Origin of the sequence: Paenibacillus sp. FSL L8-0708 (genome assembly GCF_038009325.1) — a bacterium.
Taxonomy (GTDB): domain Bacteria; phylum Bacillota; class Bacilli; order Paenibacillales; family Paenibacillaceae; genus Paenibacillus_AQ; species Paenibacillus_AQ odorifer.
On record NZ_JBBPBC010000001.1, the window covers coordinates 5,066,331 to 5,124,001 of the forward strand.

47 protein-coding genes (2 of these 47 cut by a window edge) are annotated in these 57,671 nt (G+C 43.8%); 11 read left to right on the forward strand and 36 right to left on the reverse strand.

The window, feature by feature from the left end; translation table 11 throughout:
- A protein-coding gene (locus NYE58_RS24215) for a response regulator transcription factor (RefSeq protein WP_076218474.1) crosses the window boundary here: on the reverse strand, nucleotides 1-376 show its 5' portion. Its footprint begins 308 nt before the window's first position; only the first 376 of its 684 coding nucleotides appear in the window; the start codon lies at nucleotides 374-376; the stop codon falls past the left edge of the window.
- A gap of 66 nt (nucleotides 377-442) precedes the next feature.
- Here NYE58_RS24215 and NYE58_RS24220 point away from each other — a divergent pair, with 66 nt between their 5' ends.
- Nucleotides 443-1,708, forward strand: a complete 1,266-nt coding sequence (locus NYE58_RS24220) for a serine hydrolase domain-containing protein (protein WP_076276075.1) — start codon at nucleotides 443-445, stop codon at nucleotides 1,706-1,708.
- Nucleotides 1,709-1,751: 43 nt separating this feature from the next.
- Here the strand turns inward: NYE58_RS24220 and NYE58_RS24225 are convergent, their stop codons facing one another.
- Entirely contained in the window at nucleotides 1,752-2,111 is a 360-nt protein-coding gene (locus NYE58_RS24225) for a hypothetical protein (RefSeq protein WP_036685802.1), read from the reverse strand.
- Between the two features lie 281 nt (nucleotides 2,112-2,392).
- Between NYE58_RS24225 and NYE58_RS24230 the strand changes: the two genes are divergently transcribed.
- Entirely contained in the window at nucleotides 2,393-2,602 is a 210-nt protein-coding gene (locus tag NYE58_RS24230; RefSeq protein WP_036685800.1) for a hypothetical protein, read from the forward strand.
- On the opposite strand, the gene NYE58_RS24235 is transcribed toward NYE58_RS24230, so the two are convergent.
- From NYE58_RS24235 to NYE58_RS24260, 6 genes are all read right to left on the reverse strand, one after another.
- A complete protein-coding gene (locus tag NYE58_RS24235) occupies nucleotides 2,599-3,081 on the reverse strand; it encodes a DinB family protein (RefSeq protein WP_179086982.1) in 483 nt (160 codons plus the stop codon). The genes NYE58_RS24230 and NYE58_RS24235 overlap by 4 nt on opposite strands.
- 37 nt (nucleotides 3,082-3,118) lie before the next feature.
- Nucleotides 3,119-4,222, reverse strand: a complete 1,104-nt coding sequence (locus NYE58_RS24240) for an LCP family protein (RefSeq protein WP_081387120.1) — start codon at nucleotides 4,220-4,222, stop codon at nucleotides 3,119-3,121.
- 8 nt (nucleotides 4,223-4,230) lie between these two features.
- A complete protein-coding gene (locus NYE58_RS24245; RefSeq protein WP_341003214.1) occupies nucleotides 4,231-5,040 on the reverse strand; it encodes a GNAT family N-acetyltransferase in 810 nt (269 codons plus the stop codon).
- 208 nt (nucleotides 5,041-5,248) lie between these two features.
- The gene (locus NYE58_RS24250) at nucleotides 5,249-5,476 is read right to left on the reverse strand and encodes a hypothetical protein (protein ID WP_038572358.1); all 228 of its coding nucleotides are present in this window, start codon (nucleotides 5,474-5,476) and stop codon (nucleotides 5,249-5,251) included.
- A 64-nt stretch (nucleotides 5,477-5,540) separates the two neighbouring features.
- Complete coding sequence (locus NYE58_RS24255; RefSeq protein ID WP_036685790.1) at nucleotides 5,541-5,741, reverse strand: cold-shock protein; 201 nt, start codon at nucleotides 5,739-5,741, stop codon at nucleotides 5,541-5,543.
- 638 nt (nucleotides 5,742-6,379) lie between these two features.
- Nucleotides 6,380-8,446, reverse strand: coding sequence for a methyl-accepting chemotaxis protein (locus NYE58_RS24260; protein WP_341003216.1), 2,067 nt, complete (start codon nucleotides 8,444-8,446; stop codon nucleotides 6,380-6,382).
- Between the two features lie 220 nt (nucleotides 8,447-8,666).
- Between NYE58_RS24260 and NYE58_RS24265 the strand changes: the two genes are divergently transcribed.
- Nucleotides 8,667-9,071, forward strand: coding sequence for a CBS domain-containing protein (locus NYE58_RS24265; protein WP_038572361.1), 405 nt, complete (start codon nucleotides 8,667-8,669; stop codon nucleotides 9,069-9,071).
- A gap of 54 nt (nucleotides 9,072-9,125) precedes the next feature.
- Here NYE58_RS24265 and map read toward each other — a convergent pair whose 3' ends face one another.
- Nucleotides 9,126-9,872 carry a type I methionyl aminopeptidase gene (gene map, locus NYE58_RS24270; protein WP_036685786.1) on the reverse strand — a complete coding sequence of 249 codons (747 nt, stop codon included), beginning with the start codon at nucleotides 9,870-9,872 and terminating at the stop codon, nucleotides 9,126-9,128.
- A gap of 398 nt (nucleotides 9,873-10,270) precedes the next feature.
- Between map and NYE58_RS24275 the strand changes: the two genes are divergently transcribed.
- Nucleotides 10,271-11,890, forward strand: coding sequence for a cellulase family glycosylhydrolase (locus tag NYE58_RS24275; protein ID WP_341003218.1), 1,620 nt, complete (start codon nucleotides 10,271-10,273; stop codon nucleotides 11,888-11,890).
- 1,285 nt (nucleotides 11,891-13,175) lie between these two features.
- Here NYE58_RS24275 and cysI read toward each other — a convergent pair.
- The 5 genes from cysI to NYE58_RS24300 form a co-directional block, all read right to left on the reverse strand.
- Entirely contained in the window at nucleotides 13,176-14,900 is a 1,725-nt protein-coding gene (cysI, locus tag NYE58_RS24280; RefSeq protein ID WP_076276070.1) for an assimilatory sulfite reductase (NADPH) hemoprotein subunit, read from the reverse strand.
- A 46-nt stretch (nucleotides 14,901-14,946) separates the two neighbouring features.
- Nucleotides 14,947-16,803 carry an assimilatory sulfite reductase (NADPH) flavoprotein subunit gene (locus NYE58_RS24285; protein WP_076219815.1) on the reverse strand — a complete coding sequence of 619 codons (1,857 nt, stop codon included), beginning with the start codon at nucleotides 16,801-16,803 and terminating at the stop codon, nucleotides 14,947-14,949.
- 234 nt (nucleotides 16,804-17,037) lie between these two features.
- Nucleotides 17,038-20,298, reverse strand: coding sequence for an ATP-binding protein (locus NYE58_RS24290; protein ID WP_341003220.1), 3,261 nt, complete (start codon nucleotides 20,296-20,298; stop codon nucleotides 17,038-17,040).
- Nucleotides 20,276-20,656: a response regulator gene (locus NYE58_RS24295; RefSeq protein WP_076219813.1), complete on the reverse strand. Its 381-nt coding sequence runs from the start codon at nucleotides 20,654-20,656 to the stop codon at nucleotides 20,276-20,278. Before NYE58_RS24295 ends, NYE58_RS24290 begins: the two co-directional genes overlap by 23 nt.
- Before the next feature lie 61 nt (nucleotides 20,657-20,717).
- A complete protein-coding gene (locus tag NYE58_RS24300) occupies nucleotides 20,718-22,349 on the reverse strand; it encodes a diguanylate cyclase (RefSeq protein ID WP_076130764.1) in 1,632 nt (543 codons plus the stop codon).
- Nucleotides 22,350-22,566: 217 nt separating this feature from the next.
- Here NYE58_RS24300 and NYE58_RS24305 point away from each other — a divergent pair, with 217 nt between their 5' ends.
- Nucleotides 22,567-22,836: an ACT domain-containing protein gene (locus NYE58_RS24305; RefSeq protein ID WP_036685776.1), complete on the forward strand. Its 270-nt coding sequence runs from the start codon at nucleotides 22,567-22,569 to the stop codon at nucleotides 22,834-22,836.
- 17 nt (nucleotides 22,837-22,853) lie between these two features.
- Nucleotides 22,854-24,209 carry a PFL family protein gene (locus NYE58_RS24310; protein ID WP_248548616.1) on the forward strand — a complete coding sequence of 452 codons (1,356 nt, stop codon included), beginning with the start codon at nucleotides 22,854-22,856 and terminating at the stop codon, nucleotides 24,207-24,209.
- An 89-nt stretch (nucleotides 24,210-24,298) separates the two neighbouring features.
- On the opposite strand, the gene NYE58_RS24315 is transcribed toward NYE58_RS24310, so the two are convergent.
- On the reverse strand, nucleotides 24,299-24,709 hold the full coding sequence (locus NYE58_RS24315) for a hypothetical protein (protein WP_248548519.1): 411 nt from the start codon (nucleotides 24,707-24,709) through the stop codon (nucleotides 24,299-24,301).
- Nucleotides 24,710-24,916: 207 nt separating this feature from the next.
- Between NYE58_RS24315 and NYE58_RS24320 the strand changes: the two genes are divergently transcribed.
- On the forward strand, nucleotides 24,917-25,954 hold the full coding sequence (locus NYE58_RS24320) for a glycosyltransferase family protein (protein ID WP_076276067.1): 1,038 nt from the start codon (nucleotides 24,917-24,919) through the stop codon (nucleotides 25,952-25,954).
- 13 nt (nucleotides 25,955-25,967) lie between these two features.
- Nucleotides 25,968-27,035, forward strand: coding sequence for a glycosyltransferase WbsX family protein (locus NYE58_RS24325; RefSeq protein WP_076276066.1), 1,068 nt, complete (start codon nucleotides 25,968-25,970; stop codon nucleotides 27,033-27,035).
- 33 nt (nucleotides 27,036-27,068) lie between these two features.
- On the opposite strand, the gene NYE58_RS24330 is transcribed toward NYE58_RS24325, so the two are convergent.
- Complete coding sequence (locus NYE58_RS24330; protein ID WP_076278765.1) at nucleotides 27,069-28,529, reverse strand: MFS transporter; 1,461 nt, start codon at nucleotides 28,527-28,529, stop codon at nucleotides 27,069-27,071.
- 164 nt (nucleotides 28,530-28,693) lie between these two features.
- On the opposite strand from NYE58_RS24330, the gene NYE58_RS24335 reads away from it, so the two are divergent.
- Entirely contained in the window at nucleotides 28,694-29,113 is a 420-nt protein-coding gene (locus tag NYE58_RS24335; RefSeq protein WP_076130769.1) for a MarR family winged helix-turn-helix transcriptional regulator, read from the forward strand.
- A 53-nt stretch (nucleotides 29,114-29,166) separates the two neighbouring features.
- On the opposite strand, the gene NYE58_RS24340 is transcribed toward NYE58_RS24335, so the two are convergent.
- The 18 genes from NYE58_RS24340 to NYE58_RS24425 form a co-directional block, all read right to left on the reverse strand.
- A complete protein-coding gene (locus NYE58_RS24340; RefSeq protein ID WP_076276064.1) occupies nucleotides 29,167-30,834 on the reverse strand; it encodes an extracellular solute-binding protein in 1,668 nt (555 codons plus the stop codon).
- Nucleotides 30,831-32,237, reverse strand: a complete 1,407-nt coding sequence (locus tag NYE58_RS24345; protein WP_076219822.1) for a response regulator transcription factor — start codon at nucleotides 32,235-32,237, stop codon at nucleotides 30,831-30,833. The genes NYE58_RS24340 and NYE58_RS24345 overlap by 4 nt, the downstream gene beginning before the upstream one ends.
- Entirely contained in the window at nucleotides 32,230-33,975 is a 1,746-nt protein-coding gene (locus NYE58_RS24350) for a sensor histidine kinase (RefSeq protein WP_076276063.1), read from the reverse strand. The genes NYE58_RS24345 and NYE58_RS24350 overlap by 8 nt, the downstream gene beginning before the upstream one ends.
- 134 nt (nucleotides 33,976-34,109) lie before the next feature.
- The gene (locus tag NYE58_RS24355) at nucleotides 34,110-35,945 is read right to left on the reverse strand and encodes an extracellular solute-binding protein (protein WP_076187499.1); all 1,836 of its coding nucleotides are present in this window, start codon (nucleotides 35,943-35,945) and stop codon (nucleotides 34,110-34,112) included.
- A gap of 91 nt (nucleotides 35,946-36,036) precedes the next feature.
- Nucleotides 36,037-36,933, reverse strand: coding sequence for a carbohydrate ABC transporter permease (locus tag NYE58_RS24360; RefSeq protein ID WP_341003225.1), 897 nt, complete (start codon nucleotides 36,931-36,933; stop codon nucleotides 36,037-36,039).
- A 17-nt stretch (nucleotides 36,934-36,950) separates the two neighbouring features.
- Nucleotides 36,951-37,910, reverse strand: a complete 960-nt coding sequence (locus NYE58_RS24365; protein ID WP_076130774.1) for an ABC transporter permease — start codon at nucleotides 37,908-37,910, stop codon at nucleotides 36,951-36,953.
- Nucleotides 37,911-39,888: 1,978 nt separating this feature from the next.
- Nucleotides 39,889-41,436 (reverse strand): MDR family MFS transporter, encoded by a 1,548-nt coding sequence (locus NYE58_RS24370; RefSeq protein WP_341003228.1) that lies wholly within the window; start codon nucleotides 41,434-41,436, stop codon nucleotides 39,889-39,891.
- 40 nt (nucleotides 41,437-41,476) lie between these two features.
- Nucleotides 41,477-42,148: a hypothetical protein gene (locus NYE58_RS24375; protein WP_076278768.1), complete on the reverse strand. Its 672-nt coding sequence runs from the start codon at nucleotides 42,146-42,148 to the stop codon at nucleotides 41,477-41,479.
- Entirely contained in the window at nucleotides 42,141-42,827 is a 687-nt protein-coding gene (locus NYE58_RS24380) for a hypothetical protein (protein WP_076130804.1), read from the reverse strand. Before NYE58_RS24380 ends, NYE58_RS24375 begins: the two co-directional genes overlap by 8 nt.
- Before the next feature lie 12 nt (nucleotides 42,828-42,839).
- The gene (locus tag NYE58_RS24385) at nucleotides 42,840-43,484 is read right to left on the reverse strand and encodes a YhbD family protein (RefSeq protein ID WP_076130802.1); all 645 of its coding nucleotides are present in this window, start codon (nucleotides 43,482-43,484) and stop codon (nucleotides 42,840-42,842) included.
- A 270-nt stretch (nucleotides 43,485-43,754) separates the two neighbouring features.
- Nucleotides 43,755-45,602: a fibronectin type III domain-containing protein gene (locus NYE58_RS24390; RefSeq protein WP_341003232.1), complete on the reverse strand. Its 1,848-nt coding sequence runs from the start codon at nucleotides 45,600-45,602 to the stop codon at nucleotides 43,755-43,757.
- A gap of 324 nt (nucleotides 45,603-45,926) precedes the next feature.
- Nucleotides 45,927-46,535, reverse strand: a complete 609-nt coding sequence (locus NYE58_RS24395; protein ID WP_076130800.1) for a 50S ribosomal protein L25 — start codon at nucleotides 46,533-46,535, stop codon at nucleotides 45,927-45,929.
- Between the two features lie 210 nt (nucleotides 46,536-46,745).
- Nucleotides 46,746-47,711, reverse strand: coding sequence for an ABC transporter ATP-binding protein (locus NYE58_RS24400; protein ID WP_036685744.1), 966 nt, complete (start codon nucleotides 47,709-47,711; stop codon nucleotides 46,746-46,748).
- Nucleotides 47,704-48,687: an ABC transporter ATP-binding protein gene (locus NYE58_RS24405; RefSeq protein ID WP_076130798.1), complete on the reverse strand. Its 984-nt coding sequence runs from the start codon at nucleotides 48,685-48,687 to the stop codon at nucleotides 47,704-47,706. Before NYE58_RS24405 ends, NYE58_RS24400 begins: the two co-directional genes overlap by 8 nt.
- Nucleotides 48,688-48,698: 11 nt before the next feature.
- Nucleotides 48,699-49,622 (reverse strand): oligopeptide ABC transporter permease, encoded by a 924-nt coding sequence (gene opp4C / locus NYE58_RS24410; RefSeq protein ID WP_036685740.1) that lies wholly within the window; start codon nucleotides 49,620-49,622, stop codon nucleotides 48,699-48,701.
- A 16-nt stretch (nucleotides 49,623-49,638) separates the two neighbouring features.
- Entirely contained in the window at nucleotides 49,639-50,592 is a 954-nt protein-coding gene (locus NYE58_RS24415; protein WP_076130810.1) for an ABC transporter permease, read from the reverse strand.
- A 64-nt stretch (nucleotides 50,593-50,656) separates the two neighbouring features.
- Nucleotides 50,657-52,405, reverse strand: coding sequence for an ABC transporter substrate-binding protein (locus NYE58_RS24420; RefSeq protein WP_076278177.1), 1,749 nt, complete (start codon nucleotides 52,403-52,405; stop codon nucleotides 50,657-50,659).
- 234 nt (nucleotides 52,406-52,639) lie between these two features.
- The gene (locus NYE58_RS24425; RefSeq protein WP_076278176.1) at nucleotides 52,640-53,542 is read right to left on the reverse strand and encodes an ArsR/SmtB family transcription factor; all 903 of its coding nucleotides are present in this window, start codon (nucleotides 53,540-53,542) and stop codon (nucleotides 52,640-52,642) included.
- Nucleotides 53,543-55,205: 1,663 nt separating this feature from the next.
- Here NYE58_RS24425 and NYE58_RS24430 point away from each other — a divergent pair.
- Nucleotides 55,206-55,499, forward strand: a complete 294-nt coding sequence (locus NYE58_RS24430) for a GNAT family N-acetyltransferase (protein WP_076134638.1) — start codon at nucleotides 55,206-55,208, stop codon at nucleotides 55,497-55,499.
- An 82-nt stretch (nucleotides 55,500-55,581) separates the two neighbouring features.
- Nucleotides 55,582-56,427 carry a GNAT family N-acetyltransferase gene (locus tag NYE58_RS24435; RefSeq protein WP_341003235.1) on the forward strand — a complete coding sequence of 282 codons (846 nt, stop codon included), beginning with the start codon at nucleotides 55,582-55,584 and terminating at the stop codon, nucleotides 56,425-56,427.
- Nucleotides 56,428-56,521: 94 nt separating this feature from the next.
- Here NYE58_RS24435 and NYE58_RS24440 read toward each other — a convergent pair whose 3' ends face one another.
- Together NYE58_RS24440 and NYE58_RS24445 are read right to left on the reverse strand one after the other, a co-directional pair.
- Complete coding sequence (locus NYE58_RS24440; RefSeq protein WP_341003237.1) at nucleotides 56,522-57,289, reverse strand: hypothetical protein; 768 nt, start codon at nucleotides 57,287-57,289, stop codon at nucleotides 56,522-56,524.
- A 1-nt stretch (nucleotide 57,290) separates the two neighbouring features.
- On the reverse strand, nucleotides 57,291-57,671 hold the 3' portion of the coding sequence (locus NYE58_RS24445; protein WP_076134641.1) for a flavodoxin. 72 nt of this gene lie beyond the right edge of the window; the window shows 381 of its 453 coding nt (coding positions 73-453); the start codon falls outside the window, past its right edge — the gene reads right to left on this strand; it ends in the stop codon at nucleotides 57,291-57,293.

Here is a 57,671-nt window from a genome sequence, read left to right on the forward strand (position 1 = left end):
CTATAACTTCGTTATTGTGGCGTTTAAGCACCGCCTTCACTTTTGCGAGCAGCACTCGCAGGGTATACGGCTTATGAATATAGTCATCTCCTCCGATATCAAGAGCAATCAATACATCATCTTCACTAGAGCGGGCACTAATAAACAAGATGGGAATCCCCAACGTCTGACGCAGCTCTTTGCATAACTGGAAGCCGGATTCACCGCCTAAATTAATATCAAGCAGTAACATTGAGACCTGATGCTCACGTAAAAAGCTTCGACAGGCATCAGCGCTTGTAACAAACGCGGTTTGAACATCGAACAAATTAAAATATTCGCAGGTGGTCTCCGCAAGTTCAGTTTCATCATCAATAATTAAACAATCATATCTCATGGATTTCTCTCCGCTTCAACAGAATTTAGTATTATGTTAGAATATGCCTTTAAGGAGGGGTTACCTGTGGATAAACAATCCCAGCGTCTGGAGCAATTTTTAGATAAATACGAACAAAGCTGGCCATTGAGCGGCACAGTCTTGATAGCTCAGCATGGAGAAATCAAGCTACAAAAAGCATATGGGTATGCGAATCTTGAACATCAGGTCCCGAACGCTATAGATACCAAATTCCGGATCTGGTCGCTAACCAAGTCATTCACTGGCATGGCGATTCTGATGCTAAAAGAACAAAAACGTCTGCGACTGGAAGATCCGATCTTAAAATATCTTCCTGAACAGCATGCATTCGAGGGGATGACCATCCTTCATCTGCTGGGACATACCTCGGGTATAGCCAACTACACTTCTCTACCCGAATATAATCAAAAATTAAATAAACTGAAGCTGACTCCCTTGGAGATGTTACAGCTATTTGTGAGTCAACCGCCTGCATTTATGCCCGGCACATCGTTTTCCTATAATAATTCGGGTTATTATTTATTAGGAATGATCATTGAAAAGATTACTGGCATGACATTTGAAGATTATATCACTACTTTTATATTACAGCCTCTTGGCATGGTAAATACAGGAGTTTATAACAATCAGCAAATCATTTCAAAATTAGCCTCACCTTATCATTCCTCATGGGGAGAGTATACTCAGGGTGAATACATACATATGAGCTCTATCCTGTCAGCGGGTGCCATGTATTCGACGGCTGCTGATCTTTTCCTGTGGGATCAAGCTTTATACTCCGATCAATTAGTGTCTCACGATACTCTGGAGATGGCTTTTCATTCAAGTAATCTCAAATATCGATTTGGTTGGTTCTTGGACGAACGTTATGATCGCAAAAGAATGTATCACGGTGGCGCTTATCGCGGCTTCCGAAGTGAAATGCACAGATATCCAGAAGAGCAGACAACCGTCATCATGTTGACCAATTATGATTGTGTCCCCATTACCAAGTTAACGGAATCTCTATCTGGATTAGTATTCGGTGAGCCTGCCGAAATGCCGATATTCCCGCGAGCCTTTCCACTTGATGATAGCATGTATGCTGAATATATGGGGACCTATGAGGGATTTGGCTGCAAAGCGAGCGTGGAGCGTAGGGGCCAGGACTATTATTTTGTCTGGAATGATGAAGAGGTTACACCGTTCTATCCTATCTCAGAAACAAGATTCCATCATACCAAGCATGACAGTGAATTTGAATTTAAACGAAATGAACAGGGTGAGCTTTCATTTCTGGGGATGAAAAAAAACAAACGAGTGCCGCAATAGCCATAAAATAGCTACTGGGCACCCGCCTTTTTTCAGCTAAGGCCTAAGCCTTGGCCAAAATTATAAATTGCGTGAGCATCACGATTACCGCTGAAGACACTCCCAGCGAATTAATGATTGTTAAAGCATTTGGATAACTTTCTTTCCGAAATTGTGAGAACAAAGACACCGTCCATAACACGCTGAAAAATAACGACGACAACCCAGATACAGCTTCACTATCAATTCGTCTGCTCCGGAGAAACAATCCGGCAAGGGTGGCGACAGTATAAACAATATATATTACTAGCTCTATCGATGTGATAACGATCGCCTCGCCGGCAGAGAACAAACGCATTAACAAGTATTGAAAACCTAAACAGATAAACACAAGCTGGTTAAAAGATAGTCTCTTCACTCTCATAGCTTAGCTCCTTTAGGATATATTTTCATAAAAGACAACGCTTACATTGTACTAGTGATTGAATATATCTTCTGTGACTTTCCATACCCTGCCAAATATTAGTCAGATAATATCCTCACATACAAAAAAGGAAGTACACTTTGCGAAAAAAAATCCGCAAGGCATACTTCCTTTTTTTTACGATTCGATTGTAGATTTAGACGGAATGGGACATCTTAGTTCCAAAATAGAATGAACAGTGGATTTATAAGATGTTTTCTTAAAATTAGGAGGTCATTGCTGTGAGAAACAAACAATCCATTGTCTTCGTGACCATACCATTATCCGAGATCAAGAAGTTCATCCTTATTGATATTGTTGCTGGATGGGTCTTTTATTTTGCTATAAAATTCCCCTTCCATTCCTTAATTGCCGCCTCTGCCGGAAGCATGTTTGGTCCTATCCTCATACGCCAATCCATGAAGTTAGTTCAAAATCGCGCCAAGGTTTAAGGTTTTAAGAACTGCTCAATCTGTTTTTTATGATGCTTATCATGTGGGATAAAACTTCTCAAGTACTTGCGAACGCTGAATTTTTTGCGATCTCCATCCTTATATTCATGATTGAATTCATCTTCCGTTAAGCCTACAGCTGCATCTATGATTTTAGTTCTATAACGTACAAATTGTTCAATTAATGTTTGTTCAGATAATAATTTAGCATATTCTACAGCGTTAGCATTAAACTCGTTAAAATCCAAATGCTTGGTTGTGATCGGTTCCCGGAGAATTATTTTCTTAATCGCACCTTCATAAAAATATTTATCCCATAACATGAGATGACAGATGATATCCTTTAAAGTCCATTTACCAGCTGCAATAGGCTGATTCCAATGTTTGTCTGATACTTCACCTAAAGATTCTACGAACGGGATGAGGGACTTAAATTCGAGTAACATTTGCTCATTTGTTTTTGCAGCCAGAGAGATCAACCTCCACATGAAAAATAAAATAATTCAGTCACAACATCTATGCTGCGTCATCCGCAGAAGCTGCGGCCAGATCCGTATCGGTAGAGTCAGGATTCAGCCAAATCTCAATCAACTCATGGGTACGCTTCACATCATTTTCGTCAAGCATGTAATACCATTGATCCTTCCGTCTGCCCTCACCCTGCAACATATGGCTTGTGATCTCAGGAGTACCCCCTTCAAGAATTACTCTTTTCGCCAAATCAAGAATAAAGTCTGACTTCATATTGGTTTGGAAATTACTGCCTGCTATTTCGATGATTTTCTGTATATTAAGGATATTATCTACTCTCTTCATCCGTTCAAGCGCAGATTTCAAAAAGATCCGCTGCCGCTCCGTTCGTTTAAAATCAGAATCCTCGCGGTATCTTACATACATTAATGCTTCAGCGCCAGAATAAATCGGTTTGTTCGGTTCAATTCTTAATTTCTCATGATCCGGGCTCTTGTTCTCAATCACCTTGGTAATCGGAAGTTCAACACCCCCTAGAGCATCTGTAACGCCCACAAGACCGTTAAAATTAATAGTAGCGTAATATTCGATAGGCGCGTTTAATAAATTTTTAACGGTGTCTACACTCATCTGAGGACCGCCATAGGAATGAGCTGCATTAATCTTGGTTTCTTTCCTAGCTCCTTTAACCTTTTCCGCTCCGATAATTTCTGCATAGGAATCACGAGGGATCGACACGAACAATACTTTATGATCAACTGGCCGGATCACAGTATATATAATCGAATCAGAAAGCCCGTTCTCTTTTCCCCGCTGATCAGTACCCAATAGGAGGATAGAAAATGGACGATCCTTGTTATCCGCCGTTGGCTGTAATCCGGGAGCTTCAGCGTTTTCATTATTTTCTAAAGGAACGTATGATCCATCAAGCGTGTGTTCAATAGTCGGAGCCACAACATTATTAAATCCGAAAATCAGCAGTTCTTTACGAAAAACATAAGATCCTAGCCCAGCAATAAGTACGATAGCAAGCGTAAATAACCAGATCTTTTTTTTCTTGCTGGTCTTAGTTTTCTTCTTCACCTTTTTTTTCTCAATTCTACTTAAAGAAAATGAAGAAGCTGAATGGGTAGTCTGTTTATTTTTCATTCGGATCCTTAACCCTTCCTGATGACGGATTCTACCAGCCGATAATAGGGAATCATGTAGGTTGTCTCAAAGCCTAATCTATGCGCTAAGTTGAAAGAACCCTGGTTATCCAGACGACACGCCCACACCGGCTCAAGCTGATGTTCTAGACAGTATTCTATTAAGGCTGAACAGACCGCGTAGGCATAGCCCTTCCCCCGATGTGCTTCTGAGGTTTCTATGCCAATTTCCAGTTGATGCTCATTAACAAAACCCGAAAATGCCGTAGAGGCAATTTCCCCAGCGTCAAGAATATTGAAGCCCAGCCCCTCAGCAATAAATTGCTCTTCATTCCTCCAAAACGCCTTAGGATTGACACCTCCTGTTGCCGCCAAAAACCGTTCTTTGTTCATTCGCACCACTTCAAGGTCTTGGCTAAGATAAGAAGCTTTCTGTTTCAGATATTTCTCGCGGTTAAAGCTGAAGTTGACCCTTGTATTTCTATGGAGCATTTCCTGTTCACTCCAATAAGCGATAACTTCCGGCCAGCCTCCCGCTGGATCAGCCTGCAGCAACTCTTGATGATGCCGAATCATATTTTTATTGGTTATGTAATCAAAAAGATCGCGCTTAAACTCTTCATTATCCGACTCTCCAATTAATAAAGACATTCCACAAGGGTGAGCAATGTAAAAAGCACGCGGGTTAACGATATCGTCAACATATACGCTGCCAGGTATGACTTGTTTAACCACGGACTCAGCAAACATCGTATTTATTTTCACTTTTCCTAAAGGCTCAATAGCTTTGTAATAATCTTTACGCTCTAGTCGTTTCATAATTTTCTCCTTAGATCTCACGTAATGTTTTGATAGATAACCACCAGTATGTGAGGATATTTTTTTGCTGGATGACACTGTTACCTAAAATATCCCATTATTATAGACGATCTTAGGGTCGATAAGTTTCTATTTATAAGAAATTTGTGAGACAAAAAAAGACCATATCCTATCAAGGATTGGTCTACCCTATTTATTAATGATGATCTTAGGTTTTTTTCACAATCATATCGATCTCACTCTTCAGTAAAAGATATCTGACGACACTTCTCATGATCGGAACTTTAGTCAACTTATGCTGATCTACATAACTTTTCATTTGGTCTTTAGACAGCCCGAGCAAGCTTCCCGCTTCAGACACCGTCAATACTTCCTTGTTACTTGTAGCGTTAAAGGTTTTCTTAACTTTTAAATTCCAGTCTTCAAACACCTGCATTTACATCCGCCACCTTTCTATAAAAAAATCCCCAAACGATACGTTTGGGGATTCATTTTACTACTTACAGTTTTACAACATTCTCAGCTTGTTGACCACGATTACCTTGAACCACGTTAAATTCTACACGTTGTCCTTCATCCAGGGACTTGAATCCGTCACCAGTAATTGCGCTGAAATGTACGAATACATCTTCTCCACCTTCAACCTCGATAAAACCAAAACCTTTGTCTGCGTTAAACCATTTCACTGTTCCTGTTTGCATAATATAATTACCACCTTATTTTTATTTACATGTTATTCTTATCCTCAAAAAATCTCTAAAAAAATAAAAATTCACATATGGTACAAGGTTATTAACGTCTAAAGAATAACCCTCTACGCTATGTGAATTCGCCAGGTAAATACTTTCGATAGATTGATTATAACACAGCTAACACCAAATAGATACTCTTCTGCATTATGAAGAAAATGGGAAGAAAGAAGGAGCTGTGCCATAAGTGATTCTACGAGCGGAGACTGACCTCCTCACTTTCAAAATCCTAAAATCAACAAAACAGCGATTTTTGGTCATTCGCGGCCTGCTGCGACTACACATTCATTATCCTACGGGGCTTTCGGACTCGGTAGACGTTATTTACATGTTTTTATTCTTTACCGCTAGATTTCGGACTCCAGTGACGCTATTCCTTGGAAAGAGGCTCATAATAAGCATTTTTCAGGCCAATAGCTGCACTGGAGTCCGATAACATTCCAAATATCGGATAATCGTACGTTTAAGGACCACTGTGTCCGTTAGCAGGTTACTAAGCGTATTTTCCAGTGACTAAACATGTGCTTTCGACACAGCAGTCATTTTCATAGTTTTAGGTGCCAGCCCTTCTCTATATTTGAAAAGGGAATCTAAATTTTAAAGTAAGATAATTTATCCAACAGGTCTTGCACCATTGAGCTGAGTGACTCCGACGAGGCTGAGATCTCTTCCATAGAAGCAAGCTGCTCCTCAGAGGCTGCTGCCACACTTTGGGAGTCAGAGGAAGCTTCCGAAGCAAGATCGGCTAATTGTTTAACGGTAACTGAAATTTGCTCCGTTCCCGCGGTCATCTGCTGTGCAGCTGCTGAGACCTCTTGGATCTGATCGGTTACCTGTGTCATCTCTGTCAGAATCGACGTAAATAAAAGATCACTATCAGATACACTCTGCACACCAAGAATTACTTTTTCATTGCCGACAGCCATCGCTTGTGAAGCTTGATTAGTATCTTGCACCACATCTTCAACCAAAGCAGTAACTTGTTCGGCAGCTTTTTTAGTCTGATCTGCCAGCATGCGAATTTCTGAGGCCACCACCGCAAAACCTCGGCCATGTTCACCCACTCTGGACGCCTCAATAGCCGCATTTAGTGCCAACAGATTGGTCTGTTTACTTATGTTCGAAATCAAGCCGATAATCCCGCTGATCTGAGCAGATCGTTCGCCTAAACGTTCAATCGCCAGACTCGTCTCATCTACAGACAGCTTTAACTCCGACATTTGATTCACTGCCATTTGCAGCTGGGCACTGCCCTTTTTCGTCTGATCGGTAACTTCATCTGCAGATGCAGATACCGATGACGAAGAGTCAGCAATCCGTTGCACTCCAACATTCAGCTCGCTCATCGCCATTGAAGAATCACCCGCATAATCATTCTGCAGCTGCGCTCCTTCGGCTACTCGTCCGATTGCCACAGCAATTTGTTCAGCAGCTTTCCCAGTCTGCTCAGCGTTAGCTGTCAGCTCTTCAGAGGTAGCTCCGACGGACATTGATAGATCAGCGACAAGTCCAAACATTTCTCGAAGCTTATGGGTCATATGATTAAAATGTGTAGCCATTTTGCCGAATTCATCATCATTTCGAACCTGCAGGGTTTGAGTCAAATCCCCCTGAGACATCAGCTGCAATTTCTCAGATAACAAGCGAAGCGGTTTAACTACCATCAACCATAGTTGAAGACCAACAATAACAGCTAAAATCAAAATCCCAATAATCATAATGATAAAAAATTCTGTTTTAGCTTGTTCATAATCAGCCATGATAACATCCTTAGAGATCGCTGTCTGTGTGTACCAGACCTGGTCACTTCCAGGCATTGGTATCGGAACAAAAGTCCGCAGCACGTCTTCTCCCTTGGAATTTATCGTGTATCCCAGTTTGGCCTCCCCATTCTTCACACGCTTCCACAGTACTGTTTTATCTTCTGTATCACCGAATTCTTTGAGTACACTTTGAGGATCATTTGGGTTGGCTGCATATTTGCCATTACCAGTGATTAAAGAAACATAACCTCCCAGAGGTTTATAGTTAACGGCTTCTTCCTGCAATTGGGTTAACGAAACATCGAACCCTACAGTCCCCAGAAATGCACCCGTTTTATCCAAAATTGGCAGCATGACCGAAATCATCTCTATAGCTCCACCAGTCGTCTCATAGGAGTAGGGTTCAATATATACCGGTTTTTTCTCTTTTTTTGGTAAAAGGTAATAATCACCCGCACCTTCTACATCATAATTCTTTAAGGGTTCAACCTTTATTGCACCTTGATTTCTAAAGACATAAGGAATAAAACGCCCCGTACCATCATCATATGGCATCTTATTTATATTAGCCTGATCGTTCTGATCAAAAGCATTGGGTTCCCATAATATGCTCATCCCAAAAATTTCTGGTCTGTGCTCAAGCATAGTTTTCATTGTAGAAACAACATCTTCACGGTCCAAGGTTTGACGTTCTCTTGATTCAAGGAGTACTTCAGCGAGCGCTTCACCCGTCGACTGAATGTCTATCATTCTATTCTGAATGGTCTCCGCATAACTTTTTCCTGCGACCTCTGCCTGAAGTTCACCGTTGGATATGCTCACACTACGCAGATTAGCCAGGTTTGCGACTAAACTAAAGAAAAAGATCACAATAATTACTAAACTTACCACCATAACAAATTTAAACGTTAATGAAAGCCTTCGATACAATGCCATCTGAACAACTCCACTCTAGGATAATATATCTTTAATCGACAAAATACGACCTCTATTCAATAGGACTTATTACCTATAATTCAAGGGGTGAAAATTTAAAATTCTATCCATTCCAAAAGTATGTTTAAATAAAAGTAGCCTAATCAAAAAATAACATAATACAAAGGAGTTCATGCCGATGGAAATATCCTCTTTTTTGTTGCCAAAAGATCAAGTCGCCTATATCACTAACTCACTATCCATGCTGGAAGCCTTAGAACAATTAGAACAGCACCATTACACGGCTATCCCTATTATTGATAATGAAGGAAAATATGTAGGAACACTTTCGGAGGGTGATCTATTGTGGAAGCTGAAAAACACAGCAGATTTAACCTTTGACAATATAGGGGAAGTTCCAGTAAGCGACATCCAAAAGCATGTTCATAACGAAAGTGTTCTCATTAATGCAGAAATGGAGGATATGCTGACGCTCGCTGCGGATCAGAATTTCGTTCCTGTGATTGATAATGAGGGTGTATTTGTTGGAATTATTAGGAGAAAAGATATCATTGAATATTACACTCGCAACATTACAGATTAATAAAAAATGACCAATCTCCATTACGGAGACTGGTCATTTTATTTTTCATCAAAATTACAGTTCAGTCAGGATAATCGTTCCTTGTGGGGTAATCGCTAAGGTATGCTCATATTGTGCTGACAATCCGCCGTCAATGGTACGCGCAGTCCAACCATCCGCATCAATTTTTGTTCTGTAACTGCCTGTGTTCAGCATGGGCTCAATGGTAAATACCATCCCCTCTTTAAGACGAGGCCCTCTCCCTGCTGGACCATAGTGAGGCACTTCCGGAGCTTCATGCATTTCTGAACCGATCCCGTGGCCAATAAAATCACGCACTACAGAAAACCCGTTAGACTCTGCATAAACTTGGATGGCATGCGCAACATCGCCAATACGGTTGCCTGCAACCGCCTGCTCGATTCCACGGAATAAAGATTCCTTAGTAGTGTCTAGAAGTTTGGTCGCCTGTTCACTAATATTGCCAATCCCGTAAGACCAGGCCGAATCTGCCAACCAGCCGTTTAAGTTAACAACCATGTCAATGGTTACGATATCCCCGTCTTTTAGCGGCTCTTTTTTCGGGAATCCGTGGCATATTACATCATTTACAGATGCACAGGTTGCGTACGGGTACCCATTATATCCTTTTTGCTCAGGAGTAGCTCCTTGAGACAATATAAATTTTTCTGCAAATTCATCAATTTCCCAGGTCGTAATACCAGGCTGCAAAATTTGCGCAATTTGACGATGACATTCAGCGAGAATTTTTCCCGCCGCACGCATTTTTTCGATCTCTTCCATCGTTTTCATGATAATCATAATATCGCCTCTTCTGTACAGAACACATCGCTCTCGGGCAACGGTTCTTCTTTTGTATTTAGTTTACCCTTTATATTATGAAAGAAAATCGCGAGAAATCCAAATCATTAGGCAAAAAAAATTATATTTTCCTTGCTGAATCTAAAAATAACATCATTTTTATGAAAATGTTAGATGAAAGACGAGTGCCTTATCAGTAATTTCTCTTATCTATCTAATAAAACATAAAGTTATTGTTATCGTTAAATTATTTATTATTCCTAAAAATTCCTTTATATGTTATATTCAAAATAACTGAGGAGGTGATACATGCCTGTAATTGAGTGCATTTACTGCAACCACCTGGAGGATACGCATAATCAAAGAAGCAACCCTATTTGATTAAGGAGGAAATGTTGATGAAATTCAGAAAGCATTTTTCGTTCCGGAAAATCAGTTTGTTAGTATTAATTAGTATCCTTACTCTTTCTATTTCTTTACCTCAACAGCAGGCAGCGGCTGCGAACACTTCTGTTAAAGGTTTTTATGTAAGCGGTACCACTTTATACGATGCTACTGGCAGTCCTTTTGTAATGCGTGGGGTGAATCATGCACACACTTGGTACAAAAACGATCTGGCTACTGCAATACCGGCCATCGCAGCGACTGGCTCCAATACCGTCAGAATTGTACTTTCTAATGGCAGCAAGTGGTCTCTCGATACTTTAGCTGATGTCCAAAATATTCTTAAGCTTTGTGATCAGTATAAAATGATTGCCATGCTGGAAGTGCATGATGCTACGGGCTCAGACAACACCTCTGACCTTAACGCTGCAGTAAACTATTGGATCAGCATCAAGGATGCTTTGATCGGTAAAGAAGATCGTGTCATTGTGAATATTGCTAATGAATGGTACGGTTCTTGGAACACTGCAACATGGGCCAGTGGATACCAAGCAGCAATTCCTTCGTTAAGAAATGCGGGCATTAAGAACACTTTAGTTGTAGATGCAGCGGGATGGGGTCAATACCCACAATCTATTTTCACTAGTGGTCAGGCTGTATTTAATTCAGATACCTTAAAAAACACTATTTTCTCAATTCATATGTACGAATATGCTGGAGGTAATGCTGCTACAGTCAAGAGTAATATCGATAGTGCCTTGGCTATTGGAGCCCCTGTGATTATCGGCGAATTCGGTGACAAGCACACGGGTGGAGATGTCGATGAAGACACCATTATGAGCTACACGAAGGAAAAAAAGGTGGGCTGGCTCGCCTGGTCCTGGTATGGTAATGGCGGAGGCGTTGAATATCTGGATCTAGCCAGCGGTCCAGCAGGAACACTCAGCAACTGGGGAAATACAGTCGTTAATGGAGCAAACGGAACCTTAGCAACCTCCGTGCTTAATAAAATTTACACAACACCTGGTTACCAACCTGTGCCGGATGGTGGCACTACACCAACACCTACACCAACAGCTACACCTACGCCAACACCTACACCTACACCTACGCCAACACCAACACCAATACCTACGCCAACAGCTACAGTAACACCTACAGCCACTCCTACCGGCTCGCCATCCAGTAATCTGGCACTTTACTACCGTGCAGCAGATACCAATGCTACTGATAACTCAATCAAGCCCTACTTCAACATCTATAACAACGGAACAACGGCAGTCAATTTAAATGGACTGAAAATTCGTTATTACTTTACTAAAGATGGAAGTGCCTCTCTCAATGGAGTAATCGATTGGGCGCAGGTCGGTGCTTCTAATATATCGGTTGCCCTCGGGTCCACAAGTGGGACGAACGCCGACTCTTACGTTGAGCTTACTTTCAATGCTAGCGCGGGCTCCATACCTGCCGGTGGGCAGTCAGGAGAAATCCAATTACGCGTGCACAAAAGCGACTGGTCTAACTTCAATGAAGCAAATGACTATTCGTTCGATCCAACCAAAGTTTCCTTCAGCACTTGGAACAAAGTAACCCTGTATCAAAACGATGTACTGATCTCCGGTATCGCTCCTTAAACACATAAACCAGCGAGCCTCCCGGAATTGGAGACTTGCTGGTTTTTAAATTGAATCTGTTGTAGCGCAGATGTTGGGATCTTACTAGATTATTGTAGATCAAATGAAGGCTGTTGCTAGATTTGTCAGTCAACGGTGATCTACTGCTGTTAGCCTGCTCCCGGAATGTTACTACTTTGATGTTAGTCTACTGTCGATCGTCTATTGTTCCGCTAGTCGGTTGCTTCTCTTTTATTTGGCTGTTCTGCGTACTACTCCACTATTGCTACTGCTGAGCTAATCTAATTTTACTCTTTCACCATCTAATGTTATTTTACTATCGATTTAATTCGACCCTTTCACCACTCTGATGTTAGTCTACTGCTGATCGTTTATTGTGCCGCTAGTCGGTTACTGCTCTTTTGTTTGGCTGTTCTGCGTTACTTCACTATTGCTCCTGCTGTTCTGCGTATTACTCTACAATTGCTCCTACTGCGCTAATATCACTCTGTCCCACTATCTAATATGACCCTTTTGCTACTCTGATGTTAGTCTACTGCCGCTCGTCTGCGCTCATCTGCCGTTCTTTACCTTTGGAGCGCTTTTGTCGTGATTTTCGGACTCAGATGACGCTATTTGTGCTATTTGTGCGATTTGAGCCGTTTTGAGCAACTTTCGGACTGGAGAGGCGCTATTCCTCTGAAAAAGGCCTGTTCCTGTCTCTTTTCATCCCCATAACGGCGCTGGTGTCCGAATACTCGTCAAATTGGCAAGATTTCAGGAAATAAGGGCTCCTGAGTCCGTCACCTTGTTAGTCTACTGCCGCTCGTCTATGCTCATCTACTGTTCATCTGCCGTTCTTTACCTTTGGAGCACTCTGTTATGATTTTCGGACTCAGATGACGCTATTTGTACGATTTGAGCCGTTTTGAGCAACTTTCGGACTGGAGAGGCGCTATTCCTCTGAAAAAGGCCTGTTCCTGTCTCTTTTCATCCCCATAACGGCGCTGGGGTCCGAATACTCGGCAAATTGGCAAGATTTCAGGAAATAAGGGCTCCTGAGTCCGTCACCTTGTTAGTCTACTGCCGCTCTTCTGCGCTCATCTACTGCTCATCTACTACTCATCGGCCCCTCATCTACTACTCATCTACTATTCGTCTACTACTCGTCTGCGCTCACCTACCGTTCTTTACCTCTGGAGCATTATGTGTACGACACGACACCCCGCGCATCTAACTAAGCCCAAACCACAAAAATCCCGGCAGCCATCAACTGGCCCCGGGACATTTTTAAATCTACTTTCATTTAGTCATGGAAATTAAGTCCAGAGGTAACGGCTTTAACATAATCTGCACGGATCACGAAATCTCCAAAATGCTCGCCTTGTTGACGTTCTTTGGCATATCGGTGAAGAATAGGTTCAAGCGTCTCTAGGATCTCCTTCTCATCTATGTTTTCTTTATACATTTTATTGAGGCGATCACCCGTAAAGCCTGCTCCTAAATACATATTATATCTGCCTGGAGCCTTTCCGATAAACGAGATTTCACCCAACGCCGGTCTAGCACAGCCATTAGGACAGCCGGTCATTCGGATCACAATTTCCTCGTCCCGCAAACCAGCTTTATCTATAACAAGCTCCAGCTTATCTATCAGCGAAGGCAGATAGCGTTCCGCTTCAGCCATCGCAAGTCCGCAGGTTGGCAGTGCTACACAGGACATGGAGCTGCGCCGCAATGCAGAAAGATGTGCTCCATCTGTTAGTCCATGCTGTTTAGCCAGCTCAGCTACTTTGCGTTTTTTGGCAGTAGTGACGTTGGCAATCGTTAGATTCTGATTCGGCGTTAGCCGGAAATCTCCAGTATGAATCTTAGCAATCTCCCGCAAGCCACTCATCAAGGTGTATCCTTCTTGGTCATGAATCCGTCCGCTTTGGATATAAAGTGTCAGATTCCATTTTCCGTTGGTCCCCTTCACCCAGCCGTAACGGTCTCCGTTGTGATCAAAATGATAATCACGTGCTGCTTCAAGCTGCCATCCGAGTCTTTCATGCAGTTCGTCTACGAACCATTCCAGACCGTGGCGGTCAATCGTATATTTGAACCGTGCATTTTTGCGGACAGAGCGATTACCATAATCCCGCTGGATTGTTACGGTCTTTTCTGCCACATCAATTAACTGTTCCGGACGGCAAAAACCAATTATACGTCCCAACTGAGGATAAGTACTGGTATCGCCATGAGTCATCCCCATACCGCCGCCTACAGAAACGTTGAAGCCGACTAGCTTCTCATTTTCCAGAATAGCGATAAAACCCAGATCTTGCGAGAATACATCCACATCATTAGAAGGAGGCACCGCTAGACCTATCTTGAATTTACGCGGTAAATATACCGGTCCATAGATCGGTTCTACTTCCGCACGTTCGCCTAAGCTATCTACTACCTTCTCACCGTCCAACCAGATTTCATGGTAAGCAGGCGTACGTGGTGATAAGTGATCACTTACTTTGCGCGCCCATTCGTAGACCTCTGCATGCACCTCTGACTGGTAAGGATTCGGATTACTCATTACGTTACGGTTAACATCGCCGCAAGCTGCCAGCGTCGTCATCAGCGTATCATTAATGCTGCGGATGGTTTTCTTAAGATTCCATTTGAGTACCCCATGCATTTGAAACGCCTGTCTGGTAGTCAGACGTAAGGTTCCATTGCCGTATTTTTGTGCCAGATCATCCATCACTAGCCACTGCTCTGGTGTCGCTACCCCGCCTGGGGCAACTACACGAAGCATGAACTGGAATGCAGGCTCCAGCTTTTGCCGTTCACGCTCGTTGCGTAAATCCCGATCGTCCTGCATATAGCTTCCGTGAAATTTCAGCAGCCGATTATCATCTTCCGGCAAGCCTCCGGTAATCGGATTGCTTAATGTCTCAACAAGCGCGCCCCGCAGATAGTTACTCTCTTGCTTAATGTGCTCAACATCGCTTGGAGGCCCGCCGATCGGCTTAACCTTTTCATTGTTTGCCATTGTTGTTATCTCCCCCCGAAGTCATTCGATAACTTTCCTCTATCCATTAGTAAACATCACGTTGGTAGCGCTGCGCCTGCTGCATATTATCCAAATAAGCTGCCGCTTCTTCAGGACTCAGACCACCCTCATGCTGGATGACAGTAATCAGAGCAGAATGAACATCATGTGCCATATGCTTCTCGTCTCCGCAAATGTAAATATGAGCTCCCGCTTGCAGCCATTCGTAGACCTCGCGGCTCTTTTCCAGAATGCGATGCTGAACATATACTTTCTCTTCGGTATCACGGGAGAAAGCAACATCCAGCTTAGTTAACAAGCCGTCTTTAAGCATTCTCTGCCAGTCCGTCTGATAGAGGAAGTCCGTCACAAAATGCCGATCTCCGTAGAACAGCCATGATTTACCTTCCGCCCCAAGCTCGCCACGTTCCTCCAGGAAAGAGCGGAAGGGTGCAACACCTGTGCCCGGTCCAATCATAATGATCGGTGCATCAGGATTCGTCGGAAGCTTAAAGTTCGGATTATGTTGAATGTAGATGGGCAACGTATCTCCCGGCTGGACTCTTTCAGCACAATGTACCGAGCAGACCCCATAACGCTCACGGCCATGTGCCTCATAACGTACAGCTCTAACCGTTAAATGAACCTCATCTGGATTAGCTTTATAGCTGCTGGCAATTGAATAGAGTCGTGCCGGAAGCTTGCGCAAAATAGTCACAAAGCTACTGGCCGAACCCTCCCATGGAGAGAAGTCCTGAACTAAATCGAGCAGATCGCGGCCTTGAATATATTCCTTAAGCTGTTGCGCACGTTCTGGCGACAATAGATCACTTAATTGGTTAGAAGAAGATAACTTCGCCGCTTGTTCAAGTAACGGTTTGGTCAATACAGTGATTTCATAGTGGTGAAGAAGGGCCTCACGTAAGGTGCCGTCTTCCCCTTTTTTATTTAATGGAACAATATCATTAGGATTCCAGCCCATAGTATGAATAATAGCGTCTACCAATTCAGGATGATTCTCCGGATAGACACCCAGCGCATCCCCTGGCTCAAATTGTATGTTAGAACCTTCTAGGGATAGCTCCAAATGGCGGGTCTCACGGTCAGAACCACGTCCGTTCAGATTTAGATTCTCCAATACTTCCGCTTTAAAAGGATTGTTGCGGGTATACAAAGGCTCCTGAGAATCTGCGTCTTCTGCAGCTTGAACCGCTTTTGCCGCAATGGCCGGAGCATTTAAATGTGCATTTAAGGCACTAATGACGCCTTCAAACCACTCGGTAACCGAATCATCATAATCAAGATCACAATCCACACGCGGACTTAACCGCTTGCCGCCAAGTTCCTCAAGCCGCTGATCGAAGTCCTTGCCGGTCTGACAAAAGAATTCATAGGAGGTATCCCCCAGTGCCAGCACTGAGAACTTCAGATTCTCTAATTGAGGAGCTCTTTTGCTATAGAGAAATTCATGGAACATCCGTGCATTATCTGGCGGCTCGCCTTCACCGTGTGTACTGACCAGCAATAGGAGGTTCTCAACCTTCTTAAGCGCATTGGGCTTAAAGCTGTTCATCGCAGTGAGTGTGACCTGAAATCCTTGCTCCTCCAGCTTGCGGGACAAGCTCCCAGCCAGCCGTTGGCAGTTCCCTGTCTGGGACCCAAACAACACGGTCACTTCACGTGAAGCTGCAGGTTGACTAACGGCACTACCTTCCACATTTCCTATCGTATTTGATTGTACTGCTTGAACCCCGGCACCTGCCGATGGTGCAGTAGTAAAGCCCATGGCTGACAAATAACCGCTAAGCCATATTTGCTGTGTCTCCGTTAAGGATGGTAGAAGACGATTGAGTAGCTCGACTTGGCTCTCGTTAAAAGGACTGTTCGTTACCTGTAGTTGCAACAATATCCACCTCTCCTAAACATGAAATCTTCTGATGATCCGTACCTCATGAAATCAGGCTATCACAATAATTGTAAACGATCAATGATGTCGATTTACCCTAATAATTGTATTTTATTGAAAAATCATCTATAAAGTACGTAAAAACCGATCAAAACAGTATGATTTAACCTGTTTTGATCGGTTTCATTATAAAAAGTGATACTATTTATAAAATATTGTGATAAATAAAAGCTATAATTTTTGCTTACTTTCGGGAAATAACACCTCGCCGATCCCCGTCTTAATCTTCACTATCTCCTCAAGCGTATTCGACAGCTCGCCGGGCGGATAAGGTTTAGTTAAATATTTTTGAATTACATCGTTTAATTGGTTCTTATCCGATTGATCCAGAGCAGAAGAAATAACGATAGGTATATTTTCAGTTCTTGGATCTTCTTTAAGCATTCGGATCAAATCCCAGCCATCCAGCTCTTCACCCAACATCAAATCTACCACAATCGCCACAAATGGTGTTTTCAAGGCCTGATCAAAAGCTTGCTGTGGATGGTAATGATGGGTAACACGGAAGCCCTTCCCTTTAAGCTCTTCTGATAAAAGCAACGAAAGACTGTAATCATCTTCAACGATCATTACATTAGGCTTGAGCTCTTTATCGGTGCTCCATTTATTAAGCTCATCCTGTTGCCGGCTCGCTTCCGCATGGAGGATAGGGAGGCTAAACCAGACGGTAGTGCCCTCTCCTTCTACGGAATCTATACCGATATTTCCCTTTTGTTTCTCAATGATCTCCTTACAGATAGCAAGTCCGAGTCCTGTTCCTCCAATTCTTTTAGAGGCGCTATTATCCACTCTTCTGAATTTTTGGAATAGCTGTCCTATTTGATCCTTAGGAATGCCAAGACCATTATCCTGGATACGTACAATAATTCTATCCGACTCGTTATGCAGCAGTACTTTAACTTCATTGTTATCAGGCGAGAATTTAATCGCATTACTTAACAGATTCGTCAGAACTTGGACAATCTTATCCTTGTCCACATCAACATCCGCATTTAAAGCCTCATCCACTAGGAGCACATGATGGGTACTGCTCAGTTTATATTGATCAATTACACCTAATACAATTTCACTGAGATTCAAATGCTCCGTGATATATTGCTGCTTACCTGACTCCATTCTCTGCAAATCAAGAAAATCATTAATGAGCTCCGTCAGTCGTTTAGCTTCTTTATGAATCGTCTCCAGATATTTAAGCTGCTTCTCAGGCTTCATGGTCTTAGATAATAACAGTTCTGTGAAACCAAGTACACTCGATAGCGGTGTTCTTAGCTCATGACTTACCGTACTGACAAGATCAGATTTCATAAGATCCAGCTCATATTCTCTAGTGATATCTCTGTAGACAAACAATGTACCAATACGCAGTTCGCGACGGAATACAGGGATCGCATACACATCAATATGCTTCATCGATTCAGTTCCAATGGAGTATTGCATGCTGCTGGATTCCAGAGCATCCTCAGCAATCGCTTTTTCAAAAAACATCCGAAGTTCATGATTCTCATTCGAGTGCTCAATGAAATAATCCATCCATTTCTGACGGGGAATCAAAGCTCCTTCTGTCCACTCATAATTAAAAATGTTGCTCAACGCTTTATTCATCTGCAGGAGCATACCTTCTGTATTCACAAATTGTATGCCCTCGTTCACATTATTTACGATGTCCCGATTCAGCTTTCGGCCATGTTCAATCTCTTCATACATGAATAAACGTTCAATCGCCAGCGCTACGCGGTTCATCATCCCTTGAACCTCATTAATCTCTTCTTTGCTGAAGGAATAACCAATCCGGCTGCCACAGAACACTGCAAGAATCTCATCCTCTGCGTTCACAACAGTAGTGTAGAAGTCGTAAACATAGACCTCACTCGCAGAAATCCCTTGCTCTGATTGTGTGGCCAGGCGCTTGATTAGGTACGTTTTTTCCGCTTGCAAGCGATATAACATCTCATTATTCTCATGATCAAGATAACGCTCCACATTCTCCTGCGGAATGCCTTTCACAGCCGCGATATTATCTTTCACAAGCAGGAAGAAACTCGAATCAAAGGCATACAGGCGATGCATAAACTCAATAAACTTATCGGCAAATTCATGTTTATCCAAAGTATAAGTAATATCATGATTGAGCTGATTATTAAGTTCAAGCATCATCTTGGTCTGTTCTGTGTTTTTTAACGTTTCGGCTAGCTCCTGCTGTACGCTTTTCATTGAGGTGATATCGTTCGCAATAAGGATGTATTGATAAATCACACCCTCTTCATTCAGGTACGGCACAATCGTCAGATGCAGCCAGATGGGCAATCCGTCTTTGGCTAGAATCTGCAGCTCATTGTTCCACACTCCGCCTGTATTTAATTTGTTAAAGATTTTCTGATAACCCTCATCAGAGAGATTATAAAGTTCAAATAACTTATAGGTGTAACCGATAATCTCAGACTTTTTATAGCGGGTATATCCACTTAAATTATCATTCGCGTAGGTAAAGACACCTTTAGCAGTAAGAATTCCGACGGCAGACGATTGATCCAAGGCTTTCATCATACTCTCAATTTCACTAAGCGAGCGCTGCAGCCTATATTGCTGATCCTGAAGTTCATCCTGCTGCGCATGCAGCTCTTCATTCTGCATCATCAATTCTTCTTCTTTATCTTGAATACTTCTAGCCATATTTAGAAAAGCATAATAAAGTCGGCCAATTTCATCTTGATTCTTAAGCTTGCCCAGAAGAATTTCTTCTCCTGCAGCCAGGGAATGGGTTGCCCCTTCCAGCTTCAGAATAGGATCTATTAGGTTCTTCAGAATCCGCCAGATCATAAAGGTGAAGATTAGCAGAATAATCGTGCTGAAAAAGAATGCGATAAAGGTAAACTCATTGGCACGTTTGATGTAATCCATAGCCATAGTATTTAATGAGGCATCGGATCGTTCCTTGTACTCTTTTGTATACATTAAAAAATCATTTACTGATTTCGTGTTGCCATCTGCGGATAGAGCTCTCAAAGACACATAATCGTCTGCCTCGACAAACCGAATCGCTTCCGGCAAAACTTTAGTTTTGTACTGAACATAAAAGGCTTTCAAACCATCTCTAAACAAGGCTTCTTCCGGAGATAAATTGAGATTAGAATAGGTTTCCAGAATCTTATCAAAGTTAACAAGTCCTAAGTTTAAGAGCTCTAATTCATTGTTACTCTTAAGTGCGCTGAATCCCCTCGCTCGGAAAAAAACCTCATTTAACGCAGTCGCCAATTCGTTAATCGTGTCCGCCTTATTTTGCAGAACTTCACGGTCTCTACTTAATTTGTTCTGCTCATTGTTTATGAAAAACAAAAATACAGATCCCATAAGAATGATTAACGAAAAAACCAAGGCAATGATACGAAAATATCTATTTTTAATACTGTGATTAGAGCTGCTTCCCTTTGTCACTTAGGATCCCCTCCACAATCTGCAAGAGTTCCATCGGACTAAAAGGTTTTGGCATAAAATAACGTACGCCTGCATCTACCGCTCGAAGACGATCTACATCTTGGGCTTTGGCTGTTAACATTAAAATAGCTGTAGCCTTCTTTTTCTCATCATCCAGTTGGCCTAGGACTTCAATCCCTGTCATTTCAGGCATCATATAATCCAATATCACCAAATCATAATGATCCTGTGACAATTTTGAAAGCGCCTCTAATCCGTTCTCGGCAGTGTGGATCTCCACGTCTTCCAAATCTTCTAAGGTGTCTACGATTAACATTCGTAATACTTCTTCATCATCCACTACCATTACCTTTTGCATAGCTGCCTAGTTCCCTCCGCTTTAGATCTCTCCTGGTGCTCACAACATATTCAGAACCCAATTAGAACAAAAATCTATGAGCCAACCGCTCTATCCTCGACAATAACTCAGGCATATGGACCGGTTTGACTACGTAATCATCGGCACCCATCTGCAGGGCATGTACAATATCCGCCTGATTGTTTCTTCCCGTCAACATGATCACTAATATATTTACTTCCGGATACGTTTTGCGGATTCTTTCCAGAACTTCTACTCCATCCAGATCAGGCATCACACCATCCAGCAAAATAATATACTTCTCATCCACGGCATACCAATCCGATTGCAGGAAATCAAGCCCATTCGCATAGCTGCTAACCTTCACCTCAGCAATATTCTCCGGCTCCCAAATGGCGAACTGACTGGTCACAATTCTCCGAATTAGCGTATCGTCATCCACAACAATCACATTCAGAACCGAATGCTTTTTAGTAGTGGATAAATGGTCCGAATAAAGCGTTGTCTGATTCCTTCCAGCATGCTTACTGGCATAAAGAGCCTGATCTGCTTCCTCAATCAATTTATCGGCTATATTCTCGGCATCTGTTACCTCAGAAATCCCGCTAGAGATAGTCACATGAAAGATTTCATTTTTCGCAAAAAAATCAGTCGCCGCAAACCGCTCTTGAATACGTTGTATAACCAACATTGCAGATTCCGCATCCGTGTGAGGTAAGAACACTGCAAACTCTTCTCCCCCATAACGGCAAAAGGTATCCTCCAGACGGATGGAATTCTTCACAAGCTCGGAAAAGCCCTGCAGCACTTCGTCTCCGATTAGGTGACCATATGTATCATTAACGTTTTTAAAATAATCCAAATCAATCAGCGCTAACGAAAATACGCGGTTGGTCCGCTTAAAATCACCAATCAGCTGCTTCATGACTTGATTGAAGTGTTTGCGATTAAATGCGCCGGTCAAATCATCGACGATGATGGACTCCTGCCATTCTCTTTTGAGCTGAAAGCGATTTTTGATCAATACCAGAAATAAATCAATATCTACAGGCTTCGGTAAAAAATCCATCACTCCCAGCGAATACGCCTGCATTTGCGTCGCTTTGGAGTACTCCCCGCTTATAATAATAATGGGAATTCGTTCTTTTTTAGCCTTGCCGATAATTTGGTTCAACACCTCAATCCCGCTTTTATCCGGTAAAAGAATATCCAGCAGAATGAGATCTGGTTTCGTTTCATAAAAGATTTTAAGTCCCCGTTCAGCAGATAAGGCAATGCTTACATAGTAATTCTGCCTCTCCAACGACTCTTTCAGATAAGCAACTAACTCTACATCATCGTCGATAAGAAGAATATCATTCTGCGTGAGCGTCTCAGCAGGTCCCTTTTTATCCAATGCTTTGACAGAGCTTGAAGCTGCCAATGAATGGACATTAAACAATGGAATCAGTGGATATAAATAATCCCCCCATTCCTCGACTGACCAACTCTTAAGACTGCTTTCCATGAAATAGGGCAGCGTATCCTCGGCAAATTGTTCGACATCCGGTAATCCGACAGTTCCAGCAGTGCCTTTTAAATTATGCAAAAAACGATAAATGTCCTTTTCCTTCACTTCCGCCTGTTCCGTCCATTCCTGGAGGGTCATCTTCGTTCTTTGCTCAACCATGTCTTTATATTTTTGTGTAGTCATATTTACTCCTTCAGACTATCATATCAAACTCTCAGTTCATCACATTTTTTATAGGCTGTCAAATGAATTTTCTATAATTTCAGCTGCCAAAATAAATATTTAATCAAACTGACAAAAAACCTTTGGTTGAAGCTTGTTTCATCATTTGCAATAATAGTTGGAATGGTTCATTCCGTATACACGGTGAAATCAACAAATACAAAGGGAGGCTGTATTCATGAAGGGGATTATTACTGTATTAGGAAAAGATAAAGTAGGGATTATCGCAAAAGTATGTACATATCTAGCCGAACACAATTTGAACATTCTGGATATTTCGCAAACGATTGTTCAAGATTATTTTAACATGATGATGATTGTAGACATTTCTAGCTCAACTAAAGCTTTTGAGAATATTGTAGAGGAATTACATTTGCTTGGCGAATCGATTGGCGTGGAAATCAAGCTTCAGCATGAGGATATTTTTAATATTATGCACCGAATCTAGGAGGATGGCTGACCATGATATCACTAGTGGAAGTACAAGAAACGAATAAGATGATTCGTGAAATGAATCTGGATGTGCGTACCATAACGATGGGGATCAGCCTCATGGATTGTGCCCACACGGATATGCGCACCTTTAATCAAAATGTATATGACAAAATCACCAGATCCGCTGAAAAGCTCGTAAAGACGGGTGAAGATCTGGAAAGACAATTTGGGGTTCCTATCGTTAACAAACGGATTTCTGTCACACCCATCGCTATTGCCGCTGGTGCGGTGAAGACAGATACCTATGTACCTGTTGCTGAAATCCTGGACAAGGCTGCAAAAGAGGTAGGCGTTAACTTTATCGGCGGCTTCTCTGCACTTGTACAAAAAGGCTGCACCAAAGGCGATCGTATTCTGATCGACAGTATTCCAGAAGCATTGGCAGTCACTGAAAGAGTCTGCTCCTCGGTCAATGTCGGTTCCTCCAGAAGTGGAATCAACATGGATGCTGTGAAATTAATGGGTGATATCATTATCCAAACTGCGGAACGCACCAAGGATCGGGATTCCATCGGCTGCGCCAAGCTGGTAGTCTTCTGTAATGCCGTTGAGGACAACCCTTTTATGGCCGGAGCATTTCACGGGGTTGGAGAGCGGGAATGTGTCATCAACGTTGGCGTCAGCGGTCCTGGTGTCATCAAACGTGCGCTTGAAGAGGTTCGAGGACAGGATTTTGAAACCTTATGTGAAACCATTAAACGGACAGCCTTCAAAGTCACACGTGTCGGTCAGCTAGTTGCTCAAGAGGCTTCCAAACGGATGAATGTTCCTTTTGGGATTATCGATCTATCCTTAGCTCCTACTCCAGAAATCGGAGATTCCATTGCCGAAATCTTTCAAGTCATGGGTCTGGAGGAAGCTGGGGCTCCGGGAACAACCGCTGCTCTGGCGATCCTAAATGACAATGTTAAAAAAGGTGGCGTAATGGCCTCCTCCTATGTAGGTGGACTTAGTGGAGCCTTTATTCCAGTCAGTGAAGATCACGGCATGATTCAAGCGGTTCAGCGGGGTGCCCTTACACTAGAGAAGCTGGAAGCTATGACCTGTGTGTGTTCCGTGGGACTGGATATGATCGCTATCCCCGGAAGCACCACCAAGGAGACCATTTCCGGCATCATCGCGGATGAAGCTGCAATCGGCATGGTGAATAACAAAACCACTGCGGTTCGCGTGATTCCAGTAATCGGCAAGGACGTTGGTGAAATGGTCGAATTTGGCGGCCTGCTCGGATATGCACCAGTTATGGCAGTGAATGGCTTCAACTGCGCGAATTTCGTTAATCGTGGCGGACGAATCCCTGCACCAATTCATAGCTTTAAGAATTAATAGAAACCTCTAACAGCAAGTCCCTATTTGTACTTAGGAGACTTGCTGTTTTTTTATATTTTAAAGCTGAGAATATTAGTTTATCTTGATTAAGCCCGTTGAATGCCGATATTAGGCGTTCCGCCAGTCAAATCGATAAATAATACATAATCATTTCCATCTGTGCCCTTCAGCACGAGACCCGTCTGACCTACAGCACCTACAGAAAAGTATCGAACCTGTTGCAGGCTGGTAGGAGCGCCTGGTGGCAATGTTGCTTGGTTCGTAGCGATCAACCGGGTTGCAGCTCTGATGGTGCCTGCCCCGCTAATTTCACCGGTAACCCCCAGATGACCGAGTATGGATTCACTGCCGTTCACATTTAGGCTTCCCATTATAGTCTGACTACCATTCAAATGCAGATTCGAATCGATAGTCTCATTTCCATTAACGTGCAGATCATTTTGAATGGTCTGACTTCCTGTAACTAGAACGCTATCGAAGGTTGGCAAGGCGATCATCCCTTTCAGGTTTTATAGTACATCTTATGTTAAACAAGCCAGCCCTGTCATAGATAGATATACAGCTTTCACTAAATCCGCTTTTTATCTTCGAGACTCTGATTAATGGTCTTATACCTAAAGTCAAAATAACCCCCTACACATATAATGATTAGCAAGACTCGGTGCTAGAGCGGACGACTGGCTCCACAGAACACAGGAGGAATTATGAAGAAGACAGCTAATAGGCTCACTCCTGAAAGGCCTTCAAGTCACGAAGTCACCATCAGCCAAGTTAATCCATCGCAACACCATAACCTCATCCTAGAGATGAACTCTTATAGAGCAGAGCCTTTGCAACGGGAACTCAAACAATTAAGAATATTGCTGCTGGTTCCTACAGAGGCAAGCGGTAAAATGCCTAATGTACGACTTTTTAAAGATCAACTAAGGCATCTGGTCAAAGAAGTACTTGCTATTAAATTCCAGCATAATCTGGAGGAATATTTAGCCCATTTTCAACCTGATCTAATATTAGCTCTAGGATCGGAGACCCTATTTCCGGAGGAGAACCTCCCTGCTCTGAAAGCTTCCAATGTTCCCAAAGCGGTATGGATGGCAGATGCCGCTTGTCTTACTCCAACAGAACGTAATCTGGCATTGTTATTCGATTATATTTTCACACAGAACATAGCTAATCTGATCTATTACCAGGGTTTATGGGGCAAACACTCCAGCTATCTCCCATATGCTGCGGATACGGATCTCTATTATCCAAGACGTGTGGAGGACTGTTATCAGAGTGATGTACTCATTCTTGGCGATTTTCAAATCGATAGTGTGCTTTACACATTGGCATATTCAGACCTACTTCAAGGCCTTAAGGTAATGATCGCCGGGCGTGGTTGGGAACCCCCCAGAAATTTCATTGATATCACCCATAGTGAAGATATGTCCAGCTATTATAATGGAGCAAAAATCGTCATCAATTGCACTGGTTCTGTGCAGCAGATTATGGAGGTCACCGCTTGCGGTGTATTTCAGTTAGTGGAGGATCATCCCCATCTTCATAATTACCGAATTGCAGAAGAAGATCTCATTCGTTTCCAGAACTTCAAAGAGCTCTCCGATAGCTTTAAGCACTATTTTTCACATAGTGAAGAAAGAAGAATTTCTGCCTCTCGTGCCCTAAAGGAACTTAAATATAACCATTCTTATATCCAGCAAGGAAAGTTACTGCTGAGAAAAATATTCAAGGAACCATAGGGGGTGACCTGACTTGAAATGCATTGCTTTTGTATTGCCTCAGTTTCATCAGATCTCTGAGAACGATTCCTGGTGGGGTGAGGGTTTTACAGAATGGACAAATGTCAGGAAGGCTGCAGCCCTTTATCCTGAACATGATCAGCCCAAGAAGCCATTAAATAATTACTACTATGATTTAACGGATCCTAAAGTGAAACAATGGCAGGCAGAGACGGCAAGGGCTCATGGCATTTACGGTTTTTGTTATTATCACTATTGGTTTAATGGCAGGCGGCTGCTGGAACAACCGGTTCAGCAGATTCTTGCGAGCAAAGAGCCTGACTTCCCCTTTTGCCTTTCTTGGGCTAACGAACCCTGGACACGTAGCTGGGATGGTACCGAAGAGGATGTCCTGATGCCACAGGAATACGGAGAACAACGGGATTGGCGAATGCACTTTTTTGCTTTGCTGGAAGCCTTCAAAGATGATCGTTATATCCGGGTGGAGGATAAGCCTGTCTTTATCATTTATCGGTCTGCTAGTATCCCGCACTGTGAAGAAATGCTTCAATATTGGCGCGAATTGGCTCTGCAGAACGGACTTAAAGGACTTCATCTGGTCCGGACACTGGGCGGTTTCCCTCTAAAGAAAGAGCAAGGATTCGATGCCAGTCTGGAATTTGAGCCGCATTACACATTCGCACATGGCGGGGTTAAGCATTTATGGAGCTCAAAGCAGGTGGAGGATCAGAGGCATATCGTAATTGATTATGATGAGTTATGGGAATCTATGTTGGAGCGGACACCCCATAGAGACGGAGAAATCATATATCCGGGAGCCTTTGTCAACTGGGATAACACACCACGTAAAGGCCCTGCCGGACAAAGCACCTTAGGCGCTAATCCTCAAAAATTCGGCCAATACCTTTCACGACAAATTGAGCGCGCCAAAAAAATGTTCAAAAGTGAATATATTTATATCAACGCCTGGAATGAATGGGCTGAAGGGGCCTACCTAGAACCGGATGTACGTTATCAATATCAATACTTGCAAGCCGTTAAGGAAGCCTTACAGTTTCATCACAAAGAAGATCCTTCTTAGCCGTAGCGCCAGAAGGATCTTTTTCATGGTATGTTATCTTTCCGATGACTGCACTCTGGCGCTTCTTGCACTCACCAATCTCCAGCCAGTTAATAAAGCAGCCACTAGACATATCGATGCCGAGGTTACAAACACTACATGCATGCCCTCGATAAATAACTCTGGCCGACCAGGAACTAACCCTGTCACCCTATAGCCGGCTTTACTGCTCATCACTTGAAAAAGAATTGTAGTAGCAATTGTTATGCCGACAACCATACCCACATTACGAACTAACGAATTGACACTACCCGCAGAACCAAGCTGTGTTCTTGGTACCTTAGACATGACAAGCGAATTGTTCGGCGATTGAAATAAACCACTTCCTATCCCCAGCATAGCGATCCACACACCTACCAGCACAACAGAGCTTCCTACATGAAGCTGTGCTAATCCGAACTGCGCAATAACCATGACCACCAGCCCTGCAAAAGTCAAAAATTCCGAGCCTATTTTATCCGATAGCGCTCCACTCATTGGAGCCACGACTACCATACATATCGGCAACAGCATTAACAAAAAGCCTGCATAGAATGGCGATAAATTAAGCATGTTCTGTGCATAAAACGGCGCGATAATATTGAAGCAGAAATTCGCTGTAAATACGAGAAAACCACATAAGATACTTAAAGAAAACAACGGATTCTTAAATAATGACAGCTGCAACAGCGGTTCTTTTCTGCGAAGCTCCATCCATATGAAAGCAACGAAGCTGACTACAGCAACAATTATTGATGTAACAATTAAGCTGTTACCATATCCAAGCTGTTGACCTAGTAATAATCCTGCGAACAAAGTAATGATAAAGACAGCGAACAGTAAACTGCCCGGCACATCAATCGAAGATTTCACTCTCGTTAAATCCTTAGGCAATACCTTCCATCCAAAAAATATAGCGATCAGGCCAATAGGGACGTTTACCCAAAAGATATACTCCCAGCCTAAGGTGGAAACCATAATCCCGCCTAGACTTGGACCGGCTATACTTCCCAGAGACACGAATGTACCAATGAAACCAAGGGCTTTACCACGCTCCGTGGCAGGAAAGATATCCGTAACAATTCCCTGACTGTTCGCCATGGTCATCGAAGCACCTAAGGCTTGAATTACGCGCGAAGCAATTAAGGCTGGTAAGCTTACACTAAGCCCACACAGCATAGATCCAATAACAAATACAATCGTGCCAATCTTAAAAATTCGAATCTTTCCTACGATATCTCCAAGCTTGCCGAAGAAAAGGATCGCCGCACAGATCGCCATTAAATATCCTGTTGTTACCCATTCGATTTGCGCCATGGGCAGCTTCAGTTGTTTGGATAGCTCAGGCAGAGCAATATTGACAATACTACCATCAAGGGTGGACATGAACGTAAAAATATTCAGAACAATTAAGATCATCCAGCGCTTCTTCTGAATTTCTTTATCCTCCTGATAGGTTGCACTTACAGAACTCATAACTAACACCTCATTAAATATTAATAATCACTGTTTAGTTGCGCACGCAACCAAACTCGCCATACCCAGTGTACAACAATTTAGTTGCGTGCGCAACGACTTTATTGTACACTTTATTTCAAGGCAACAAATGAACGAACATATAACCCAAAGAGGTGTCTATATTGGCAAGAGAGCCTATCGGGAAGCTAATTTCCCATCTTCACCGTCAAAATCAAAAGAAACTGGTTAAGCAATTTGTCCCCTATGGAATCGGTAGTGGTGGACAGCATAGCTTTCTTAAATTGATTCTCTCTCGGCCAGGCATTACTCAGGATCAGTTAACTGCCGAATTGAAGTTCGATAAAGCAACTACAGCACGTTCTGTGAAGCAATTAGAGAACTCGGGATATATCGAGCGCAAAGACGATCCTAATGATCGACGCTCTCACCTTCTATATCCTACCCCGAAAGCCATCGATTTCTTCCCAGTTTTACAGTCCATCTTAGATGAATTTAATAAAAGCCTTGTGGGCCATTTAACCGATGAAGAAGTAGAGCAACTACATTTCCTGCTGCAAAAAATCAGCAAAAACGAAGAATAGAACATAAGAAAAAGGATGTCCCACAGCCATTAGGCTGTTGAGGCATCCCACGTTTACTTTTGCTTTACGAGCTCAGTAACTTCTTCCGTAATCTCTTCTCCGCCCATACTCTTCCATTTAGCTACAAACGCATCAAAATCACTAAGCGGTGAATCACCCACAATGATATTTAAGAACGTCTCATTCTCCAGATTCTGCAGTTCCGGCCATTTAGTCTTCATAAGCCGGGTGTTCCCATAAAAGACCCCACGCACTCCCTCTATAGCAGTTGAGGTTAACACAGCTACTCCGTATTTATACGCATTTGCTGCTTTCCAGCCTTCAAGATCTTTTTTGGGCTGCTCTGTTTCCGCTACCCATTGATCATAAATGAGCCGGGTATCAGAATTTAATGTATCCGGGTCTATCTTTCCGTGCAAAGCCTGCTGGATATCAGCATAATGTTTCTCAATCGCATCCCTATAATCTATCAGAAGATCGAACGGATAATATGCACGCAGCTGAATGCCTGTCTGCGCAGAGAAATCACCCAGCTTTTTTACCTCCTCTTGATTAGGATCCTGTCTTCTTTCGAGTCTTGTAAACACGTTTAATTGCTTGATTACAGCCTCAGGGTGTTCAAACCCTTTACGCACAACAAGATATCGATCTGTTACCGGCGCTAAATGAGCGACAAACTTACCGGAATCGTCAACTGGAGCTGCATATGCTCTCCATTCTGCCTTCGTATCCAAAGCCACTGCCTCTGATAAAGGATAATAAGGCATCCACCAAGGACCAAAAAACATCCCGGATTTACCTGTAATAATAGGCTCCTGAGTTTCCTTATATAGTGCAAAGTCCGGATCCAGCAACCCGCGTTTATACCAATCAGCAAGTTTAGCAAGCGCTTGTTTGGTCTCTGGTGTAATGGAGCCATACACGATATTGCCGTTGTTATCCTTAATCCAATTCGTGGGGAAAGCGTGAAATGCACTAAACACAGCATCCAGACCATTAACTAATGGTTTAGTTCCATATACGATATTTTTGTAGCCGCTTAGACCGACGGTATCTCTTTTTCCATTTCCATCAGGGTCTTTTTCAATAAAAGCTTTGGCAATTTTCTCGATGTCTTCAAAAGTTTGAGGAGGCCGCAGCTCCAGCTTCTCCAGCCAATCCTGACGTACCCAGAGCAGCACGGGAGAGTCAGCATCAATAGCTACATTTGGTAATCCATATAGTTTACCATCGCGGGAAGCGTCCTCTAATGCCTCACCCTTTGTAGAATTGTACATATCCTTGATAAGTTCAGATCCATATATTTTATAAGTCTCTGTCAAATCTTCAATCATATCATTATCAATTAATTTCTTCAGTTGATCCCGATCCACAACCATGGCATCAGGCAAATCGTTGCTATCAATGGCAAGCTGTACCTTTTGCGTAAAAGCATCCTCACCCTTCGCTTCCCAGGAGTGAACCACTTTGATATTCGTAATGCTCTCTAAATAACGGGTGATTGGATTGTTATCGTTGCTGTCACCTGTATTAAGCCGCGAGTCGGGAACCTTAAACCCTACTCGGATCACAATCGGATCCTCATATTTGCTATAAGCGATAGAAGTAGCTTCATCCCCTGCCTGAGGGCTTGCAACCGAATCTACAATACCATTATTGTCACGACATGATGTCATTCCAATGACCATAAACACTAGGAGGATAGATTTCCAAAATTTCATATTTGGTTTTTCCCCTCCGCACGGAATTCACTTGGTAATTTACCAATACGTTCTCTGAACAATCTGCTGAAATAACGATCATCCTCAAAACCGGACCGCGAAGCAATCTCACAGACGGGAAGTGTAGTCTCCAGCAGCAGTGATTTGGCAAGCTCCAGCCGCATTCCCCGTAAACATTCACCAAATGTCTCTCCGGCAAAACGAGCGAAACATTGGCTGAAATAACCACGGCTCATATTAATGACGGCTGCTACGTCGCTCTGATTGATTTTGTCACCTGCATGGCTCTGCATATAACGAACTGCACGAATAAGACAGGACATAACCTCTTTAGTTAATCCAAGTTCCAGCATTCTTCGTCCCACATGATCAGAAAATCGCCGCAGCCAGTTCTTCCAATGGCACCAGTTCAGATTATGGGAGATGTCCCTTTCCAGTTGAGCAGCATCTTCAGGCTTTAAAAGTAAAGAGCTCCAGCTTTGTATTAGAGAGTGTGCAAACGCCAGAAACTGATCAGAACGGGGTTTCTGCTGAATTATGTTTGCTACAAATTTCTCCCACTCATTTCCATCAATTGTCCACTTCAAATTCTGTGCTTGCTCCAGCAGATTATCCGCCTCTTGTTTTGAGTAGGGAGCCGCTGGTTCCTTCTTTATGTCTTCATATTTCAATGAGGTCAAATCCTCAGGTTCAGGATGATAAAATAGAATACGGCGTAATTTCGCAGTGAGCTGTTCCTCTAATTCCTGTAACGGTTGATCTCTCAATCCACTGATTAGCGCGGTCTGCCATCGTCCGGATAGCTGGATCTTAAGCTCACGTTTGCTCTCATCTATTGAGAAACGATGTAATAAGGGCGACATCCACATCTCATGAAAAGTAATGAGCGGATTATTTTTCACGCTGGACAGCTGAAACAATTCTTCTTCATTGCATTGATGATTTAGTGGCAAATACAGCAGAGCCTTATCAGCAGCCATACGTTTACTTTCCCCACGAACCAGAGCATCCCGTGTATTGTCCTCCCATTTAATACGATCGACAAGACGTCTGATGGTTTCATCCGCATTTTCCATCTCAAGCAGTGTTTTTACAATATAGTCAACGGCTCCTAAACGCATAGCCTCCTGAACATAGTCAAATTCATGATGACAAGTAAGGACAACACAGCGAATGCCTGCGAACCGTTGTCTAACCATTTTAATAAGCTCGAAGCCTGAAATGCCTGGCATGGTCAAATCCACAAATAATAAATCTACTTCCTGCTGTTGAAGCAGCTCCAAAGCAGATTTACCATCACCTGCCTCCCCAACTATAACAATCCCTAAGGATGACCAGTCAATCAGGGAAATGAAGCCTTTTCGCACGAGTCTCTCGTCATCGACAACTACAGCCTTAATCATCGAAGTCCTCCTTACCTTTCCTCGGAATCACAATGGATACAACCGTACCTTCTCCTGGCTTACTGAACATCTCTAGCTTCATTTGTTCTCCATAATAGGTTCTAAGCATCCGGTTCACATATGAAAAACCAATTCCAAGTCCCCGTTTTTTCGCTCCATCATCAGACAACAGCTGATCTAATGTATCTGCATCCATCCCAGCGCCGTTATCTTTTACACATAACTGAACTTCTCCTTCACCATGTTTCGTTATCTCAACATCTACCTTGCCATTATCGCTTAATCCATGATAAATCGAGTTTTCAACCAGAGGCTGAAGCAAAAATCTCGGGACAGCCACAGACAATACATCCTCATCAGCTTCAACGTTAAATTCAAATTCATAATCATAACGAATACGCTGCAGCTCCATATAATTTCGAATCGCTTCAATTTCCTCGCCAATGGTAACAATGATGCTTTGCTTTCCCAGATTATAATGCAGCACCTTTACAAGAAGAGTGACCAGCTTGTCGATCTCCTTCTGGCCGTTTAGCCGGGCCATCCACTGTACCGTATTTAAGGTATTATGCAAAAAATGAGGATTGATCTGGCTGAGCAACTTCTCAATCTCAAATTGGCTTTTCTGTTTCTCATTATGGGCAACCGCAACAATCAGCTCATTCACCTGTTTTTTCATCTGCTGAAAGTTGGTAAGCACGAAATCAAATTCTTCCACATTCGTATAGGCTACCGGAGCGGTAACATTTTCCGCCATTCGGTTGATTTCAAGGTTGACCTTACGCAACGGACCATAAATTTTCCTCCAGATGATCCAAGCCAGAAACCCGGCAAAAAGAAGGGTGGAGAAGGCAAGTAAGATCATTTTATAAAACCAAGAATAAATTTCACTGTTGAATTCTGATTTTTTCACAACGGCAATAAGCTTCCAGCCCTGAGGACTCGCGTAACGAAACAGATGATATCCACTTAGCGTTTCATGGGTGAGATTGGAGTTGCTTCCCGCAGCTTTAATAATACTTAGCGGAAGTTTGCCATCGATCACTTTTGTACTATTACCTTGCTGATTGACCAGCAGATGATTTACTTTCATCCCGTAGGACTCCTGATTGAAGATTTTGCGAAACAAACTATAATTCGTCTCCAAATAAATATAAAGCTTATGCTGGCCCGGCACACGGACAATCCGCTGCTCCGAGAATACGAGATTATCACCAACAGCGTACATAGTGGGATGTGGTCCATAATAGTCAGCCCCGTTATATCGCATAAAAGACGGCAATGTACTGATATCAAAATTTCTGCGTGCGCTCATGTTGGTGAACAGAACGGGATCATCGCTGTCCGGCATAATGTAGGCTGTAAGTCCAATATAAGGGTTCGTAAAATTGACTAGATTGATCTTCTGGTTGATGGAATTCATCATTTGCGATTTGCGAAAAATTTGTTTTTCCTGAATAAATGAGGACATCTCCTGCACAATCTGACCGTCCAGAGCAAACTGTTTGGAGGCAAAATCCATATTGTCGATGGCATTCTCCAGGCTTGAGGCTTCCTGTCTCAGACTAGCGCTGATCCCGTTGCCAATTTTACCTGAAAGGATGGAGTAAATAGAGGTGTAGGTTACGAATCCTACTAAGAGAAGCGGAAGTAGTGTTCCGATTACTAGATAGATAAATAAGGTATTACGTAAGGATTTGACAGCTGGAGTATGACTCCGCAGGGGTACTCTTACCATCTGGATTATCCTCTTCTTTCTATCTGAAAGCGTTTTATATTAATGTGAGAATACCACATTTATCCTTAATTGAATAGAATAAGGCAGAACAGCCTCCACGCCGCCCCGCCTTATTTTATAGTTACTAGCCGTGTTTATTTAACGCTTTTACGGGCCTCGAACAATTCCTCAGCCTTTTTAATCGAGAAATCCATAACTTCAGAATACCCAAGACCATTTACCTTATCATGCATTTCTTTATTCAATTTATCGTATTCCGCTTGATCTTTAGCAAAGACCATTTTCCAGGAAATCTGTTGAATAACCGTACCGATTTGTTTATTCTTTTGTTCCACTGTTTTATCCATGGTTAATGGCTCTTTGCCAGTGAAGCCTTGTGGTGCTACAGCCAATAGATTGTTTTTCTCAAAATACTCCTTAGGAGTCAGAACACCCATTTTCGCTCTCCAGTCACTATCAAGCTTGGAAGGGTTACGCTCTAGGGTTGTTGTCCACAGATTATGATCGAATGGCTCACTATTCTCTGGATTCACCATCGCCGGAACCACAAACGAGAAGTTCATTTGATTGGAGCCATAGTAGTAGTCACCCCCGCCGTATTCAGCAGGAACTTGAGTATTCTGTTGATCAGTATAAGCTTTCCAACCAAAATCAGTCACTGCAGGTTTGCCGTTTGCATCAATATCCCAAGTCAGACCTTGAGGTCCGTTAGGTACTGCTGTACCACTTCCTGCAGAAATCATTGCACCTTCCGGTGTGTACATCCAGTTAATGAATTCCATAATTCTAGCAGGTTCCTTAGCTTTTGCGCCGATTGCAATAATACCGTTACCACCGTAAACATTGAACCCTGTGGAATACATCAATTCATCTTTGAACGGAACCAGCGCAAAACCTTTACCTTCGGCTGTTCTTTCTGGTGTATTGTAGTTAGCAGCTCCAAGCCATGGGAACCAAGAGAACAATAGACGACCATCTTTGTATTTCGCTACAACATCGTCAAATTTTTGCGTCATAGAGTCCGGATCAACCAGACCCATCTGGTTAGCTTCAAAATACAGTTTGAGCGATTTCATGTACCAGCTATCTTCGGATAAGAAGTCATAATACTTTTCTTCATCTGCCTTAACATACACAGCAGTATCAGGAATTTCGTCATAGCCCATCATGTTAGCGAACTGTTTAGCCAATGTCATTTTATAGTTGCCATCCCAATCAGACCACATCGAGAAAGCATAGGTTTTTTTGCCTTGTTCATTCTTAGGCTCGAGCTCTTGCATTTTTTTCAGCACAGGCAGATAATCTTCAATCTTTGTAATTTCTGGCGCTCCAATTTGTTGGTAAAGATCAAAGCGCAGGTCTGGACCCCAAGTCATATCTTTTCCTTCAGAGGGTCCGGATGGATTAGAAGCTACGCTGTTCCCCATACCAAAGACTGATGATCCACCGCCAAAAGCTACCTTAGCTTTTTCAATAGCTTTTGGAAAAGTGCTAGAAATGTCTTTTCCGTATTTGTCCAAAAGACCGTCCTGTGTCCAGTCCAAGAGCAGCTTTCCTTTGATGGCATTTGGATAGTGGTTCTTGTCGTCACCGAAAATGATGATATCTCCAAGATCTCCGGAAGCCATCATTGCAGAAATTTTGGTATCTCCACCAGTCAGGTTTGAAGCTACAATCTCCATTTCGATGTTGAACTTATCCTTGATAATTTTTGCAAACCATCCAGTCTGTGGACCGGCATAGTTAGCGGTTGTTGAGAATACAGTCAGCTTCAGCGGCTTGGAATGATCAAGCGCTCCGTCATCCGGTGCTGCTGTCTCTTCCGCCGGGGCATTCGTGGCAGCCGACGTAGGTTTCTCTGTGCTCGTGTTTTTGCCCGAGTTAGCCGTATTATTCCCCCCGCCACATGCTGCAAGAACGAAGACCAGAATTACGGATAGCATGACAAGCGATGCTCTTCTTAATCTCATTGCTTTATACCCTCCCTTTCATCTCTTCACTTATAGTTCAACTCTGCTTATAACAGAGGAAAACCCAGTTCTGGTCCAGAGCGGCCACCCATCAGCCTTTAACCGCACCGATCATAATTCCTTTGACGAAAAAGCGTTGGAAGAACGGATACACGATCAAAATCGGCAATACGACGATCATCGTTACAGTCATCCGCACAGAGGTTGGAGTCTGCATATTCGCTGCACTAGCGGCCATATCTGGCGAATTACGAATTAAGGCTGCGAGCGAGCTGGATTCGTTCAAATAACGCCATAATAAGAACTGGAGCGTAAAGTATTTCGTATCTGTCATCAGAAACGCCGTATCAATAAAGGCATTCCACTGATTCACCGCTGAGAAAATCGTAATCGTAGCCAAGATAGGTGTTGTAAGAGGAACAATGATACTCCAGAACACCCGGAAGTAACCTGCTCCATCCATTGACGCCGACTCCTCAAGTGAGGGCGGAATTGCCTCGACGAAGGTTTTGACCAAAATGATATTAAAAGGAGTAATAATGGTTGGCAAAATATAAGCCAGATAATTATTAGTCAGATGCAAGTTATGCATGGTGATATACCATGGGATCAGCCCTGCGCTGAAATACATCGTAACTACAACACTGCGGTACCAAATACTCCGGCCCCACATTTCCTTTTTGGTGAACAAGTACCCAAGAAATGCCGAAGATCCAACGGTGAGCAAAGTACCAACAACTGTTCTATAAATAGAGACTGTAGCCGCATGACCTAAACCACTGATTCTTAGAACCTTACTATAGTTATCAAAATGGATCTGCCTTGGATAAAATTTGATATACGCTGCTGCGCTAAGATCATTCGAACTGATCGTATTAATGAACAAATAGTAGAATGGATAAATGCATGACAGGGTGAACAATCCAAAGAGTGTGTAGATAATAATTTGAAAGATTAATTCTCCAGAAGTTAGTTTTTTCTTTCTCAAATGGGATCACCCCTGCCTTAAATGATAGATTCGTCACGCACCATCTTGGATAATGTGTTTGCCGCGAACAGTAGAATTACACTGACAACCGACTTCAGCATACTGACAGCTGTGGCAAACGGAAAGTTGTTAGCGAACGCAATATTGTATACATAAAGATCCAGCACTTCTATGGAATCTTTATTCATCGCATTTTGAAAGGCAAAGTACTGCTCCATCCCGTTATTGACCAGGTTACCTATGGAGAGCAGCAGTAGGACAAAGAAGGTTGGGATAAGACCCGGAATGGTAATATGCCAGATTTTACGGAACCGGCTTGCACCATCCACCTCTACGGCTTCATACAACTCCTGATCAATGCCTGCGATTGCAGCAAGATAGAGAATGGCACCCCAGCCTAACGATTTCCACCAATACCAAATGATCATCGTGACCCAAATATTTGAGCTGGAGGCTAAAAAGTTATAACCCTCATCAACGATTCCAAGCTGCACTAAAATGTGTGTGATGACCCCGTTATCAACGGAAAACAACGAGAAGGCCAATGCATATACCAGAATCCAGCTGATAAAGTTAGGAATCGTGGTTAGTGTCTGCACCATCTTGCGATACCAGCCTGACTTAATTTCGGTCAGAAAAATCGCAAAGATCACTGGAAATATCGAGGTGATTAGTCCAAGTGAACTCATGGCAAGAGTGTTCTTCAGCACGCGCACAACCTCTGCGGTCTGTGTTGGATTGGATACAATCGTCTTGAACCATTTCAACCCGACATATGGCGTGTCAGACAACGGTATTCCGGGAATGAAATCATAAAATGCATAAATCCATCCGCTGATCGGCAGATAATAGAAAATAAAGGTGACAACAAGAAACGGAAAAGCCATGAAGAACAATTTATGTTTGTTCTTCATCTTCCAGCGGGATCGATGAACCGGATCGACGCTGGGAAGTAATTCACCAGAAGGTACCCCCATGTCGGAATCTCCTATACCCAGATTTTGATTACGTTTTCATAGTATCAGAACCTTTACGTATGACGAGATAGAACACAGAACGGCCTCACTGGAGAACCGTCTGATGCTTGTGAACCAAATTCGCATATATTTCGACCATTTTCTACCTAATCGCTGTGGGTCTAGTGATGGAGAGCCTACATGCCTTTTGGCTTATAAAAAGCGGCAGGATGACAGGGAATTCCCGTCATCCTACCGCTGAAAGAGATGGTTTCCTAAGGAGCGCTTGGGAGCTATGGGCAACTAGACTCTCCTCGTTCACTACATCAACTATGGTGCGCTTTGTCCTCTTCGTCCGCTACATCAACTATGGTGCGCTATGTCCTCTTCGTCCGTTACATCAACTATGGTGCGCTATGTCCTCTTCGTCCGTTACATCAACTATGGTGCGCTATGTCCTCTTCGTCCGTTATGGTTTTTCACACTTCATAGTTTTGGCATAGGACCCAGGTGCACTTATTTCCGGGTTTCAACACATTCCCTCATGCTATCGGACTCAGGTGCAGCTATCCACACAAATATAGCCCAAATACGAGCATATGCATGCCGATAAGAGCTATACAGTCCGAAACTACGGCAAAGTAACTCAAAAATCACCAATAGCGACTCTACGGTCCGCAACACACTTCATGCAGCGAAATCAGGCACTCTTCTCTCGAGAATTCATCGCATTCCCTCATACTGTCTGACTCATTCTTGGATTCATCGCATTTGCTCATGCTGTCGGACCCATTCTTGGATCCATCACATTTGCTCACGCTATCGGACTCAGGTGCACTTATTTCCGGAATTCAACACTTTTTCTCGTGCTGTCGGACTCAGGTGCAGCTATTCACACAAATATAGTCCAACTGCGAGCAAATCCGTGGCAATAAGAGCTATACAGTCCGAAACTACGGCAAAGTAGCTCAGAAATCAGCAATAGCGACTATACGGTCCGCAACACACTTCATGCAGCAAAATCAGGCACTCTTCTCTCGAGAATTCATCGCATTTGCTAATACTGTCTGACTCATTCTTCGATTCATCGCATTTGCTCATGCTATCGGACCCAGATGCACTTATTTCCGGAATTCAGCGCTTTTCCTCGTGCTATCGGACTCAGGCGCAGCTATTCACACAAATATAGCCCAAATACGAGCATATGAATGCCAATAAGAGCTATACAGTCCGAAACTACGGCAAAGTAGCTCAAAAATCAGCAATAGCGACTATACGGTCCGCAACACTCCACCCATCATTCTTAGGCACACTTCTATCGAGAATACATCGCATTTCCTCATACTGTCGGACCCAGGTGCGCTTATTTCCGGGTTTCAACACATTTTCTCGTGCTATCGGACTCAGGTGCAGCTATCCACACAAATATAGTCCAAATATGAGCAAATTCATGCCGATAAGAGCTATACAGTCCGAAACTACGGCAAAGTAGCTCAAAAATCAGCAATAGCGACTATACAGTCCGCAACACTCCATGCATCATTCTTAGGCGCACTTCTATCTAGAATCCATCACATTTGCTCATGTTATCGGACTCATTCTTGGGTTCATCGCATTTGCTCATGCTAGAGGACTCAGTTGCACTTATTTCCGGAATTCAGCGCACTCCCTCATGCAGTCTGACTCATTCTTGAATTCATCGCATTCCCTCCTGCTATCGGACTAATTCTTGAATCCATCGCATTCCCTCATGCTATCGGACTCAGATGCTCTTATTTCCAGAATTCATCGCATTTACTCAACCTTCGAACTCAGCTCCTTTACTTCGAGGGTTCATGCTCATTTGTACTCCCAACCACACATAAAAAAGCAGCCTCTCAAATGAGAAGCTGCTCCATCACTTTACAACCCTAGTTTGTTTACAACCAATTCACTGCATTCCGCATAATGCGCACTACATTCCGCTCTTCATTCGAATGCCCGCGCCTTTCGCCACAGCCTAATGCCCAGGCGTCTGAACTTTCCCCTCCGCGGAGGCATCCATTTTCTGGCGCCCCATAAAAAAGGAGGCCAGCAAAGCTAACGCAGCAGGAATAACCGCCCAAGCGAAGGTGTTCGCAATGGAAGAGGAAAGTCCCTCTGTAATTTTGCTCAAAATTTCCGGTGGAATCAGTGCTCTAGTCTCAGGCGACAGCAGAGAATGCGGATCTTTAAAATCCATAACCCCAGCAGCCCCCGCAGAAGCAGCTCCTCCTCCATTTGCTGTGAGCAACTTAGTTAGACTGCCCGAGAAATAATGGCTTTGAATAATGCCAAATGTAGTAATTCCGATGGTCATGCCAAGCGAACGAATGAAATTCAGTGTTGCGCTGGCAGAGCCGCGTTGCTGCGCAGTCAGACCATGAATAGCTGCTGTGCTTAACACAGAGAAGGAAGCGCCAATGCCTAATCCGATTAAAATCATATACAAGGTAACCAAGAGACGTGAAGCTTCCGGAGTAAGCGTTGCTACCAGTCCTGTGCCGATCACCAAAAGTACAAACGTAGGAATCAGCAGATTGCGGTAACTGGTTTTTGCCATCAGGAATCCTCCCGTTGTGGCGGTAATTACTGAGCCGACCATCATCGGCAGCAGGACAAGTCCTGAATTGGTAGCCGAACCCCCTAATACACCTTGGATAAAGATCGGGATATATACGGAAGCCACGATAAATGCAGCACCACTAAATAGCGCGCACAGAATGCTGACGGCGTACAGTCTTTTTTTGAATAACGCAAAGGAAATGATCGGCTCTTTCGCTCTCGTCTCTACAAAAAGGAACACTGCCGCCAATATAGCAAAAGCTGCAAATAAGCCGAGGATCATCGATGAGCCCCAAGCGTACTCTTTTCCACCCAGCTCCAACGCAAACATTAAGCAGATGACAGAGCCCAGCAGTGTGCCCGCACCCAGCCAATCAATAGGTTGTTTGGAATGCTCATGTGACTCTTTATAAAAGAAAACGACCATCACAAAAGCCAACAGTCCAAGCGGTAAGTTAATATAAAATATCCACTGCCAAGCAATATGATCGGTGATATACGCGCCTAGCAATGGACCAAAAATACTCGATAATCCAAATACCGCACCAAATGCACCGCCCAGCTTGCCCCGTGTCTCCAGCGGTACGGCGTCGAACATTATGGCAAAAGCAATCGGCACTAGCGCACCGCCTCCAATTCCCTGAATCGCCCGATAAGCAGCCAGCTGAGTAATCGTATCTGCCGTCCCGCAAAGTGCTGAACCCGCCATAAATACAATAATCCCAAAAACAAAAAACTTTTTACGCCCATACATATCAGACAGCTTGCCAAAGATAGGCATCCCCGCCATCTCAGCTACGAGATAAGCTGATGTTACCCAGACAAATTTGTCCATACCGCCTAGTTCTCCAACAATATTGCCCATTGCTGTAGCAACGATGGTGCTGTCCATGGAGGCCATCAGTATTCCTAACAGCAGACCTGCGATTACAATGCCCATATTGGGCGCTTTGGCAGCACTCATTTATTCCACTCCCCATTGTCAAAAGATCTATAACTATGTGTTACAGCTTTACTTGATGCCTCACTATTGCATTCTTGTGAATCTCCAAAGCACTACGGTATTCCACAGTATCAATCTCACAGTCCACACCGATGATTACCCGATCTCCTCTGACAATATTTGCTTTTGTATTATTCAGCTCTATCGTATCGCCTTCAATGAGCCCAGCCTCAAAAAGCACTTTAGGATTCTGCTTCATCAAATGCAGGAATTTTCCGGTCTTGCTTTTTTTGATCGTTAAAGCACTGCCTCCAACCTCTTTCGCTCTACTTAGACCATATAAATTGATCTCCAGTTGTTCCGCACTTAGCAGTCCTGCCACATTGAGAGCGCCCGAAATACGCAGATGTTCACCTTCACAATCACCATTAACCTCCAAATTACCGTTAAGATGAATATCGTCGATTTTTACGGAGGCTGCTTTAATTTCCCCCTGCCCCCGCAAGGAATCACCTTCAAGATTACCCATAAGTGTCATCTCACCGGTTATTTTCATTTTGGTCATTAGCAGGTTTCCATCTACCCTGGCATTTCCAGTCAGGCTCAGCTTCTCACAATCTACATCCCCTGCAAAATGACCTTCCCCAGTAACCTTAATATCCCGAAAAAAGCCTCCCGCTGAGGTCGTTGTGCCCATTATTTTCAAATTACTCCGAATTGTTTCTTCAGTCACCGATCTTCTCCACCTTTCCAACCTTTGCTTCAGGATGTACTGTGATCTGATCACGATACTCTATCCGTTCGACAGTACAGCCAGGACCTACAATCACAATATTGCCCCTGATAACATCAGCCGTTGTATATTCCAAATCAATAAAATCTCCTTCAATAGTCCGAGCCCGCAGCTCCGATCTTAATTTAGGGATGATTCCACTTAACATTTTGCTCCAGACTCCACTATTCGTTTGCCGGATCACTAGACTCTCCACACCAATTTCATGCGCCTTTCCCTGCCCTTGCAGTTTGAAGTCTACATGTCCTGCACTAAGTAAACCTCCGACACTAAAGCTTCCTTCCCCCGCAAAATCCTCAAGCTCACAATCACCCTTGATATTCAGCATTCCATGAAGTGTGCAGCTTTCTCCCCGAATGCTCTCCCCGACAGTAATCATTCCGTCCACTTTTAGGGAGTTAAAACGCAAATGGCCCAGCACTTTCATCGTTCCATTGCATTCCGCTTCTTCCGCCGAGAGATCATTCTTCAAATTCATATGCCCGTTTCCTTTAAAAATTCGCGTCACGATGGGTCCCGTTACTTTGCCTACACCATCGATTCGCACGCTGTTATAAGTACCTCCTGCCCCCCCGCTGACTCCGTTTATAATCAGATCCGGCAGCTCTCGTTTGTCCATTACACTAACCCCCTATTCAACAAGCTTAAAAGCAAGCTTACCTTTCAATTGTTCTATTACATCTGCACTTAGTATTTTACTGACCAGCTTTACCCCTTCATCGAACCATAACTCCGCTGGTGCCTGAGCCAGAATAAAGGATGACACCCCCATTTTGCGGATAAAAAATAACTCCCAGCTGCCACTCTCAAGATTGGAGGCTTTATCCATTAAGGTTCGAAACAGCAGCTCTGCTTCCTCCATACTCATCTCCCCTGCACTAAGCAGGCGATCTACAGCCAATAAATAAGTGAGTTGATCGAAGCTATATCCATTCTTGACACCGAGCCTCTCTCCAAATTTCCCCAGCGTCATCGACGAAACAATGTTACGTTCTATAATTTCCGCAGCAGATATACTTACTCTGTCAAAAGAAGCCTTATCTGATAGCTTATCAGCCATTTCATCCAAAGAAAGTCCATCTTTCATATTCACAATATTATCGATACGGGACAAAATCATGTCTTTTGGAAAAAAAGTCTCCTGTCCAGTAAACGTAGATTTACGGATAAACCATTCCTCTGGAATCAACTGCTTCCGCTTCCAGCGGTACAATTGCCCATAGGATATACCGGTTAAATCCAATAGCTGCTTCTTTGAGATCAAATCCTCTTCCATGCTTATCACTCCTTGAAGCCATCGTAACATAACACTGTTACGTTGTAAAACCAATAAATTAAACTCCCCTCATACCTACCTACGCTAGTAACCATCGTGTCCTAACGTCTCCCCCAAAGATTTTAAAGCATACCTTAAGAGCAGACCTCCGTCTTGAGAAGGATTTAACGGTCATTCACTATTTTTTCCACAAAAAAAGACTGCCCCCGCCGCTATAAATAGCAGCATGGAACAGCCTTCTCTTAGAATGATTTTTACGATCTGCTAATCTTACTGAACAAAAGTATAATGTGCTGAATCATATTGTGGGCCGGATTTTTCGTAAGTGAACCAGTACTCAATACTGCTGCCAGCGCTTAATCCACTCACCGTCTGCTTCCATGTTCCTGAGTTATTAGTCATCCTGTAATTAAGCTGGGAACCCCCGTTAATCTTGTAATGCACATCTACATAAAGGGCACTGGTTACAGGTATAATATAGATACTCGCCTCTGTAGCAGAAAGTCTCGTTACCCCTGCTGTAAAGTCAGCCGTCACATGATCACCGCCTCCGCTGCCTCCAGTGGGATTAGTAGTAACTGTTGCGGTATTACTAGCGGAGGATAAATTACCTGCTGCATCCGTGGCTTTTACTGTAAACGTATAGGCTGTGCTTGGAGTAAGTCCACTAACAGTAGCTGTAGTTCCCCCCACAGTGGACACCTGCTGTGTTCCGCGATAAACAATATAACCTGTAACGCCAACATTATCGATAGAAGCGGACCAGCTTAAGCTAACTCCTGTATCTGTCTTACTGGTTACCGTTAGATTAGCGGGAGCGGTTGGCGCGGTTGTATCCCCAGTATTACCTCCACCCGTCAAATATTGACCTGTGAATGGATTAAACCGGTGCAGGGACATTATTAACCAACCTGTGCTGGAAACACAGTTTTGCTGCGCCATCACCCAATAACTGTTGCTGGACCCTTTGAGCGAGTAGGGAATTCCCCCGAGCGAAGCACCGCTTGTGCCTTGTTTTTTAATAATCTCTGTATTAATAGCGTCTGCCTTTGAGGCATTGCCTTGCAGATAATAAGCGAGCGACATGAATGCGCTTCCTTCAAACCATACGTCAGCACCCGTATTGCCAATTTGATTTCCGTTATCGTCATACGCTGGCAATACTTCATCTGTCCAGTCAAAATCATATCCGGTGAGCGTATTCCCAGCATCATTGTAAGTAAGCGTCTGCTTGTAACGCGGATTCGCAAGTGTTCCCGGGGTGCCGGAGGCATTTTCCACATAGGTTAAGCTTGCGCCGTAGTTATGTGTTCCGGATACGCCTAAAGCTAATACTCCCCAAGGATTCACGTCTAAAGGTATTTTGGGGTCGATCAGATTTGTATCGTTTTTCCAGCCCCCCTTGAAACGTTTGACTGTGTCATCCCACACATAATTATCCAGGAAGGTTTTGACTCCAGAAGCCGCACTGTTATAAGTGGCTGCCTTTGAGGAATCCACCGAAGCATAATACTGCAATACCCGGTAAATATCGATATTGTGCTCGGTTGAGCTCCAAGGCTCATCGGAATTACTCCAACCACTCCATCCCCCTGCGATACTGCCATTAGCCTTTTTATACTGTAAACTCCAATCTAGTGCTTTGAGCGCCATTGGACGATACCGTAAATCATTATATTGCTTCTCATAAGCCATAGCAGCCATTGCCATCCATACAACGGGTCCCACATGTTTACGGATTTCTTCTCCGAAGCCGTTGTTATACCAATAAGAATTCAGCCAGAAGCCTGATGGATCTTGAATGTCCCGCATTTTGTTCAAAACCTGCTCTGCCCGCGTCCGTTCACCCTTTACAATAAAGGCGATAGCTGCAACCGCTTGATCATATGTGTATACAATCTGTTTGGGGTTGTTTGGTCCCCAGAAATCTTCAAAGCTATCTACCAGTCCCTCAAAAGCATACCCCGCTGTTGCATCCTGCTGGGCCTTCAGCCAGATTAAAGCACGATTTGAAGCGTCACTTGCAGCATCTGCATTCGCTTTTCCACCAAAGGGTAGAGCTACCCCAAGCACCAGCAAACTTGTCATTAAGATCGAAAACAGCTTCCTCATCTTCATAACTTTCCTCCTCTTAATCATGATGAACTAGGCAATAAGAGTTCTTTGAAGCATAAAAACTAAAGCGTTTTCAAACAGCAACAACAGGGACTTTTGAATATTTTACCATGGTAATGGTCCTCATTTTCAGGCTTAGAAACCCGTTCGTCAACGATTTTATGTAAATTTTTAACTAAATGAGGCGAAACAACCAAAATTGCCATTTGAGAAATCATACGAAAGACCAGCATCATTTTTATGAATTCATATTTATGAAGACAAAACAAAAAGAGCAGACAGCTCCTTTATAAGGATTCTATCTGCTCTTTACTATTTATCTCTATACTATTCTGCTTTATCTTCGCCAGCAGTTTCAGCTACAGCGGGTTCAGCAGTATCTTCTTCTGTTGGCTCTTGCGCTGCTGGAGGTGAAATACGGACAATCAATGTGTCCTCAGGCGTCAATACTTCCCAGCCTTCATGCTTCGGCAAATCAGATACCAGCAATTGATCACCAATATCTAGTCCACTGATATCCACTTCAAAGGATGCAGCTATTTTATCTGGAAGTGTGCGAATATCCAGCTCATGCAATTCGATTTGTTGCACGCCGCCGCTCTTCACACCTACCGGTTCACCTGTAAAGTGGAACGCTACTTTTGTATCCAATTTGGCCTTCATATCAATCTGCTGAAAATCAATGTGCAGCAGTTGTTTGGAAATTGGCTGACGTTGGATTTCTTGAATAACCACGTTCTTTTTGCCCGAGTCTGGCAATTCCAAAGTAAGAACAGCCCGTGGGTTGCTGGCTAAAATACCTGAAATTGTCTTAGCATCCGCTGTAAAGGACTGGCTATCTGAACCTGCACCGTACACGACTACCGGTACAAAGCCTTTTCTGCGCTGTGAAGAAGTCGAGCCGGATCTTTCTGTCAAACGTACTGTTGTATTCACGATGATTCCTCCTAAGTAGGGATTTTATACTAGACCGATTAGATATGTACGCCTAACCTAACCACTCTCTAATTACCCCATTGACCTGGCTTTGAAACCTCTCACGACTTTTGAGCCCAGGCAAAAATAAGGTCAAATTGTATTATTATACAATTCAACATTAATTATTCATGTCTTAGGAGTAAATCATTGCTATATTTGTGACAACTATTAAACTAAATGACAAGCTACAAAATGGTTACTGCCAACATCACGAAATACCGGGATTTCAGATCTGCAAACCTCTTGCGCAAAGGGACAACGGGTATGGAATTTACAGCCAGAAGGCGGGTTTACCGGACTCGGAATATCTCCCTTAAGTACAATTCTTTCCCTTTTCAGCTTTGGAATAGGAATCGGAACAGCCGACAGCAGCGCTTTGGTATACGGGTGGAGCGGATTCTTAAACAGTTCATCTCTTGAAGCCGTCTCCATCATAGAGCCCAGGTACATGACACCGATTCTTGAACACAAATGCTCCACAACACTCAAGTCATGGGAGATAAACAAATACGTTAACCCTCGACTCTGCTGGAGCTTACTGAATAAATTAATAATCTGTGCTTGGATGGAAACATCCAGTGCTGAAACTGGTTCGTCTGCAATGATCAGCTCAGGATTCAAAACAAGTGCACGGGCGATCCCGATCCGCTGCCGCTGCCCCCCGGAGAATTCATGCGGAAAGCGATCAATATGATAAGAAGATAACCCGCAAGCCGCTAGCGCTTCAAGCACCAGATCTCGCACCTCGGACCTTGAGCATAGACCATGATCCAGTAAAGCTTCACCAATGGCATCACCTATACGAACCCGTGGGTTAAGTGAGCTATAAGGATCTTGGAAGATCAACTGCATTTGGGGTCTAATATTGCGCAATTCAGCGGGCGACAGGGAGTGAATGTCTATCCCTTTGAACTTGATCTCACCTGCCGTTTTATCCGTTAGCCGTAAAATCGTCCGTCCGACTGTACTTTTGCCGCTCCCAGATTCCCCTACAAGCCCAAACGTTTCCCCAGGTTGAAGTGTGATGCTAATATCGTCAACAGCCTTTACATGCCCAACGGTTCGGTTAAGCAGCCCCTTAGTAACAGGAAAATATTTCTTTAAATGATTGACCTCAAGCAGTGCTTCAGGCATGAACAACCGCCTCCTCATACAACCAGCAAGCTACCTTTTGTCTGCTGGCCACCTCTTTAAGCTGGGGCTGCTGGCTGACACATACAGGCATGCAATGCTCACAGCGGTCATGAAAATAACAAGAGGGCACCAGCTCAAGCGGATTTGGCACTTGACCTGGTATGGAATACAGCTCATCCTGTCGCTGATTGATTACCGGCTTCGATTTGAGCAGCCCTTTTGTATAGGGATGTTTGGGGTTGTTGAACAATTCAACAACTTCACCCTCCTCCACAATCTTTCCGGAATACATAACAATCACATAATCGGCCATCTCTGCCACTACGCCAAGATCATGGGTGATTAGTAGAATGGACATGCCCGAGCTATCTTTAATTTCACGCAGCATATCCAGAATTTGCGCTTGAATCGTTACATCCAGCGCCGTAGTCGGTTCATCAGCAATCAATAGCTTTGGACTGCAGGCAATGGCAATAGCAATCATAATCCGCTGCAGCATACCTCCACTTAATTCATGCGGGTAACTATCAGCAATTTGCTCTGGTCGTGATATGCCTACCTGCTTAATCAGTTCAATCGCCCGGATGCGCGCCTGTTTCTTGTTCATCTTCAAATGTACAATCAGCGGCTCCATGATTTGCTCACCGATCTTGATTACAGGGTTAAGGGAGGACATGGGCTCCTGAAAGATCATCGCGATCTCATTCCCGCGGATGGTCCGCAGTGTGTTTTTGTCCATTTTCAACAAATCTTCACCCTGAAAATCAATTTTCCCTTGGGCTACCTTGCCCCCGGGTTCCTCAACAAGCCCCATGATGGACATCGCGGTCACGCTTTTGCCGCAGCCCGATTCTCCAACGATACATACCGTCTCTCCTTCGCGAACACGGAAGCTTACATCATCAACGGCTTTCACTTTTCCTTCTTCCGTGAAGAAGTATGTACTTAGACCGTCTATATTCATTAAATCACTCATCTGAGGGTCACCTACCTCTTCTGTTTAGGATCAAGCACGTCCCGGAGTCCGTCCCCAAAGATATTGATCGCGATCACTGTCGCAAAAATCGATAACCCTGGTGGAATCCACAGCCACGGCCGATCCTGAAAGTCGATCATATTATTCGCAGCATCAATCATATTGCCCCAGGTTGGAGTTGGCGGCATAACACCTAGCCCAAAAAAGCTGAGAACCGATTCACTCAATATAGCGCCACCGATGTTAAGGGTAGCCATAACGATCAGCAACGGAACGATATTCGGCAGCAAATGATTAAATAATTTACGCCGATCACGGAGGCCTAATACTACCGCCGCCTGCATAAACTCACGTTCACGCAGACTAAGCATTTGCCCCCGTACCATACGTGCCATACCCGGCCAGCTAACAATACTAAGCATCAGCATAACTATATACATCCGATAATCCGTTGGAATCTTCCACTCCGATAATAACGCACCAAAAATAAAGAGCAGTGGCAGACTCGGAACCGTCAACAGAAGATCCGCAATCCGCATTATGATTTGATCAGCAATACCGCGGTAATACCCAGCAATAGCCCCCAGAAGAGCACCGATAAACACCGAAAGAACCATTGATGCTAGTCCCACAGTCAGTGAAATGCGCCCCGCCTGCATTACCCGGGTCAGAATATCTCTGCCCAGTGCATCGGTGCCAAGCCAATGCTTCATATTGGGTGCCTTGTTCATCATGGCCATATTAATTTTGTTATCCGTATAGGGTGAGAACAGCGGACCAATAAAACAAAGCGCAAACATAAAGATCACCACCACAAATCCGGATACCGCCAGCTTGTTCTTCAGCAACCTCCGCATAGATTGCCGGAATAAAGAGGATTTCCCTTTGGTGGTCTGCGGCTTCGCGATCCCAGCTACATTACTTTGAACTGCCACGTCAGCTTCCTCCTCTCTATAGCCGAACTCTAGGATCGGCAATCCGGTACAAAACATCCGAAAGCAACGTTCCTATGACGGTAAGTATGGCAATAAACATCGTAAAGCCCATCAGTAAAGGATAATCCCTTAGTCCGAAGGACTGCATATACAGTTGGCCAATCCCAGGCCAATTGAATATTTTCTCAATAATAAGTGATCCGCCAAATAGTGCCGGAAGCTCAAAACCAACCAGTGTAATTGCGGGCAGCAAGGCATTACGTAAGGCGTGTGTAAAGAGCACCTTGCGTTCTTTTAGGCCTTTGGCGCGTGCCGTACGGATATAATCCTGTTTTAAGACATCGATCATATTGCTGCGGAAATAACGGGTGAGCGAACCTAATCCCAGAAGGGTCATAACCACAACCGGAAGGGTCATGTGCGTTACGATCTCCTTAAAGTAAGCCAAACCCGTAGCATTACTACCCGTGGTGATTATTCCACCTGGAGGCAGCCACTTGAGATCGACGGCCAGGATTTTGATCAGGAATAAACCTATAAAAAATGACGGCAGCGACATTGCTGCGAATATAGCGATCATCACGAGTGTATCGAACCATGAATACTGCTTATAGGCAGAGATGACGCCAATAATGACCGCAATCACCCACGTCAGAAACGTAGATACGGCAGCCAGCAGAAAGGAATTCCAAATATAATCATTAAAAAGCTGCAGCACAGGCTTTTGTTGGGCTAAGGAATACCCGAAATCACCATGCAGCGCATTCTTCATCCAGATCCCATACCGTTCAAGCACAGGCTTGTTTAAGCCGTAGATTTCACGCAGCTCAGCTTTGCGTTCAGCGGTCAATTTAATATTTCCGGTTATGAAGTCACCGGGAGTTGAAGCATACAGACAGAAGATCAATAATGATGCCGCAAATAAGATGATGACCATGTACAACAGTCTTTTCGATAAATAAGCGCTCATGACAGACTCCTTATGATTCGTCCCCTGCCCTTGAATCCAGTCAGGGCAGGGGACACTGGTTTATTTATTTCAGGCTCCAAGTTGGAAGACTGCCAGCAAGACCGATGAACGGGCTGACCGATAGATTCTCAATACGTCCGTTATAGGCGTATACTGTCTTTTTATAACTTGTAAAAATAATAGGCAGTTCATCATTGAAAAGCTGATACAGCTCTTTATATACCGCTTTGCGCGCCTCAATATCAGTAGTGGCCAAGGCTTTGTTGTACAGCTCCAGGAATTTCGGATTGTCATAATCCGTGATTTCTCCATCGAAGAATTGCATGAACCCGTCAGACGGATCAGTCAACATGCTTGTGGAGAAGGATACGAGATCGTAGTCCCCACCTTCTACTTTCGATACCAGTGAGTTAAAGTCTGCGAAAACCTCAGGCTGGAATTCGATACCCAACGCTTCAAAATTCTCTTTAGCTACAGCGATGAAAATATCTGTGTTTTTACTCTTCGAACCGAGGTAATGGATGGACAGCGGTTTGCCATCTTTTTCACGGATACCCCCCGCGCCTACCGTCCAGCCAGCTTCATCGAGTAATTGTTTTGCTTTTTCCGGATCATATTTGTAAGGATTAATACCTTCCTCAGTGTAAGACCAGGAAATCGGCGATGCCGGGATGTTGGCAATAGACCCTGCACCTTGCGCTGCATCCACATAAATACTCTGACGATCCAAACCGTACACAATAGCTTGACGTACAAGCTTATCCTTGAGCTGCTCATGCTTCAGGTTAACTTGCAAGTAACCATAGGTGCTTGGAGTGTAAGGAATAATATTCACAAAACCGAGTGCTTTCAGCTTCTCGATATTCTCGTCTGTCGCACTAAAGGAAGCGTAGTCCACTTCACCAGTTTCTACGAACTGCCACACGTCGCCTTCCGTAGTTTTGTAGATGAAATGCTCCGTCTTTGGTTTACCTTTGAAATAATTTTCATTCGCTACAAAACGAACTTCTTGACCTGGAATAAATTTCTCCAGCTTGTAAGGTCCATCGCCAAGCGGCTTCTCATGCAGCTTTTTAATGTATTCAAGATTTCCAATTTTATAGTCCTTGCCATAATAAGCTTTCGACAGTACGTTCGAGCCGAGCTGTACCAGCGCTGTTGCGTTTGGTTGCTCAAGGGTTGCTGAGATCGTCTGTGGATCAATTACTTTAATGCCCTCAACTGTAGGGGAAGTACCTTCCTTATAGGCTTTGCCGCCTTTAACATTTAACGATGGAAGCTGGGAGCTACCGTCATACGATTTGTCGTATTGGATCGTCCATGTAAATGCCACATCATCCGCTGTTAACGGTGAACCGTCGCTGAATTTCAAATCTTTTCTCAAGTGGAACGTGTATGTAAGCTGATCATCCGAAACATCCCAGCTCTCCGCAAGCTCCGGCGTTGGAACGCCTTTGTCATCAACAGTTACGAGAGAAGCGTATAGCAGTGAAGAGACATTGCCATCATAACCACTTTGTTGAAAATAAGGAGTGAACGCTCCGCTTGGGTCCGTAAGCCCGACGATAATGGTATCTGTACGTTTCTGGGCCACCGCTGGAAGTTTGGATAAATCCGTGGCAGTAAAAGGTTCGCTTAGAGCACCCGCAGGAACAATCTCTGGTGCAGTGGTTGCTTCCACATTGGTTGAATTGGAGCCTGCAGCCGCATTGTTTGCGGATGAGGATTCGTTAGTACTGTTGTTAGCGCAAGCAGAAAGTAACAGTGACCCCGTAAGCAGTAATGAAGTGATTACAATCGCATTTTTTCTCATGTACCTATCTCCCTTTTCTCTCTGAATAGAATAATAACTATAATTCCTACCCGTTAAGTATGAATAACATCTGATTTTCATTATAGAAAGGTTTTCAAGTTCTGTAAAGAGAGAACTTGAAAAAAATTCTCCATAAACAGAATTGGGTGATAAATAAAACAAATAAAAAAAGCCAAAACCCTCTCTGTAAAAGAGAAGTTCTAGCTTTCAGGCGGTTATATTTTTTCAAAATCATTATTTCAAATACTCGAATAGCTGCTCATTCATCCGATGAATACCTTCGAGACGCAGACTGTATCCGGTGACATTCTCCCCTTCAATATAGGCATGAAGCAAACCTGCACAACGAAGATTAAAAATATGATCATGCACAATCCCCTTCGAGATCCCCGCATGCTTAACAATTTCGGTAAACGTTTTACGGCCACCACTAAGGGCTTGGAGGATTTTTAGCCGGCTTTTTTCACTCAGACTACGGATCGCTCTGTACATAAAAGGGGAGATTTCCTCATTCTCCATCGATATCCACGCCGCATAATGGCAGATCGTTAATTCACCGTAGCAATAAATGATATTAGCAGGCTGAAAATGATACTGTGGAATCAGTACGAGCTTCTTAAGCCCATCCGTAGGCATGAAGTAAAATCCGTTGGTCGTCTTGTTCACGAAATCCGCAGTGTCCAGTCCATTAAGCTCCATGTTCTTGGAATCCGCATGCTGCTGTAGTTTGCTCAAAATCGCAGGATTGCATTGGCTAAAGTACTGGCGGTTCCACTCGGAGAGTAAAAATACTACGCGGTTACGGTAATCCTCCATATGGCTTGGAAATACCTTTACATACTTTGATAAGGTCTCGTATAACTCGCCAACCGATAACCCTTCAATCCAGTTCAACACACTGTCTACATCATCTTTAAATGGACAACAGTAAATGAGCAGATTCAACATTTTCCACTCATTGTTTAGTTCGGTTTCTTTCAGACGGGATAACAGCTCTTCACTGAGCGTGCTTTCAATTTCATTAGCCCACGCTACCCCTAAATCAATCTTCTTATAGGATTTTTTGCAGAGATAAGTATGTAAGCTGTTCAACAATTCATAAATCGATCCAAATTCAACCTCAACCTTGTATTCCACAATGATTCCTCCTGCTAGCGGTTCTTTTCAGTAGTGAGATATTCTCTTAATCTTATTGTATTATCCTGAGAATACGCAAGCTACTCTATAAACGGGAGTGCATAAAAATTCATTAGCTGCTATTTCAGCACCGAATTCTCTGCATTGCACGCTGGTTTAGCTGTCATTTCCGTTAGCGTGGACGCTATCGGACACAACTGAGCTTGTGCTAATGGCGTCTGCTGGGTCCGCAGGCTTCAGCGGGAGATCAGGACTCTGCGCTATCGGACACAATTGACCTTATTCGCAGTATTATCCCCTTTTTTGTGTGCGATCGGACTCCATAGGCGCTATGGGCATTAAAAATGCCTATTTCGCGCCTATTCTAAAGGAATAGCTGCACTGGGGTCCGAAACTTTACTCAAAAGGCTAAATATGTGCTAATAGCGTCTGCTGGGTCCGAGAGGTTCTACGGAGGTTTAGGATTTTGTTCCATCGGTCAGTTGACCTTGTGCAAATAACGTCTATTGGGTCCGTAAGCTCCTGCGGGAGATTAGGATACTCTTCCATCGGACACAGTTGACCTTATTTGCAGTATTATCCTCTTTTCAGCATGCTATCGGACTCCATAGGCGCTATGGGCATAAAATAGGCCTATTTCGTGCCTATTCTAAAGGAATAGCTGCACTGGGGTCCGAAACTTTGCTCAAAAGGCTAAATATGTGCGAATAGCGTCTGCTGGGTCCCTAAGCATCAGTGGGGAATTAAGACTCTGGACCGTAAGCTTCTGCGACGGATTGGGATCCTACGATATTGGACACCTATCGGACACAGTTGACCTTATTCGCAGTATTATCCCATTTTCAGCATGTTATCGGACTCCATAAGCGCTATGGGCATTAAAAATGCCTATTTCGCGCCTATTCCAAAGGAATATCTGCACTGGGGTCCGAAACTTTGCTCAAATGACTAAAAATGTGCAAATAGCGTCTGCTGGGTCCGTAAACATCAGTGGGGAAATCAGGACTCTGGTCCATAAGCATCAGCGGGGGATTAGGACTCTGGTCCGTAAGCTTCTGCGACGGATTGGGATCCTACGATATTGGACACCTATCGGAAACAGTTGACCTTATTCGCAGTATTATCCTCTTTTTTACGTGCGATCGGACTCCATGGGCGCTATTGACACTATAAATGCCTATTTCGTGCCTATTCCAAAGGAATAGCTGCACTGGGGTCCGAAACTTTACTCAAATGACTAAAAATGTGCAAATAGCGTCAATTGGGTCCGTTAGATTCCGCAGAGGATTAGGACAGAGGGTTCGGGGTTCGGGGGTTCCATGGTTCCGGGGTCCCGGGGTTCCGGGGTTCCGGGGTTCCGGGGTTCCGGGGGTACCAGCGTTCCCAGCGTTCCCAGCGTTCCCATCATTCCAGACTTCCAGACTTCCAGACTTCCACCGTTCCCAGCTTACCAAAACAAATACTCGAGGTTAGTTAACTCTCACTTGCTCATATTCTGCTATAGCCATGTTGCCCACATGAACAAAAATGCAGTGCAGCGATCCTCGGGTAACAAGGAAAAAAACATTCAACCCGACGAACAATCAATCTGGTTCGCTCCTCGCTTTTTGCAATTCATGGTAGTAAAATATAGGCAATAACTAATTAGGAGTGAAGCCATAAGATGCAAATTCAAAATGAAAACGGACGTTTTTTTGTTGCTAATGACGGTAAGGACCTTGCCGAAATCACATACAGTTTGGATAAAGAAGCCGGGGAATTAGTCATTGACCACACCCGTGTCTCCGAAGAACTGCGCGGTCAAGGTACTGGACAAGAGCTTGTACGTGCTGTTGTGGACAAGGCTCGGAATGAGAATTTAAAAATTGTACCCGTGTGCTCCTATGCTGCGCATCAATTCGAGAAGCACCCGGAGTACAAAGACGTGCTGAGCGGGAATACTGGCGGGAGAGCTTAAAACCTGCTCCCGTTTCCGCGAAGCTTTTTTAGTAACTATGCGAACTTATAATAGTTCAAATACACTTTAGGGGGAAACGGGTTTGACGACTGCCGACACTTTTAAGAATATTGAGGAATTACAACAACGCTGTGAGCAATATGAAGGAATCTCATTAAAACTGAATTGGGATATGCTCCGCCATCCATCAAGCGCAGGTGATACGGAATGGCTCGTGACTTATGAGGACGAATTACTGGTTGGTTTCTTGGGACTCTATGGTTTTGGAAGCGATATGGAGGTCTGTGGCATGGTTCGGCCAGGCTACCGTCGACGCGGAATCTTCACCTCTCTGTGGAACCGAGCACAAACCATAATCAAGCGCAATAAAGTCTCTACTCTTCTTCTAAATGCACCCGCCGCTTCTTCATCTGGAACTGCTTTCCTGCAAACCTTGCCTCTGCAGTTCAATCACGCTGAATATCAAATGAAATGGGATGGCAATTCCATGGTGTCATCTGATGTCAGCTCAGCAACAGGGACTGTCGTCTTACGGCCAGCTCGTGAAGAAGAGGCACACATTCTGGTCGAACTGGATTGTGGAGGTTTTGATATGAAGACAGAAGATGCTGCAGAGCAGTATGAGTTGCACAAACAGGAAGGTATGCAAGAGAATATTATGATCGAGATGGACGGCAGGCCTGTTGGGAAGATGCGGGTGTGGACTGAAGATAATGAATCCTGGATCTATGGATTTACAGTCGACAAAAAGCTACGTGGGCTTGGCATTGGCCGCAGCGCCCTTCTTCAGACCATCGAACGAGAGCGCAAAAATTATAATGGTGTAAATCTGGAGGTCGCACTGGATAATCCCAATGCACTTAAGCTGTATGAGAGCTGCGGCTTTGTCATTCAGAATAAACAGTATTATTACCGATATATCGGCTAATCCCCAGACCTACTCTTGAGATTTTAATAAAGCAGTCACAATAAGACCTCCTTACTTGCTGGTGTTCTAACCTGCAGATAAGGAGGTCTATTTATTATAGTAAATAATCCGCTTCGCCTCTCTCATTTCTACGATCGCTGCAGCTTAAGGAACCGTCAGCTAACACTTCACGCTCAAGAAATACGGATAACAGACGCACATAATCCAGTGACTCCATAAGCGAGTTTGCCTCTCCATCAAAGCAGTATTTACGTCCATCCAGCAGCGAGAAAACTTCCACGGTCTCCGCTGGCTCACCATAAGCATGATGGCAAAAAACATTGGCCATATGCATAAATCCAGTGATGATATCCTCATTGCCATTAACCATAAATTTCTGAATGTTCACGCTTCGGCCACTTTTTGAAGAGTTCCAAGCCAGCTGCGTAATCATCGATAACTCCAAATTCAGCGCTGGAACTGGGACATGCCACTGTTCATATAACATCACTGGAATCTCCTGTAGATGATTGCTTGAAACGATACGCATAAGCTCATCAGCTACACTCGTTTTGATATCCCAATATTGCAAAAGGGAGGGAAAAGCATCTCCCCTAGGAGGCCACCGGCGCTCTAACAGAAATTGTATAGGTGTCTCTCTTCGCACTTCCGGCAACAGACTATAGAAGTCATTAAGTGTATGCCCCACAGCATATTGAACCTGCTGGCGCCAGCGTGGGAGCCCCGTCGCTGGAGCTCCGCTAGCTAAATTCTCAGTCCCGCCCAGCATAATATGCTCCATGCGATAATCGTGCAGCCGTTTATACGGAGGGCTATGTACATCCCTTGGCTTGTTAAACCAACTTCCCACTGGCCCACCCATCTTAGGTTACCGCCATACAGGCTTCGATGAATTGACGTCCGAATTGACGGCAGGCTTCTTTTTCGGCAGCATTAGGGCCATACTCAATCTTTAGGCTATCTTGCAAAATGACTGCTCCACGCTCCTTTAGCTTCTCCTCGATAACATCCACTGCCCCACAATAAATGGCGTAGCCTGTATCTCCACTACCAAAAACTGCTGACTTCATAGCAGTCAAATCAAGTTCATCCATCTCCTCATAGAAATCAAGAGCTTCATCCGGCAACTCTCCGTCTCCCCAAGTGTATGCCCCTAGCAGAACGCCTTCATATGATTTTATCTCAATCGCATTACATTCAGTGACCGACTTCAAAACAGCCTCACCGCCTGCTTGGCGTATTCC

What these genes read in the sequence shown, in the direction of transcription:
- NYE58_RS24240 (WP_081387120.1), bottom strand. Translation starts at nt 4,222, where the DNA reads ATGAAAAATAAACAGACTACCCATTCAGCTTCTTCATTTTCTTTAAGT.
- NYE58_RS24400 (WP_036685744.1), bottom strand. Translation starts at nt 47,711, where the DNA reads ATGCCTGAAGCACTGCTTGAGGTCAATCATTTAAAGAAATATTTTCCT.
- NYE58_RS24245 (WP_341003214.1), bottom strand. Translation starts at nt 5,040, where the DNA reads ATGAAACGACTAGAGCGTAAAGATTATTACAAAGCTATTGAGCCTTTA.
- NYE58_RS24315 (WP_248548519.1), bottom strand. Translation starts at nt 24,709, where the DNA reads ATGATCGCCTTGCCAACCTTCGATAGCGTTCTAGTTACAGGAAGTCAG.
- cysI (WP_076276070.1), bottom strand. Translation starts at nt 14,900, where the DNA reads ATGGCAAACAATGAAAAGGTTAAGCCGATCGGCGGGCCTCCAAGCGAT.
- NYE58_RS24295 (WP_076219813.1), bottom strand. Translation starts at nt 20,656, where the DNA reads ATGCAAAAGGTAATGGTAGTGGATGATGAAGAAGTATTACGAATGTTA.
- NYE58_RS24225 (WP_036685802.1), bottom strand. Translation starts at nt 2,111, where the DNA reads ATGAGAGTGAAGAGACTATCTTTTAACCAGCTTGTGTTTATCTGTTTA.
- NYE58_RS24275 (WP_341003218.1), top strand. Translation starts at nt 10,271, where the DNA reads ATGAAATTCAGAAAGCATTTTTCGTTCCGGAAAATCAGTTTGTTAGTA.
- NYE58_RS24250 (WP_038572358.1), bottom strand. Translation starts at nt 5,476, where the DNA reads ATGCAGGTGTTTGAAGACTGGAATTTAAAAGTTAAGAAAACCTTTAAC.
- NYE58_RS24420 (WP_076278177.1), bottom strand. Translation starts at nt 52,405, where the DNA reads ATGAGAAAAAATGCGATTGTAATCACTTCATTACTGCTTACGGGGTCA.
- NYE58_RS24385 (WP_076130802.1), bottom strand. Translation starts at nt 43,484, where the DNA reads ATGGAAGAGGATTTGATCTCAAAGAAGCAGCTATTGGATTTAACCGGT.
- NYE58_RS24305 (WP_036685776.1), top strand. Translation starts at nt 22,567, where the DNA reads ATGAAGGGGATTATTACTGTATTAGGAAAAGATAAAGTAGGGATTATC.
- NYE58_RS24405 (WP_076130798.1), bottom strand. Translation starts at nt 48,687, where the DNA reads ATGAGTGATTTAATGAATATAGACGGTCTAAGTACATACTTCTTCACG.
- NYE58_RS24440 (WP_341003237.1), bottom strand. Translation starts at nt 57,289, where the DNA reads ATGGGTGGGCCAGTGGGAAGTTGGTTTAACAAGCCAAGGGATGTACAT.
- NYE58_RS24260 (WP_341003216.1), bottom strand. Translation starts at nt 8,446, where the DNA reads ATGGTGGTAAGTTTAGTAATTATTGTGATCTTTTTCTTTAGTTTAGTC.
- map (WP_036685786.1), bottom strand. Translation starts at nt 9,872, where the DNA reads ATGATTATCATGAAAACGATGGAAGAGATCGAAAAAATGCGTGCGGCG.
- NYE58_RS24380 (WP_076130804.1), bottom strand. Translation starts at nt 42,827, where the DNA reads ATGGACAAACGAGAGCTGCCGGATCTGATTATAAACGGAGTCAGCGGG.
- NYE58_RS24355 (WP_076187499.1), bottom strand. Translation starts at nt 35,945, where the DNA reads ATGAGATTAAGAAGAGCATCGCTTGTCATGCTATCCGTAATTCTGGTC.
- NYE58_RS24370 (WP_341003228.1), bottom strand. Translation starts at nt 41,436, where the DNA reads ATGAGTGCTGCCAAAGCGCCCAATATGGGCATTGTAATCGCAGGTCTG.
- NYE58_RS24340 (WP_076276064.1), bottom strand. Translation starts at nt 30,834, where the DNA reads ATGAAATTTTGGAAATCTATCCTCCTAGTGTTTATGGTCATTGGAATG.
- NYE58_RS24265 (WP_038572361.1), top strand. Translation starts at nt 8,667, where the DNA reads ATGGAAATATCCTCTTTTTTGTTGCCAAAAGATCAAGTCGCCTATATC.
- NYE58_RS24390 (WP_341003232.1), bottom strand. Translation starts at nt 45,602, where the DNA reads ATGAAGATGAGGAAGCTGTTTTCGATCTTAATGACAAGTTTGCTGGTG.
- NYE58_RS24300 (WP_076130764.1), bottom strand. Translation starts at nt 22,349, where the DNA reads ATGACTACACAAAAATATAAAGACATGGTTGAGCAAAGAACGAAGATG.
- NYE58_RS24345 (WP_076219822.1), bottom strand. Translation starts at nt 32,237, where the DNA reads ATGATTAAGGCTGTAGTTGTCGATGACGAGAGACTCGTGCGAAAAGGC.
- NYE58_RS24415 (WP_076130810.1), bottom strand. Translation starts at nt 50,592, where the DNA reads ATGAGCGCTTATTTATCGAAAAGACTGTTGTACATGGTCATCATCTTA.
- NYE58_RS24430 (WP_076134638.1), top strand. Translation starts at nt 55,206, where the DNA reads ATGCAAATTCAAAATGAAAACGGACGTTTTTTTGTTGCTAATGACGGT.
- NYE58_RS24255 (WP_036685790.1), bottom strand. Translation starts at nt 5,741, where the DNA reads ATGCAAACAGGAACAGTGAAATGGTTTAACGCAGACAAAGGTTTTGGT.
- NYE58_RS24330 (WP_076278765.1), bottom strand. Translation starts at nt 28,529, where the DNA reads ATGAGTTCTGTAAGTGCAACCTATCAGGAGGATAAAGAAATTCAGAAG.
- NYE58_RS24365 (WP_076130774.1), bottom strand. Translation starts at nt 37,910, where the DNA reads ATGGGGGTACCTTCTGGTGAATTACTTCCCAGCGTCGATCCGGTTCAT.
- NYE58_RS24320 (WP_076276067.1), top strand. Translation starts at nt 24,917, where the DNA reads ATGAAGAAGACAGCTAATAGGCTCACTCCTGAAAGGCCTTCAAGTCAC.
- NYE58_RS24350 (WP_076276063.1), bottom strand. Translation starts at nt 33,975, where the DNA reads ATGGTAAGAGTACCCCTGCGGAGTCATACTCCAGCTGTCAAATCCTTA.